The organism is Halomonas llamarensis (assembly GCF_023555005.1).
Taxonomy (GTDB): Bacteria; Pseudomonadota; Gammaproteobacteria; order Pseudomonadales; family Halomonadaceae; genus Vreelandella; species Vreelandella llamarensis.
Genome location: NZ_JAMJPJ010000007.1, coordinates 1 through 55808 on the forward strand (window position 1 = coordinate 1; position 55808 = coordinate 55808).

The window sequence follows — 55808 nt, forward strand, 5'->3', positions numbered from 1 at the left end:
GAACTCAGTAGTGAAACCGCTCAGCGCCGATGGTAGTGTGGGGCCTCCCCATGCGAGAGTAGGTCATCGTCAGGCACTTATCCGAAAAATCCCCCCGGGCTCAGGCCCGGGGGGATTTTTTTTGTTTTGGATAAAATATCCCTTATATCTCGTTACCTTTTTTAGAAGTGCTCTTGTAGAAATGGGTAGTGGTGAAATGGATGGGTAGCCGCTATGCTGAAATGTTGATGGCTATATAGCTAACTTGGAGAGGGTAGATGAGCGTACAACTGCTAAAACGATTAATGATGGCAGCTTTGGTTATCTTGCTAGTGGGTGGCTTAGCCGCCTGTGGAGACGATCAAGGGCCCGCTGAGAAGGTGGGAGAGAGCGTTGATGAAAGTATGGAAAGCGCAGGGGAAAGTATGGAAGAGTTGGGAGAAGATATCGAAGAGTCAGCGCAAGAGTAAGCGTTGCACTGATGATAAAGTCAAAACAGCCGCTTAAGCGGCTGTTTTGATACTGGGCTTCTACTTATAAAGACAATAATGAGGTGTAAACGTGCGTTTACAGCGTGAGAAGTGTTTACTGCTGATGGTCGATTTTCAAGCCGGATTATTGCCAGTGATTGATGGCGGTGCGCAGGCCATAACAGAAGCGAGCTGGCTCGCTGGCATCGCGCAATTACTTGAAGTGCCGATTTGGCTTACCGAGCAGAATCCGGCAAAGCTGGGTGGCACGGCGCCGCAGCTACTGGATCAGCTCGGAGAGCATCGTGTGTGGCAGAAGGTGCACTTCAGCGTGATGGAAGAGCCCGAATTTCGCAGTGCATTAGCGGTCACCGGCAAAACGCAGATTGTGCTGTGCGGCACTGAAGCGCATATTTGTGTCATGCAAACAGGGCTTGGTCTGCTCGAAGCCGGTTATGAGCTCTACTGGCTCACCGAAGCGGCGGCGAGTCGGCGACAGCGCGAAGCACAACTGGCGCGTGAACGTGCCTGTGCCAACGGTGCAGTTGCGGTTTCGGCGGATATGGTTGCGTATGAATGGCTGCACCGCTGCGATACCGAGACGTTCAAACAGGCGCACCGGCAGTTTCTGAAACCCCGCTCGGCGCGCCCGGTCACGTTTAATTAGAACTTACACGGGGCGGTCTGCTTCTCGGCGGATGAATACGAGGGTGTTGCCCTCGGATGCGGCAGGGGCGAAACGGTACCCCGCTACATCGAATGCTTTCAGCCCATCCGGGTTGTTGAGCTTTTGACGAATGATCCAGGCGCTCATCAGCCCGCGGGCTTTTTTGGCATAGAAACTGATGATCTTCACCTTGCCATTCTTCTCGTCTTTGAACACCGGGGTGATGACACGAGCATCGAGTTTTTTCGTGTCTACCGCCTTGAAGTACTCGTTCGAGGCGAGGTTGACGAGCACTTTGGAGCCACTTGCCGTTATGGTTTCGTTCAGGGCATCGGTCAGTGTGGGTTTCCAATAAGCGTAAAGATCGTTGCCCGCTGGGTTGGGCAGTTTGGTGCCCATTTCCAAGCGATAGGCTTGAATCAGATCCAGCGGGCGGAGCAGACCGTATAGCCCCGAGAGAATACGTAAGTGTTGCTGAGCAAAGCGATTTTCCTCTTCGCTGAAGGTATCCGCTTCCAGCCCGGTATACACATCACCTTGAAAAGCCTGCGCCGCCGGTTTGGCCGTTTCAAGCGTGAAGGGCGGCTGCCACTCGGCAAAGCGCGCCGCGTTTAGCCCCGCGAGCTTATCGCTAATGCCCATCAGTTCACTCAGTTGCTGCAGCGAGTAATCGCGCAAAATATCGATGAGCACTTGGCTTTGAGCCAGAAAATCCGGCTGGGTCGCTTGGTTGGTGGTTGCCGGTGTTTCAAAATCCAGCGTTTTTGCGGGAGAAATCACGCTTAGCATGGCGCACTCCTGAGTCTATGTTAGACGCCTGTTGAATCGTACTAATATACCAAACCCCGGCGGTTGCCGGGGCTATGGGGTTGATAGTCGGGGGCTGGGCAAGTGTTATGGATAAGTGTTATGGGCAAGGGCTAGGCATGCGCCGGTGGATGACGTCGATTGCCTCAAGCACGTCGTCGTTGAGTTTTATGCTTTCGCTTGCGAGGTTGGTTTCCAGCTGCTCCATGGTGGTAGCACCAATGATATTGCTGGTTAAAAAACTGCGAGAGTTCACAAACGCCAATGACATCTGGGCCGGGTCAAGATCGTGCTCGCGGGCTAAGTTAACATAAGCTTGGGTGGCGGCTTCCGCTTCGGGAGAGGTGTAGCGCTTAAAGCGCTCAAAAAGGGTTAAGCGCCCCTTGGGTGGTTTGGCACCGTTGAGGTATTTGCCCGAAAGCACGCCAAACCCAAGCGGCGAATACGCGAGCAAGCCGACATCCTCACGCTGGGCGACCTCCGCAAGCCCCACCTCAAAGCTGCGGTTGAGCAGGTTATACGGATTTTGCACCGACGCGACACGCGGTAGTCCTAGACGATCAGCGAGCCCAAGCGATTTCATCACGCCCCATGGCGTGTCGTTGGAAAGACCAATGGCGCGCACTTTGCCCGCATCGACTAACTCTTTTAGGGCGGAGAGCGTCTCTTCTAGCGGCGTCGCATCTTCATCCTCGTGATGGACATAGCCGAGCTTGCCGAAGAAATTGGTGTTGCGATCCGGCCAGTGGAGTTGATAGAGATCGACGTAATCGGTCTGAAGCCGCTTTAGGCTTTCATCCATCGCTTGGTGAAGGTGATCACGGGTCAGACGGGGCCCGCCACGAATGTGGTCTAGACCTGGCCCTGATGCTTTGCTGGCAATGATGACATCATCGCGAGCGCCGCGCTGCTTCAGCCACGTGCCGATATAGCGCTCAGTCAGCCCTTGAGTTTCCGCTTTAGGCGGTACCGGGTACATTTCGGCGGTGTCGATAAAATTGATACCGAACGCGATGGCGCGATCAAGTTGCTCATGGGCATCGGCCTCGCTGTTTTGCTCGCCAAACGTCATGGTGCCTAGACAGAGTCGGCTGACTTCCATGCCTGTTCTGCCAAGAGGTCGCGTTTGCATCGTGCTCTCCTTATTGAGATCAAATCATCATTGATGACGGGCATGTTAGCGAGGCCCCAGCAAAGCAGCAAATCCTTGGGGTTGAGTCAACGCTAAGGCAGGCGTATGCTTGCCAGCCCATCCAGCCTGCATACGCTGGATTCTTTAGGGTTAGGCTGCTAATCATCATTGGTATGGCGGCCTTTCCGAGGTTAACTCATCAGCCAAGGTGGTCTGCCATGCCAGAGGCATCATCTTTGTTTACTCGGTTTGAATACCGTGTCGCTGACCGGTTATTTCATACCCGTTGGCTACTCCCGCGTTCGCCACGCACTCAGCGCCTTACCCTGCGCTTGTTTAAGCGCTGTGCAGAGGCAGGGCACCCCGATGCGCTCTCTGTTTACGGGCACATGCTGTTTCATCGCAGCTCATCGCCCCAGGACAAAGCACGCGGTGCACGCTATGTTGTGGAAGCGGCGCATGCGGGTGATTTAAAGGCGCAGTATCAAGTTGCAAAGATCTATGAGTACGGTTGTGCACAGTATCCTCGCCGGGACGAGTACGCCGTCACGTGGTACGCGCGAGCCGCAGAGGCTGGCCACTACCTTGCTGCAGAAAGACTGGCGCGCGCCTATCGCCAGGGTGAGCTAGGATTAGCCTTGGATACTGAGCAAGCTGCATTTTGGCAAAACCTAGCCGATCAGCGCGCTACACTGCCAACGCCCGCAACGGCTTAGCGTGCACGCACGTTTTCAACTGACGATGACCAAACGGCGTGTTTTGACCAGACGACGTGTTACGTGGGGAAGCCTGTGCCCGAAACGCTACCGACAGTGCTAGATATTGAAGCGTCCGGGTTCGGGCGTGGCAGCTATCCGATCGAGGTGGGTATCGCCCGTGCGGACGGTAGTTGTTGTGCGTTTTTGATCCAGCCGCTGGAAGAGTGGACGCATTGGGACCCCAAGGCGGAGCTTTTGCACGGTATCTCCCGCGACCGATTGCAGCGCGAAGGGCATCCAGTACGCCAGGTGGCGGTCTGGATCAACGACGAACTTAGTTCGATAGGCAAGGCGTACAGCGACAGTTGGGGCTATGACAATACCTGGCTGTCGCTGCTATTCCACCATGCAGGCATTATTCCTGGATTTCGACTGGAAGCGCTGCGCATTTTGCTTAATGAGACGCAGCTAGGGCTTTGGAGCGATACAAAAGAAGCGATTATTGGCGAACAAGGTATTCACCGTCATCGTGCAAGCGAAGATGCGCGCTTATTACAGCTGACCTTCGCCCGCACCCGAGCGCTGAGCAACCCATACGCCTCTTAATACCTGAACTTTCCTAGCGCTTGTACCGGTATCAATCAGCATCTGCGGTAACGGCGAGCAAAATCTTGCCGGTATTGGCGTCTTTCCGCATATAGGCGTGGGCTTCATCCACGGCTTGAATCGGCCAACTGCGGTCGATTTGCGACGTAATCTCGCTATTGGCAATACGCGGCCAAACGTACTGGTAGAGAGCGTCCATTATCTCGCCTTTAGCGGCAGCCGACTTTGCGCGCAGCGTTGAGCCAATAAAGCGCTGGCGTTTCATGAGCATTCGGCTCATGTCTAAGGTGGCGCTACGCCCGCCCATGATGCCGATCAGCACTAACCGTCCGTCGGCGTTGAGTACCTTTTGGTTGTCGGCAAGATAGCTTGCCCCCACCGGGTCAAGAATGGCATCCGCGCCGCCCCAAGCTTTTACCGCCTCGACAAAGCTGCCGTCGTGGCGATTCCAGCCATCGCTGGCACCGAGCTTGCGGCAGGCTTGAAGTTTTTCCTGGCTGCCGACCGTGACAAAGCAGGGGTGGCCGAAGGCGCGGCAAAGCTGAATGGCCGCCGTTCCAACGCCGCTGGCACCGGCATGAAGGAGTACGCGTTCTCCCTGCTGCAACGCACCTTCCATAAACAGGTTCAACCAAGCAGTTGCGAACACTTCCGGCAGCGCCGCTCCCTCGCGGAGACTAATGCCTTCCGGCAGCGGTAGCACTTGGCGCGCATCGACCACAACCTCTTCGGCATAGCCGCCACCGGCTAGCAGCGCACATACGTCGTCACCGGGTTTAAGATGCGTCACGTTATCGCCGACATGCGTAATCGTGCCGCTGACTTCGAGCCCCAGGGTACCCGTCACGCCGGGCGGTGGCGGGTAGTGCCCCGCGCGCTGCATGAGATCCGCGCGATTTACCCCTGCCCAGGCAACTCGTAGGCGGACTTCATCGGTGTCTGGTCCGCTCGGTGTGGCGGTTTTCTGCCAGTAGGCGTTCTGATCGGCAAACTCTACCGCGTACATAGCACTCTCCCGGTTAACGCGTTTTTGACAGGGTTACAGCTGAGCTTCGATAGCGTCAAGCAAGTCGCTGATCACTTCGGCGTCAAGTAGCATCTCGCGGGTGGTAGCGCCCAGAAAACCATGACTCACTGTGTTATCTAAAAACGTCAGTAACGGTGAGTAGAAGTCGTTGATGTTTAGAAGGCCCATCGGCTTGTCGTGCAGGCCCAGATAACCCCAGGTCCAGATTTCAAACAACTCTTCAAAAGTGCCGATGCCGCCGGGCAGGGCGATAAACCCATCGGCTTGGGAAGCCATGGTGGCTTTGCGTTCGTGCATGTCGTGCACGCGAATCAGCTCGGTGAGGTCGAAGTGGGCCTGCTCACGCTCGACGAGGTGGTCGGGCATCACGCCGATGGCCTTACCGCCTGCCTCTAATACCGCATTGGCCAGCTCGCCCATCAGGCCAATTCGTGCGCCGCCGTAGACTAACGTGTGGCCGCGCTTGGCAAGCGCTGTGCCGAGTTCAATCGCAGCGTGGCGAAATTCCGGGCTGTTGCCGGGGCGCGAGCCGAGGTAAACGCAAAGTCGTGCCATGCAACGTATCCTTTAACGGTGGTCCTGTCGCTGCCCCATTACGGTAGGCAGCGGTCAATCTGGTGGGTATCGTCCATCCACTGGCCGATGGCGTTATGACGGCCTAAGTGGTGGGCGTATTGGGTATGCAGGCAGCGCACCTGATTCCAATTGGTGATGCCGCCGATCCCCCGCTCAGTGAGTACGTTTTCATAGCCGCGTTGAACGACGTTGGCCTTTTGTGCATCGTTCATGTGTTGCCAGCGCTCATCGACGTAGTCGCGATGGCTCTGGTGATACGCAGCGAGAAAGTCGGCGTCTTCCTGTAGACGCTTTTCTAACGCTTTGATTACGCCGGCGGCCTCAAGGTGGGAGATGGCCACCTTGAGGCGCTCGGAGCTGAGCCAGTAGAGCGTCGGAAAGGGCTTGCCGTCGACAATCGGTGCCATGCGCAGTACTAGCGGTGTGCCTTCGCCGTCAGTGGCGGCGACCGCCTCGATACCTCGCGGGGCGCGGCCAAGCTGTTGGGCAATCATCTCCAACTCACTTGGGGTAGGCGGGTGGTTGGTGCGAATAATCATCGGGTGGCGCTAATCCTGAACAAATTTGGTGGAACGGCCCACGGCGCGAAAGAAGCAGCGGTTGAGCTGTTCGGGAGTGGCGACATAGCCCCACGTGTGTTCGCTATACTCAGCAGCGCGAGCCATCAGCACTTCATAGAGCCGATTGAACGGCGCATCATAATCGTAGGGGTCGGCGCCGGATAACCGAATGTGTGGATAGTCGGCGAAGCGCTCGATAAAGTAGCGCTCCAAGTCCGCTTCCACGGCTTTATGCTGCTCGGTGTCATCCGGGTCTATCCAGAGATTGTAGCGGATTGCCATAAGGCTCTCTCCGTTGGCCCGGCGTGCGGGCGTGTGTCACTCAGGCGCGTCGTGAAGGTGCGCTTCAAGTGCCTTACGCAGACCACCTTCAATAGGCATAGCGCACTTGGCCTGATGATCATATTGTACCAAGACCGTGTGACCGAGGTTAGCGAGCGTTCCGTGCTGGCGAGCCTCTTGCGTCACGGTAAAGGAGCTATTACCCAAGCGCGTCAGGTAGGTCCGTAATTCGATATCGTGGCCGTAAAACAGTTCGGCGCGGTAATCGATCTCCATGCGCGCCATGATCAGCCGCCACTCGCTAGGGTTCAAGTTCGGCGTGAAAAGTTTGAAAAGGTCATTGCGTGCGAGTTCAAACCACGCCGGCAAGCGGGTGTTGTTGATATGCCCTAAGGCGTCAGTATCGTAGAACGCAGGCTCAATGGTACGAGTAAACATCGCGGCTCCTGTTTATATAGGCTGTTTATATAGACTGTTTTTATAAGCTAGTCTTGAAGTTTTTTATCATTGAGTGTTGCTTACTTAGCATTCACCCAAGCAAACGCTTGGTCAAGTGTTTGCTCAGGCCGCCAGGCGGCGATTGGCCCACCACTGCTGCACACGCATCCATCCCACAAGCCACAGCGTGGCGACGGCAAAACCCGCCAGTGTGCCGACGGCCAAGCCCCACGGCTCATAGGTGAGCGAAACGCACAGGGTGTAACTTAACAGCGCGCCAAGCCCCATCGGGTAGTGCTTGATCACCGTCGCTGCAGGGGCAGCGCCGTACGACGCATGCAGAATCAACAAAAAGGGCAGCATGGTCACCGGGAAAGCCGCCAGCGTGCCCGCCCAGGCAGCGGGCACCATGTGCGCGAGTGCTGTGATGATAAAAATCATCAGCGTGGCAAGCCCGGCGCGAAAGGCAAGCGCCAACCATGAAAATGCGCCGCTGGCGTTAACACGCGCTTCCGGTACGCGGCGATAAAGCCAGGTGAACAGGACAATGGCCGCGAGTGTAACCAGCGTGCCGCTGACGCGAGTAAACTCGAACTGCGAAAGCACTCCGCCGACCACAAGCCAAGCGGCTAAACCGCCCGCACACCCGGTTAAAACGCCCATGGGGCCGTCCTGCCGGCCGCACAGCAAATAGCCACCGCCTAGCGCCAGTGTGGCGGTAAAGCCCGCTAGCGTATGCACGGCGCTTTGGGTGGCAAACATCGGGGAAATTTCCAGCCCGATGAAAAAGAGCGCTAATGCCGTGCCGAGCGGATAACCGGCCAATAGCCCCGCCACCCGCGGGCTTACCCTCACCGCGACGGCACCAAGCCCGAGCACCAACCCAATGGAAACCAATAGCTTAGCCAGCTGCCAAATCAGCGGAACTTCTGTCATTATTTATCCTTACCTTGCGATTAAACGAGGCGTAGCCCTTGCTGGTCTTGCCAGGCGGCATCAATGGCTGTACCTAATGGCGCATGTAGATGCTCAGGCAGGGCCTCTTGAGCCTCTGTGAGGCTTTCAAACGTGCGATTGCGTAGCCAGCAGTATGCCCAGGCGCAGGCCTCCGCCTCACTTTGTGGCGAGGGACGCGCAGGCATTTGGTTGAGCAGAAAGACAGCCGTGCGCGGCGCCCAGAGCGGAATTTCCTCCGCTGTTGGAGCCTCGCTCCACGCCTTTAACGTGGCGCCGCTGGGGGTGGCGTCCGGCGTGCCGAGCTTAGCCACCCGCGCGGTTTCGGCCAGCAGCAGTGCCAGGCGGTCCTCATCGGCTTGGCCGATGGTTAACCACTGGCGTAGCAGCGCTGGCAAGCCATGGCGGACTTGGGTATAGAAATCGAGTTGCGGCATGCTGAAAAGAACTCCCTGAAAAGAACCCCCGTGAACAGAAGGAAACCGCTATGGCGTTTGATTTTGCCACGCCGATTGATCGGCGACACCCCGAAGGCGGCTGGCCGTCACAAAAATGGCACCGTTATGACGACGATGTGCTGCCTCTGTGGGTAGCTGACATGGATTTTCACTCGCCGCCGTCGGTGGTCGAAGCACTACATCGCCGCGTGGACCACGGCGTTTATGGCTACGGGGAAGTGCCAACCACCTTGAAGCAAACGCTGTGCGACTGGAGTGCCGCGCACTACGGCTGGCGCATTCAACCCGAATGGCAGCAGTGGTTGCCGGGCGTCGTGCCCGCGCTGCACTTTGCGAGCCTGGCACTCACCCAGCCGGGCGATGGCGTACTGACGGTCACGCCGATCTACCCGCCGTTTCTCGACGTTGCCGAGCGCACCGGCAGGCTACCACAGCAGGCATCAATGGTGCTGACAGAGGCCGACGGCTGGCAGCTGGATTTAGACGCGCTGGAGGCGGCGATTACGCCGAAAACGCGCCTTTTGCTTTGGTGTCAGCCGCACAACCCTACCGGGCGGGTATGGCGCGAATCGGAACTGGCCGGGCTTGCCGCGCTGGTCGAGCGTCATGACCTTTACGTGGTCTCTGATGAGCTTCACTGCGATTTGCTGCTGGACGAAGGCGCTTCGCACCGCCCGCTGGCGGCGGCGTTTCCCGAGTTGGCGGCGCGTACGATCACACTCTGGGCACCTTCGAAAACGTTTAATCTCGCCGGGCTAACCACCGCCTGCGCGGTGATACCCGACTCGGCGCTGCGCGAGCGCTTTGCCCGTGCGAGCAAAGGGTTACAGCCGGATGGCAACGTGCTTGGTTTAGTCGCGGCCGAGGCGGCTTACCGCGAAGGCGAGCCCTGGCGCCAAGCGCTACTTTCCGTGTTGCGCGGCCATCGCGAGCGGCTGGTCGAGAAGATAGCCGAATGGCCCGGCGTAACCATGCACGCGCCCGAATCGACTTACCTGGCGTGGCTGGATATGCGCGAGGCAGGGTTAGGCGAGGCACCGCACAAAGCGCTGTTAAAACAGGCGCGGGTGGCGCTCTCCGACGGCGCGGTCTTCGGCCACCCGGGTTTTGTGCGGCTTAATTTCGGCACCACCGCCGCCCAGCTCGATACGGCGCTGGCGCGCATGGGTCAAGTGCTAAAGCGCTAATCGTGCCCGGCAATGGATTGATGCCCTTTATGCCAGAATCATCCAGACACAGGCGGCGGTTAACGCGCCCATGGTGACATTGAAGCGTCGCCAAGCGCGATCGGTGCGAATTTTTTGCCCGATAACGCTACCAAACGCTGCCCATAATGCGCAGCAAGGCAGAGCGACGAGTTCGGCAAATCCCACCAGCAGTAGCGCATTGAGCCAAGCGTCGCCGCTGGCAGGAAGAAAACCAGCGATCAGCGCCAGCCCCATTACCCACGCTTTAGGGTTGGCAAACTGGAACAGCGCGGCCTGCCAGAAAGTCAGCGGGCGTCGTGTGACGTCATCGCGTAGATCGGGAGGAGGCGCCGTGGCAATTTTCCACGCCAGATAAAGCAGATAGGCACTGCCTAGCCAGCGCAGTGCCTGTTGAAGGCTCGGATACTGCTCAAACAGCACGCCCAGCCCCATTGCCACACCGGCAAACAGTAAAAAGCAGCCGCCAATAATGCCGAACAGGTGCGGCAGCGTACGACGAAAACCAAAATTCGCTCCGGATGCGGTTAGCATCAGGTTGTTAGGGCCAGGCGTTAGCGTCATCGACATCATGTAAAGCGCGGCGGGGCCCAGAATCACCCATTGACTGTTCATTTTTTGTATCCATACAATTTAGTGTTTTAGTCTGCAATTGCAGCTCTTTTAAAGCATAATCGCGCTAATATTGGCGTCAAAGGTTTTATTGTCACCATGACAATCTGGGTTCCTAAACTGGAAGCGTATTCAGGCCCGCGTTATCGCGCCATTGCGGCGGCGATTGGCGATGCAGTTAACGCCGCGACTCTGCAACCTGGCGAAAAACTGCCGCCCCAGCGGCGTCTGGCGGATGCGTTAGGCGTAACCATTGGCACAGTAACGCGGGGTTATGCCGAAGCCGAACGTCATGGCTGGGTGGCGGCGCGGGTGGGCAGCGGTACCTATGTTACGGATCGCCACGACACGACAACGTTTCAGATGTCACATGTGGAAACGGAAAACGACGATGCTCATATTGATTTAAGCCTGAGCCTGCCACCGCCGCATCCCTTGCGCCAGCAAGGGTTGGCGTCTGCCCTGGCAGCGGTCGGTCAATCCCAAGAAGCCCTCAATAGAGGCGTGAGCTACCAATCAGCACAGGGCAGCACGGCGCAGCGCCAGGTATTCAGCGAGTGGTTGGCAACCCAGGGTTTTGATCTTTTGGCCGATGAATTATTGCTGACTCAGGGTGGGCAGCACGGCGTACAGCTCAGCTTGCAAGGGTTGTTGCGCCCAGGGGAGCTAGTGGCCGCGGATGCCTTAACTTACCCGGGGCTGATGAGCGCCGCGCGGCAGTCGCACCTCAAATTGGTGGGGATTCCCTTCGATGATGACGGTATGTGTGTTGAGTCGCTCAAGGCCCAGTGCGAACGTCAGCCGCCGCGTTTGCTGTATCTAACGCCAGATCAAAATAACCCCACAGGCGTGACGCTGAGCCTTGAGCGTCGTGAGGCCATTGTGGCGCTTGCCCGCGAATATGACGTCTGGCTACTGGAAGATGCGGTTCAGTATCTGCCTGCCGACGAGCGTTTGACGCCGCTGTACCATCTGGCGCCGGAACGCACGCTGTTTGTGTTCAGCACGGCCAAGGTGTTAGCCGGTGGCCTGCGAATCGGCGTGTTGCGAGTTCCACAGGCGCTTTTAGAGCGTTTGACGCAGGCACTACGTGCCCAAAACTGGATGGTGCCTCCGCTCTTAGTGGACGTCGCGTGTCATTGGGTGGCTCAGGCATCGGCACGTGAGGTACTGGCGTGGCAAAATGAGGAGCTTAAAGCGCGTCAGGCACTGGCCGCTGACATATTGGCAGGCGTTACCCTTCAGGCGCGAAAGGGCGGCAGCAACCTATGGCTGATGCTGCCGGAGGGGTTTCGTGCGGTGGCCTTTAGCGAACAGCTGAAATCTCACGGCGTGTTGGTTACCAGTGCGGAACCTTTTTGCGTGGGTAACGCCGTCGCCCCGCAAGCCGTCCGCTTATGCCTGGGGGCTGCTCAGGATCGGGACACCTTGCGTCGCGCGCTGCTAATCCTGCGCGGCTGTCTTCAGGCGGGGCCGGTTGTCAGCCCCACGCTATAAAGCATTCTTAGATGAACCGAGGAGATCAATACAGCAGCGCAAATAGCTTGCGGCGGTAGGCGACGGTCAGCGGATGATCGGCGCCCAGCGCATCAAAGACTTGCAGCAGCGTCTTGCGTGCAGCGTCGTCGCCGTAAGCGCGGTCGCTTTTCATTAGCGCCAGCAAGGCTTCCAGGCCCGTTTCATAGTCGCCGTCGGCGACGTGGCGCAGTGCGCGCTGGAACTGCGCTTCGCTATCGTCGCGCTCACCCAAGGCGGCAATTTCCTCGTGCGAAAGGGCTTGCTCGCCAAACGCGATGCTAGCGCGCACGCCGCGGGCGGGCGCTGCGTCGCGCTCTTCCGGTGGCAGATTATCCAGCACGCTGCGGGCTTCGTCGCCGCGCCTTTCAGCTACCAAGGCGCTGGCCAGGCTGACTTGGTAGGCGTAGTGCTCTGGGTATTGGCTGGTCAGTGTCTGATAAATGTCCCGCGCCGTAGCGGCGTCGCCAGCCTTTAATGCCTCTTCGGCTTGTTCTTCAGGGCTAGGTGGCACATCGTCGGGGGCTTGGAAGTAACGGCCGAGCCACTCGCGAATCTCTTTTTCTGGCAGCGCGCCTTGGAAGCTATCCACCAAGCCGCTTTGGCTAACGAGCTTCACATCGGGTACCGAGCGCACGCCGAGTTGCCCGGAGATTTCCGGATTGGCTTCCACGTCGAGCTTGGCGAGGAGAAAGGCGCCACGGTACTCGACGGCGAGCTTTTCCAGCACTGGCATCAGGTTTTTGCACGGCTCGCACCACGGTGCCCAGCAGTCCAGCAGCACCGGGACTTGCATTGAGGCCTCCAGCACCTGCTGAATATTGCTGGCATCGAGATCAATAATGACGTCTTCGCGGCGTACGTCGCCGCCGCCCGTCGGCGTGCTCTCTGGGGAGGCTTGCGTATTGGCAGCGTCGCCTGACTCAATCGGGGCGGTTAACGCTTCACCGGTACGCGGATCAATAATGGACATGGGATCACTCTGGAAACAGGAAATTTAGCTAAGATATGCAGGCGCTGGCGCCGGGATTCAAGGCAATGGAGCAAAAAACACTGCTAGGAGAAGGGAAATGCAAACACCTCAAGTCGCGGTGCGCCCGTGCCCGCCTCACCGCCGCCATGAAGCGCTACAGCAGCTAGCGGCGGCGCATGAATCAACAAGGTGGCAGGCGCTGGCAGAAGCGGTGGATATCCAGCTAGCGCAGCAGGCGCCGGAGTGGGCCGGACTTTTTATCGCCGAATGCGTTAGCGATGGCCAAAACGACACACTCTGCAACGCGACCTGGGTGCAGCTACTGCCGGGCAATATGGCGCAGCTGTGGCTCCCCGCTGAAGAGGATGCTACCGCACAAGCGCTTTTGCACGTGGCGCAGCAGTGGGTAGCTGAGCGCGCCTTGACGCTTTGCCATACGGTGATTGGCCCCGAGCAGCGCGAGCGCGTAGTGCTGCTTGGGAATGCTGGCATGCAGCTGATTGCACCGCTGCGCTATCTGGTCGCACCGGCCAAAACGCGGCTATCCGAAAAGCCAGCACCGGCTATCACCTTGGTGCCGTGGGCCACGTTGACGCATGAGGAGCAACACGCGCTAATCAGCGCCGTGCAAGTTGATTCCATGGATTGTGTCGCCTTGCGCGAGGCACTCGGTACCGACGCGTTAATTGCCGGGTTTTATCAGCAGGATGCGTACGCGGCGGCGAATTGGTATGTCGTGCATGCGGCGTGGCGTGACAACGCGCCGGAAATCACCGGTGTTCTATTGCTGGCGCCGCGGCCAGCGGTCAACGCCTGGGAGCTGATGCTGATGGCGTTGTTGCCGTCCTGGCGTGGCTACCGGCTGGGCGAGCAACTGTTGAATGCGGCGTTTCGCCAAGCGCAAGCGGCTGGTGTCGAACGCGTGCTGCTGTCGGTTGACGCGACAAACCTCCCCGCTTGCCGCCTTTACCAGCGGGCGGGGTTTATCGACTACCATCGCGAAGATGTTTACGCCTGGATCAATGGCACCAAGGCCGCGCTGTGATGGCGTTATTCCTCAGCGCTAGCCAGCGCGCCTCTTACGGTGTGCCTCAATGACGTAGCGGTAAACACGCAGGACGGCTACGGCAAACTTCTCAATGCGATGCTCCGCAGCGCAGCCTGAGGCTTGCCCGCTCATGCGCGCTTTAAGCGCGTCATCGCTAAGAATGTCGTTAATACGTTGGCTCCACGCTTGTGGGTCGGGTCCGGTTTTGTAGCCGTTAACGCCGTGCTCAACGATATCCTCAATGCCGCTGGAACGAATCACCACCACCGGTAGCCCTGCCGCCATGGCTTCGAGCACCACCATACCCTGGGTTTCTGAGCGCGAGGCGAACACGAATAGCTCGGCTAGGTGGCAGTAGTGCGCCACCTCGTTGGGCGGAACGGCGCCCACCAGCGTGACGTGCTCGCGAAGCCCTAGCGCCTCAATGCGCGTTTGTAACCGGTCCCGATCATGGCCTTCGCCTAGCAGGAGTAAATGAAAATTATGCACACTGTTATCACGCAGAAGCACCAGCCCATCGAGCATAAAATCGATGTTCTTCTCTTTGCTCAAGCGTGAAATCGATATCAGTACGCGCTTTCCCTCGAGCCGGTAGCGCTTTCGCAGGGTATCGAGGGTGGTGCTGTCGGCGGCGGCAAATCGCGCGTACTCAATGCCGGTTGGTTGGACAAAAATCGGTTTTTTCACCCCAATAATGCGCAGGTACTCCTCGGCAGAGCTGGTGGGCACAATCACTGCATCACAGCCGTTGGCAAAGCGCTTGACCAGCGCGTGGGAAATCAAATTGCGAAACAGCGGCCCCGGCAGCGGGACATAGTGGGCGTAATGTTCCAGGCGGGTGTGGTAGGTATAAACCACCGGCACCCGCAACAGTCGGCCCAACAGCTGACCGGCGCGGCCGATCCAGAACGGGTGGTGAACGTGAATCACCTGCGGTGCAAAGGCGCGCACGCGTTTGAGCATGCGCCAAGAGAAAATATTCGCCAGACGAAACTCTTTGTGGCTGCCCAGCGGCAAAAGCGGGGCCAGGCGCAGCACATCGGTCTTCTCCCCGGCTGTTTGTTGAGGGTAGCGCGGGGCGACGACCAGCACGCTGTTTTTAAGCTCCGTAAGCCCCTGCTTTAAGCGCTCAATGGAGATCGGCACGCCGCCAATAAAGGGCAGGTAGTTATTGGTAAACATGGCCACGTTTAGCGGTGTGTCGCTACCGGCATCCGGGTCGATATCGAAATCCGGGTAGTAATCCTGCTCGGTGAAAATACGCCTGTATAGCCACAGCGCGATGGCAATGAACGTCGAAACAATCAAAATGAAGTTTAGGTAACCGACGTAAAACAGCGAATAGATGAAAAACCATAGGCTCTCCAACGTCCGCCAGACCGCGTGCTGGCCGATATCCAGGCGCTGTTCGCTGATCTGAATGTCATCCCCCTCAACGCTGACCGAAACAAAATGGTGGTAGCTTTCGTCGTCATTGAGCACGAGCCCACCGGCGCCGCCGGTGACGATGTAGTCGGTGTCGCTATGGCGCTGGCGATCAAAAAGCGGCACCTGAGAAGAAAATACGGCATCCACGCCGGCCTGTTCAATCTGTCGAGTGAATGCGTGGCGCGCGGCTTCGTCGAGCAAATAGTCGTCGTCATCTTCCAGGCCGAAAAGCCCTGAGTGAGTCACCGGGTAAAGGGGGTGGGCACTGAAGAGAAACTGATTCGGCTCCCGTCCCGCAGCGAGCACTTCTTTTAGCCAGCGCTTTTGCCAGCTGAAACCGGTGGTGCCGGTGCTATCAAGAAAGGTGAAACGGTTGTCGCCAGCGGCAAAGCTAAAGTGGTAGGGGCCAAAGTGGTCATAAAAGCGAAACCCCCCAAGGCGGCTCTCTTCGTGTAGACCAAAGGTTAATAGGTAAGGCATTTCCAGGTAATTAAGGGTGCCGAATAGCGCGCGGTATTTATCCTCGCCGCCGCTGGCGACGGCATTACCTGCCGAGATGACGAAGTCATATCCTTCTTGGTTGAGTCGCGGAATAATCTTTCGCTCAAAAATGCCGACCGAATTATTGATGTTGCCTAACACCGCGAAGCGGTAGTGCTCACGCTCGGCCAGCAGCGACTCAATGGCGCTGACTTGAGTAGCATGATCACCGGGAAAGTCTTGCTCGAAAAAATTTAGGTAGGCCTTGTAGCCCAGCAAAGCGGCAATGAGGGCAAGGTTGAGAGTAAAAAACCACGAGATCAATCGCTGGCGGGGCACCCGGTGTGTCTCCTAGAAGAAAGGCATTAGCATGCAAGGCATGTCCAGGGCGATAACCTGCCACAAAACGCATGTGCCCGTCGATAACACTGTTCGCCGGGCCTAGCGACTTGCCTGTACACAGCCAGCGATGACGAGCATGGCGGCCAGCGGCAGCCGCCAATCAAGCGGGCTAATGCCAGCGATTACCAGTAGCGCTGCCGCAAGCAACGGCACGCCGTAGGCAAGGCTACCGACGACACTGGCGCGCCCGTGGCGCAGGGCTTTATCCCACGCCACCATGGCAATACCGAAAGGCCCCAGCCCCAGCGCGGTGCCTGCTGCTAGCGCGGTCTGATTCGGCAGTGTGATGCCTCCTTCAAACCACAGCGTGGCGGTTCCGCTCATTAAGGTGGCCGTCAACAGGAGGCGAGGCAGCTGCGGAGTGAGGGAAGTGGGCGCTGCCTGGCCAAGCCAAGAATAGAGCGCCCAGCACAGTGCGGCGAGCAGCGCAAAGCCGTAACCGGGAAGCGAGGCCAACGGCGCGCTGGCGTCTGCCTGTGGGGCGAGCAAAAGCGCGGCCCCGCTAAAAGCGATAAGCGCGCCGGTCAGGCTTTTTAGCCGAATACGGCCAAGACGCGTCCACTGGCTGAGCAGCACAAACAGTACCGGCCACGTGTAGGTGATCAGCGCCGCCTCGGCGGCAGGCGCAATGCGCATGCCAATGAAGTAGCTACCCACCGCACCCAAAATGATCAGCGGCATTCCTAGCCAAATAATTAAGCACCAGCCGAGGTTTAAGTGGGCAGTCGACGTGCGACGGCTTAGCGGTAGGGTGGAAAGCGCCCCGGCAAACAACGTCAGCGTTGTGAGCATTAGCGGTGAAACGCTGCGCGCTTGTTCGGCCAGCAACGGTGCTGAACTCCACAGTGCAACCGCGATCAGCGCGGCGGGAATGCCGAGATGGCGCGCTGAGGTTAAGTGGGTAAGTTGCATCCGTGTTCTCCTTGATTGCGTCAACCTGCCAGCAGCATACTCAGTCCCTACACATCACAAAAACGATCATTTATGATCATATTCATCAAGGAGTGTGATGTATGCGGGCGCCGACATTTGACCTTACGCTGCTGCGTACGCTGGTGGCCATCGCGGATACCGGCAGTGTGACCGCGGCGGCTAAACGGCTTGCTTATACCCAATCCACGGTGAGCATGCAGCTTAAGCGCTTGGAAGCGCAGTTGGGGCTCGTGCTACACGAGCGGGAAGGGCGGCGCGTGCGTTTCACCGCCGAGGGAGAGCGCCTTATCACCCACGCCCGCAAGCTTTTAACCCTGAACGAAGAGGCTTGGCGCGATATGCAGGCGCGTCAGGTCAGCGGTGAGCTGATACTGGGAATACCCGAAGATTACGCGCTGCTGCTGCCGTCGGTGTTTTCTTACTTCCACCAGCTTTACCCCAGTGTGGGCTTGGAAGTGATTTGCGGCACTAGCGCGGATTTGGCCGAGCGGGTCAAAAACGCCGAGATGGACCTAGCGCTGGTAACCCGCCAGCGCCGTTCGCCGGGCGGCGAGGTGATTCGTCGCGAGCCGCTTTATTGGGCCGTGGGATTGCGTCATCAGCCGCTTCTCAGCGACCCGCTACCGTTGGCGCTCTATACGCCGGGGGCGGATGTGTTTCGCGAAGTGGCAGAGCAGGCGTTGCAAAATGCCGGGCGTCAGTGGCGGGTCGCCTATACAAGCCAGTCCATGAGTGGCTTGGCGCCGGTGGTCATGGCGGGGTTGGCCATTGCGGTGGTCACGCGCAGCATGCTGAAACCCACCCTCAAGCCGCTGGATGAAAGCAGCGGCTTGCCCGCGCTACCCTCAATTGAACTGGCGCTGCACTGGGCGCCGCACCGGCCTTCGGAACCGGCGCGGCGCTTAGGTGAACTGATTCGTGAGCAACTGGCCAATGAGTGGGTGCCGGTTTAGTGGATCAACGATTCCAGCGCTTCAATCAGGCTATCCATCTCATCGTCGGTGCCGATGCTGATGCGCAAGAAATTCTCAAGGCCCGCTTTATTGAAGTGGCGTACCAGAATGCCGCGCTCGCGCAGGCCGGCGAAAAGCGGCGCGCCGTCAAACGCGGGATGTTGCGCGAGGATAAAGTTGGCCTTGGAGGGCAGCACGTCAAAGCCCAGCGATTCGAGTCGGCTTCGGGTGCGTTCGCGGGTGGTGATCACGTGCTCGCGGCAGGCTTCGAAATGCGCGTGGTCTTCAAGCGCGGCGATGCCGACGCGGCTGGCGAGGCTATCCACCGGGTAAGAGTTAAACGAGTCCTTCACCCGCTCAAGGCCTTCGATCAGCTCACGCGAGCCCACCGCGTAGCCTAAACGGATACCCGCGAGGCTGCGCGATTTGGAAAACGTGCCGGTCACCAGCAGGTTGGGGTAGCGCTGAGTTAATGCCACCGCGCTATCCGCACCGAAATCGACGTAGGCCTCATCGATCAGCACCACGCGGTCGGTGACGCGTTCAAGCAGCGCTTCTAGCGCGGCAAGCGAGTGCGCGTGGCCGGTTGGCGCGTTGGGGTTGGCGAAAATTACCCCGCTGCGCGAAGGCGCTTCGGCTAGCGCATCAAGGTCGACTTCCCACTGTTCGTTTAGCGGGTGCTGGCGCAACTCAATGCCGTAAAGCTTGGCATATACTGGGTAGAAGCTATAGGTAATCGTCGGCACATCGAGCGGCGCGCCGTGGCAAAAAAACGCCTGAAAGGCGAAGGCCAGCACTTCATCCGAGCCGTTACCGGAGAATACCTGAGGGGTTTCCACGCCGAAACTGTTGGCCAACGCTGAGCGTAGCGCGTGCGAGGTGGGGTCGGGGTAAAGGCGCAGATGATCAGTGGCGAATTCGCGCAGCACCTCGCCCACGCCCGGTGCAGGCGGGTAGGGGTTTTCATTGGTGTTTAGCTTGATGACCCGTTCGGTGGGCTGCTCGCCCGGCACATAAGGCGTTAGCGCTTGAACGGCGGGGCTCCAAAGTTGGCTCATGAGCGTATCCTGACGCGTGTGAATCGATGGCTCTCATGGTCGCTTGGCGGTGGAGAAAGCGCAAGCACTGCCCGGTGATTGGGGTGGGCGTTGCACGTTGTAGGGGGTATGCTGTCTTAAACGCGATGAAAGCGATGATTGCAATTCTTTTTAAGGTCATACACTCAAGATCATATGCTCAACATCCATAAAAGGAGAGACGCCATGTATTTGAAGACTTCGTATTTGAAAACCTCGTATTTGAAGACAATGTCGCTAAAAAGCGTGTTTGCCGGTTCTGCCATGCTGGCTTTATTAGCGGGCTGTGCCACAGGGCCGATGGAGCAAAGCGGCGAGGATGTCGCTGAGACCCCCGAGGTTAACTACCAAGGCACGCTGCCATGCCGCAACTGTGATGGCATCGACCTTGATGTTGTGATGAGCGGCGAAGAGATGGACGCCGCCGAGGCGCGTACGTTCGCCTTAAATGCGGCCTACCGTAACCATCCGCAAAATCCGCCGGATGAAAACTATGTAGGTAATTGGGAAGTGCTGACCGGCACGCCGTCCGACCCGGACGCCACTGTCTATGAGCTGACGCCCGATGGTGAAGGCCAGATTTATTACTTCCTGCGCATTGATCCGCAGACGCTTGAGCTGATTGACCCCGAGCGTCGCCGCTTTGAAAACGGTGAGATGCTGCGTTTGGATCGCCAACTCTAAACGCGTTCGACCCCAATGCGGATGACAAGGCGGCTGCGGCCGCCTTTTGCGTTTACGGATCCCATCTCACTTTTCGACAGGCTCAAAGTGAACGGCTCTCATACCGATCATCCTGAGCTTGTCGAAGGGCAATAGCTTGAATAGGAGAAAGCGGTGGTTAAAGCCAAAAGCGCCTTTGTATGTACCGAATGCGGCGCCGAGTACCGCAAGTGGCAAGGGCAGTGTGGCAGCTGCAAGGAATGGAATACACTGACGGAAGTGCGCTTAGCGCCGGCGCGCCCCGGTGCCGGTAGTGCCTCAGGCTCACCGTCAGGGCGCGCGGGCTATTCCGGCGCCCTCTCACGCGAGGTGGTGGACCTTGCCAGCGTCGATTTGAGCGAAGTGCCGCGCATGAGCTCCACCTTTGGCGAGTTCGACCGCGTGCTCGGCGGCGGATTAGTGCCGGGCTCGGCGGTGCTGCTTGGCGGCCACCCTGGCGCGGGTAAGTCCACGCTGTTACTCCAAACCGCCTGCAAGCTCGCCCAGCAGCGGCGCATTCTCTACGTAACCGGTGAAGAGTCGCTGTCGCAAGTCGCGATGCGCGCGCACCGCCTGCAGCTCCCGACCCAGGGGCTGAAAATGCTGGCCGAAACCAGCATCGAAACCATTCTTGCCGTGGCCGAGCGCGAAAAGCCCGAGATTCTGGTGATCGACTCGATCCAGACCATGCACCTGGAAGACATTAGCTCTGCCCCTGGCGGCGTGGCGCAGGTGCGCGAGTCCGCCGCCGCGCTGACCCGTTTCGCCAAGCAGAGCAACACGGTGTTGTTATTAGTGGGCCACGTCACCAAAGACGGTAGCCTCGCTGGGCCCAAGGTGCTGGAGCACATGATCGACGCCTCGCTGTTGCTCGAAGGCGGCGCCGATTCGCGCTTTCGTACCCTGCGCGGGCAGAAAAACCGCTTTGGCGCGGTCAATGAGCTGGGCGTGTTCGCCATGCTGGAGCAGGGGCTGAAAGAGGTGAAAAACCCCAGCGCGATTTTTCTCTCACGCAACGAAGAGCAGGCGCCGGGCAGCCTGGTGATGGTGGTGTGGGAAGGCACGCGGCCGATTCTGGTGGAGGTGCAGGCGCTGGTGGATGAATCCGCGCTGGGCAATCCGCGCCGGGTGGCGGTAGGGCTCGACCCCAACCGCCTGGCGATGTTGTTGGCGGTACTCAATCGCCACGGCGGGCTTTTTACCGGTGATCAGGATGTGTTTTTGAACGTCGTGGGCGGCGTCAAGGTGCTCGAAACCAGCGCCGACCTTGCCGTGTTGCTCGCGGTGGTTTCGAGCCTGCAAAACCGCGCGCTGCCCAAGGAGCTTGTGGTGTTTGGCGAGGTGGGGCTTTCCGGCGAAATTCGCCCGGTACCCAGCGGCCAGGAGCGTATCACCGAAGCGGCCAAGCACGGTTTTCAACGTGCTATCGTGCCGCGCGCTAATGCCCCCAAAAACGCGCTGCCGGGGATGGAGGTCATCCCCGTGGACAAACTCTCGGATGCGTTGGAGGCGCTGTAGGTCGCCGCGGACTACGTTAGACTGAAGACAAACCGACCCGCTCAAGGAGAAACACCATGAAAAGCATTCGCTTGACGCAATACAGCCACGGCGCTGGCTGCGGCTGCAAGATCGCCCCCGATGTGCTGGACGGTATTCTAGCCAAAGCGGGTCGGCCAGCGGGCAGTCATCGGCTGGTTGTGGGTAACGAAGGCCGCGAAGACGCCGCCGTGTACGATTTGGGCGACGGGCGCGGGATGATCGCGACCACCGATTTCTTCATGCCTATCGTCGACGATCCGTTTGATTTTGGCCGTATTGCCGCGATCAATGCCATTAGTGACGTGTACGCCATGGGCGGCACCCCGGTTATGGCCTTGAGTATCCTGGGTTGGCCGCTGGATAAACTCAGTGCCGATGTCGCTGGCGATGTGGTCGCTGGCGCCCAGGCGGTGTGCCGCGAACTGGGTGTTGCGCTGGCGGGTGGCCATTCGATTGATGCCCCGGAGCCGATCTTCGGTCTCGCCGTCAATGGGTTAGTGGATTTGGACAATCTGAAATTAAATAGCGGCGCCAAGCCGGGGGGTTTGCTCTTTCTGACCAAGCCGCTGGGCGTGGGCATGCTGACCACCGCAGAAAAGCACGGGTTGGTTCAACCCGGCCATGAAGCGTTGGCGCGGGAAACCATGCTCAAACCCAACGATATTGGCGTGCCACTGAGTAAGGTGAAAGGCGTTAACGCCATGACCGATGTCACCGGCTTCGGCCTTGCTGGCCACTTAACCGAAATATGCGCTGCTAGCGGTCTGCGGGCGCGGATTGATTTTCGTCGCCTGCCAAGGCTTTCCGAGGCGGAAACGTACCGTCGCCAGGGTGCCGTGCCGGGTGGCAGTGAGCGTAACCGCCAAGCGCTAGGCGAAAGCCTACCCGCGATGGACGAGGCGCACTGGCAGTGGCTTTGCGACCCGCAGACGTCCGGCGGGCTGCTTATCGCCGTTGACCCCGCATGGGAAGATGACGTCGAGCGTATCGGCCGAGCCCACGGGCTTGATCTGGTGCCCTTTGGCACGCTGCACAAACAGGAAGGCCCGGCGCTGATTGAGGTGATTGGGTGAGTCGAATCGCTCGTCCGAACCTACCCAGCATTGACGCCGATCTGGCGCTGATTCGCGCAGGCAAACCGCTGATCGATGTGCGCGCACCGGTAGAGTTTGCCCAAGGGGCGCTGCCCGGCGCGGTAAATTTGCCGCTGATGAACGATAACGAGCGCCACCGGGTGGGCATTGCTTATAAAAAGCACGGCCAAGCCGCGGCGATTGCGCTGGGCGAACAGCTGGTGAGCGGCGACGTCAAACATGCCCGTGTGAAAGCCTGGCAAGAATACGTGGCGCAGCACCCCGATGCCGTTATTTACTGCTTTCGCGGCGGGCTGCGCTCGCAGATTGCGCAAACCTGGCTCTTTGATGCGGGCACTCACCGCCCGCGCATCAACGGCGGCTGGAAAGCCCTGCGTCAAGCGCTGATGGCGCGCATCGACACCGCTGCCGAGCAGCCGATGCTGGTCATCGGCGGCTTGACCGGTTGCGCCAAAACGGTGCTGATTAACCAACTTGAAGGCGGCGTCGATCTGGAAGGCTTTGCCCGCCATAAAGGCTCGGCGTTTGGGCGTATGCCCGAGCCGCCGCCGTCGCAGATCGATTTCGAGCATACTCTTGGGAAGCGGCTTTTAACGCTGCCTGGGTCGCTCGCGGTGGAGGACGAATCGCGCCAGATCGGCAACGTCAACGTGCCGCTAACATTCTGGCGGGCGATGGAACAGGCGCCGCGACTACGTATCGAGATGCCACTCGATTGGCGCTTAGCGCAACTGATTCAGGACTACATTATCGATCTTGAGCGCGGCTACGCCGAGCAGTTTGGCCCGGAGGAAGGCTGGCAACGCATGCAAGCGCAGCTTTCAAACTCGCTGGCGCGGCTGAAAAAACGCTTGGGCGACGCGCGATTGCAGCGCTTACAACGTCTGCAGGCGTTGGCGTTTGCCGCCCATGAGTGGGGTGATCGTCAGGCCCACGAAGCCTGGCTGGCGCCGCTGTTAACTGAATACTACGATCCGCTTTACCGCTATCACTTAAAGCGCCAGCAGGATGCTGGCGCGGTTGAGTTACACGTGGGTGATTGGGAGAGCTGCCGGGAAGCCGCGCAGCAATGGCTGGCTGAGCACGCCGCTAACCGACATGGCCATGCGCGCTCAGGCGTGCCCCAGCCATTGGCTTAGCACCCGGTCGAGCAGCGGTGCCAAGCGGTCGAAGCGCTTAGGCTCGGCAAAAATCTCGGCATCGGCCTGGGTGTAGTCGTCGCGCCCTTCGGGCACTGGCTGACCGGCCATCAGCTGCTTAACGCTGGCCTGGGAGGCCTCTAGGTGGCACAACAGCCCCATCACGCGTCCTTCGTCCCAAGAAAACCCTTGCAGCGGCGCGGCGGCACTGCCGCCTAGGGCCAGGGCGCCATCGGGTAAGCTAAACACGTAGCGGTGCCACATAAAGGCATCGAACGTTTCGGGCAGCTCGAAGGGGCTTTCGTCCGCCAGGCTAACCTTGTGCCAGCCGGTCTCCGGATAGATGCCGAGCGCGCTTATCGCGCCAAGTGCGTCGGCAATATAATGCGCGCCTAAACCAATGCCTAACAGCGGTTTTCGGCTATCCAGCAAGCGGTTGATCAGCTTGTCTTCGGCCTTGTACCAAGCGGGTGGTGCGTTAAGCAGCGCCTCCGGGCCGTCGAGCACGATCAACGCATCGCAATCACCTGGGCGGGGCGGTAATTCGCCGTCGTAGAGGTGAAACACGGTGTAGCTGTGGCCCATGCTGGCCAACCAATCGGTTAACCGGGCAGGGCCGTAATCCGGGCCGTGCTGTAGCAGATGAATATGCATGGTAATCTCCTTGCCGGCCGCACATAACACGCTCCCCTACCGCAAGCGGCGGTAGGGGAGTGAGACAATACCGTATCGGTAAGGCTTTCCCCAACCGATATTTACCCGCAACAGGATATCCTCATGGCGTCAAAACCCCTTGGCTTTTATCAGCGACTTCAGCAGCTGCCGTTACACGCCCAGCAAGCTTTTATGGCCGCGCTGTGCGAGCGACTTTTGCCCAACTACGCCCTCTACGCGCAGACGACCGGCCACGGTGATGTGCATACGCTGCGCGCCGTTTTAGATTTGGTGTGGGAGCATTTGAGCGTGCGCGGCGCGAACATCGATTTCGCCCGCCAAGCGGAGAAGCTGGCCGAGAGTGTGCCGCCGGAAGACGACGATAGTTTCGGCGCCCGTCGCGCACTGGACGCGGTGGTGTCGATCTCGTCGATTCTCGATACCCTGCAGGGGGAAGCGCCGGAAGCGGTACTGGATGTCAGCCGCACTTCGCGCGCGGGCGTGCGCGCGTTTATCGAACTCACTGAGGGCGAGGAGGACGCGCAAACACTGGCCCTCTTGATTCGCGATCACCCGCTTACAGAGGATGAAAATAACTTCCAAGACGCGGTGCTGGCCGCGGCCGCTGAGCCGCTGGATAAAAACGCCATCAAAGCCATCCGCCAGCTCGGCCGCAACGACGGCATCAGCAATCTCGGCTTGTCGCTGGAGGATTAAAAGCCAATGCGGCCTTACAGCCGCATTTCGATACCACGTTCGGCCATGTAGCGCTTGGCTTCGGGGATGGTATATTCGCCGAAGTGAAAGATGCTGGCGGCGAGCACCGCGTCGGCGCCCCCTTTGATCACGCCTTCGGCCAAGTGGTCGAGATTGCCGACCCCACCCGAGGCGATGACCGGTACGCTAACGGCTTCGGCAATGGCGTGGGTGACGCCAAGGTCAAAGCCGATTTTGGTGCCGTCGCGGTCCATGCTGGTCAGCAATAGCTCGCCAGCACCGTACTCGGCCATCTTTTTCGCCCACTCAATGGCATCAAGCCCGGTGGGGCGACGTCCGCCGTGGGTAAAAATCTCCCAACGTTCCGCTTCGCCCTCTTGGGTTACCTTTTTGGCGTCGATGGCCACGACGATACATTGGCTGCCGAAACGCTCGGCCGCTTCACGGACGAACTCGGGATTATTGACGGCGGCGGTGTTGATCGAGACTTTATCCGCGCCAACGTTGAGCATGGTGCGGATATCATCGCAGGTGCGGATGCCGCCGCCCACGGTCAGCGGGATGAACACTTCGCCGGCGATGCGCTCGACCATTTCCACCGTGGTATCGCGGTCCTCGTGGCTCGCGGTGATATCCAGGAAAGTGATTTCGTCGGCGCCTTGTTGGTTGTAGCGCTGAGCAATTTCCACCGGGTCGCCGGCATCGCGGATGCCGATAAAGTTAACCCCTTTGACCACGCGCCCGGCGTCGACGTCGAGACACGGTATGATGCGTTTGGCAAGGCTCATGATGTCTTCCCTCTGCCCGTTAGTTGATCACTTAAGCGCTGCGCCTCGGCGACATCAATCGTGCCTTCGTAGATGGCGCGGCCGGTAATGGCGCCGAGAATGCCGCTATCGGCGACGTTACAAAGCGCTTTGATGTCGTCGAGATTGGTGACGCCGCCCGAGGCAATGACCGGCAAGCCGCCGTGGCGGGCAAGCTGTGCGGTCGCCTCGACATTGACGCCCTGCATCATGCCGTCGCGGGCGATATCGGTGTAGACGATGGACGAGACGCCGTCGTCAGCAAAGCGCTTGGCAAGTTCGGTGGCTTTGATGGTGGAGACTTCGGCCCAGCCGTCGGTGGCGACATAGCCGTCTTTGGCATCAAGGCCGACAATCACATGCCCTGGGAAGGCGCGACACATCTCACCCACGAAATCGGGCTCTTTCACTGCTTTGGTGCCGATTATCACGTAGGAAACGCCTGCCTCAAGGTAGTGTTCGATGGTCGCCGCGCTGCGGATACCGCCGCCGATCTGAATTGGGAGGTCGGGGTAGGCGCGGGCAATGGCGGTCACGGCGTCTCCGTTAATTGGCTTGCCTTCAAAGGCACCGTTTAGGTCGACCAAATGCAGGCGACGGGCACCGGCTTCCACCCAGCGAGCGGCCATGGCCACTGGGTCATCGCCGTAGGAGGTGGCGTCTTCCATGCGGCCTTGCTTCAAGCGCACGCACTGGCCGTCTTTTAAGTCGATCGCGGGAATGACTAGCATGATGTGTTCCTTTAAGGCGTCCGTATGATTTAAGGCGTCCAGGTGACGAAGTTCTGCAACAGGCGCAGGCCCGCGCGGGAGCTTTTTTCCGGGTGGAACTGCACGGCGAAGGTCGATTCACGCCCAATCGCGACGTGCGCGTTCACCTTGCCATACTGCGTGGAGCCGAACACCTCGGCATCATCGGTCGCGTCGACATAAAAGCTGTGCACGAAGTAGAAGTGCTCTTGGTTGTCGATGCCTTCCCATATGGGGTGCTCGTGGTGCTGCTCGACCAGGTTCCAACCCATGTGAGGCACTTTTAGGCGTTGCTCAAAATTATCGCGCATATCGGCAGGAAAGCGGCGAACCTCGCCCTTGAACACGCCCAGACACTGAACGCCGCCGTTTTCTTCACTGTGTTCCAGCAGCATCTGCTGGCCCACGCAGATGCCTAACAGCGGCTTGCCTTGGCGCGCGAGGATATCTTCCACCAGGCCGCGCAACTCGGTGCGTTCAAGCTCCCCCACGCAGTCGCGAATCGCCCCTTGGCCGGGTAGCACTAGGCGGGTGGCGCCGAGAATGCGGCGAGGGTCGCGGGTGATCACGACGTTTTCGTGAGTCACGTGCTCCAGCGCCTTGGCCACAGAGTGTAGGTTGCCCATCCCGTAGTCGATGACGGCAATAGTCATAAAGCGCTCCTTATAAACAGCCTTTGGTCGAAGGCATTTGGCCCGCCATACGCGGGTCTTCCGCTACCGCCATGCGCAGCGCGCGGCCAAAGGCTTTAAAGATGGTTTCGGCCTGGTGATGGGCGTTGAATCCCTTGAGATTATCGATATGCAGCGTGACGCCAGCGTGATTGACAAAGCCTTGGAAAAACTCCTGAAAAAGTTGTGTGTCTAAGCGGCCAATCGTATCGCGGGTGAAGTCGGCGTTCATATACAAACCGGGGCGGCCGGAAAAATCCACCACCACGCGTGACAACGCTTCATCCAGCGGTACATAGGCATGGCCGTAGCGGTAGATGCCGCGCTTATCGCCAATGGCCTTCGAGAACGCCTGGCCAAGGGTAATGCCTAAGTCTTCCACCGTGTGGTGATCGTCAATGTGCCGGTCGCCCTTGGCATGGATATCAAGATCAATCATCCCGTGACGCGCGACTTGATCGAGCATGTGATCCAGAAACGGAACGCCGGTTTCGCAGGTGAGGCGGCCTTCGCCGTCGAGGTTCACGCTGACCTTGATCTGCGTTTCTTGCGTGTCACGGCTGACCGTGGCGATAAGCGCTGACATGTTGCGTCTCCTGCGCTAAGGCGCATGTGGAAGGGGAGCCTGAGGCGGGTTAAATATTCACCGCTGATGTATCAGGCAGAGCCTGTAATAGAAAGCGTATTTACAACCCAGCCTGCGGCAAAGCTGGCATTATAGTGAATTGGCCCGCCTATCCGCTACAATGCGGGCAAAGTCGCACCTGTGGCAGGGCTTAAATGCACAGGGCGTAAACGGCAGCTTAACTGCATTGGCCAAGAGGAGTTTTATCATGCCGGTGACACTGCACCATGTCGACCGGGCCCGCTGGGAGGCGGATGCCCAAACGCGACTGGATTTGGTACGCATCTACCACGACGCGCCTGACGACCGGATGCCTCCTCACACCGTCGAACCTTTCATTGAACAGCATTTAAATGCCCAACATTCGTTTGCCTGCGCACTATTTAATGCGCGTTTGCTGAGCGCGGTCGCGCTTAAAGAGGCCGACGATGGCGCTTGGTGGCTGTCGGATCTCTGTGTGCGCAAAACCACGCGCCGCCGCGGGGTGGGGTCGCGCTTGATGGCGCTACTCGCCGAGCAAGCGCATGCAGATGGCCGGGTGCTACGTATAGAAACCGCATCGCTGCCGCTGGCGGACCGGGTGCTGCTATCAAAACTGGGCTATCGGCCGGTGGCAACGCCCGCCGTGGAGCCAGGTAAACCCTCTACCAGTGATTTTGTTGAGCTTGATCCTCAAGGATGGCACGCACCATGAAGCAACTGCTACGTATTTTACTCGCCGCCGTCGGCATATTGGCCGTTGTTGCCGTGGCAGCGGTGGTGTATGTCACGACGTTTCTCGACCCAGAAGACTTCAAACCCCGCTTAACTGACGTTGTCGAAGAGCAAACCGGCCTGAGCTTATCTCTGGATGGTGCCTTAAGCTGGTCATTTTATCCGCGAATCGGGATGAGTGTGGAAAAAGCGCGCGCCTGGCTACCCGAACAAAACACCGATAATGCCGCGTTTGCGGCTATTGAGCGTGCCGAAGTGAGCGTGGCGTTTGCGCCCCTATTGCGCGGGGAAATCGCCGTGGATGGATTGACGCTCGATGGCATGCGGCTGAATTTAGAGCGTAACCAGGATGGTGAGGGTAACTGGGAGCCGCTGCTCAATCGCCTAATGGAAGAGGGTGAGCAAGCGGAGCGTGCTTTAGCCCCAGCAAGTGCCGGCCCCCATGCGGAAGCGGGCAATTTGGATGTGGTACTTAACATCGCCAGCGTGCAGATGAGAAACGCCAATATTTACTACAGAGATGCCCAAGTAGGTGAGATGTGGCAGCTAGAAAAACTCAATATCACCGGTAGTAACGTTAATCCGCTGCGCTCTTTCCCGCTTAAAGCGACGTTTACCCTTAAGCGCTATAAGAAACTTAGCGCGGCTACGCTCGAGCGTGAGCCCGATGCCACCAGTGATGTCAGCCTCGATACCCGCATGAGGCTCGCCCTCGCCGATCAACGCTTCGTTTTAGAAAGTGCTCAGCTCGCCACGCGTAACCGCTTTGTGCCGCAAGGCGAGCCACAGCAAATCGATCTTAGTGCCGCTGAGATTGACGCCCGCTTGGAGAGCAAGCAGCTGTTGGTCACTGAAGGCGTTATCGAGGCAAATCTACGCCATGCCGACAACTGGGACGGCGGGTTGGCTTTACGCTTGGCTCTTGGTTTAGACAGCGATTGGGGCGCACAGACAGCGGTGTTAAAGGCTCTGGAGCTGAGCGGACCCGATGACTTGCGTGTGCAAGGCAACCTTACGTTCTCCCAGCTGCTGGAGGCGCCTCAATACCAAGGCCAGCTGACCGCATCGCCGTTTAACTTAAGGCCGTGGCTTAACCGCGCGGGAATGGCGCTTTCCACCCGTCACGAAGACGCGTTGAGTGATGTGGCGCTCACTAGCCCAGTGAAGGGGACTTTGCAACGGGTCGCGCTACCTAACCTCTCGCTGGTGGTGGATGACACCACGTTTACTGGCGAGCTTTCTGCGGCGCTTGATGGCTCCGTACTCGCGTTTGACCTTGAAGGCGATACGTTCAATCTTGACCGCTACTTGCCGGCGGACGGTGCGCCAGCGCAAGCCAGTCGAGGCTTCTTTCGTAAGGCGCTCGCTGATGATGCAGGCGGGCTCTTGCCGCAGGCTTGGCTTTCAACACTCACTTTGGATGCAGCGATTCGTTTAGAGACGTTTATTCTTTCCGGTCTCACCTTTGATGAGCCGACGCTCACGCTTGAAGGTAACGACGGCGAGCATAGGTTGAGTGCGTTTGAATCGGGTTTTTATGGCGGGGAGCTAAGCGCCACGGGACGGCTCGATAGTCGTGAAACGCCGATGGCATGGGCATTTCAACCACGCGTTGCTAACGTAGACATCGCGTCGTTACTCGAGACCTTCAGCGAAGACGCCTCGCCGATTCGCGGCCAGCTCAATGTCGATGGCGAGCTGACAACGCGTGGCAATGCCCGCGAAGAGTTGATTCGCCATCTTAATGGTGAGCTTGAGACCTCGCTAAGCAATGGCGCCATTTTGGACATCAATATCTCAAAGGAAATGTGCGAAATTGCTGCCACGTTTGAAGATGAATCCACACGCCGCGACTGGCACAGCGATACTCGCTTTGACCGTTTTGACGCCCCTTTTGTGGTTCGCGATGGCATACTGGAAAGCGACGACTTGCACATTACGCTGCCCGGCATTGATGTGCGCGGAGGCGGGGCATTTGATCTTGGCAGCCAGCGCTTTGATGTTCTGACGAAAGCCCGTGTGGTGAATACCGCTGATGCCGCCTGCGAGGTCAATCCACGCCTTGAACAGTTAGCGTTGCCAGTGCGCTGTAAAGGACATGTTAGCGACGCGCGAAACGAGTGGTGCCGATTTGACCGTGAGGCGTTTCAAGCCAATATGGCCGAACTTTTGAGCGATGAAGTGGGACGTCGCGCAGAAGGCGCGCTAGAAGACTCGTTTAAGCGCCTTGATGAGCGCCTAGGCGAAGAAACAACTCAGGAACTTCGCGACGGCTTACGTCGTCTATTTGATTGAGACTTCTTGCAAGCCCATTGGCGTCGGCGTTCTGCTGGCGCTTTTTTGTAGGTCAAGCATTTATGCCCAAAGACGCAAAAGGTCATCCCGCAAAGGACCCGATGCCGACACCGCGGCTCTCGTCGGGTGAGTTTCAAAAGCGGCTTTTAGCCTGGTTTGATCAGGATGGCCGTCATGATTTGCCCTGGCAGTCCCCGCGTACGCCATACCGCGTGTGGGTATCAGAAATCATGTTGCAGCAAACCCAAGTCACCACGGTAATGGATTACTTTAACCGCTTTATGGCGCGTTTCCCGACGCTTGAAGCGCTCGCCCGTGCCCCGCAGGATGAAGTATTGCATCTGTGGACGGGGCTTGGGTATTACGCCCGGGCGCGTAACTTGCACAAGGCAGCACAAGTCGCCCTCGCTGAGCACGGCGGCGAGCTGCCGGTGGAGAGCGAGGCGGCGCTAATGGCACTGCCCGGCATTGGTCGTTCCACCGCTGGGGCGATCATCGCCCAAAGTATCGGCAAGCGGGCGGTGATTCTGGATGGCAACGTCAAGCGTTCGTTGACGCGCCTGCACGCCGTTCCTGGCTGGCCGGGGAGGCCTGCGGTAGAGCGCAAGCTTTGGGCACTGGCTGACTACTACACGCCCGCTACGCGCCTTGCCGACTACACCCAGGCGATGATGGATTTCGGCGCGACACTGTGCAAACGCGGCCAGCCTGCTTGTGCTGCATGCCCATTCAGCGATGTCTGCCTGGCACTTGCCTGCGGCGAGGTGCAGCACTACCCGGAATCCAAGCCCAAAAAAGTGCTACCCACGCGGCAAACGCTCATGCTTTTGTTGCAAGATGCCAAGGGTCGCGTTTGGCTGGAACAGCGCCCACCCAGCGGTTTATGGGGTGGATTATGGAGTTTGCCGCAATTCGATACCCAGCAGGCGTTAGATGATTGGGTAGACACGCATACCGTTTTCCCCCAGCACGAACCGACGCGGCCTGTTTTCACCCACACGTTTAGTCACTTTCGCCTGCAAATCACCCCGAAGCCGGTGGTTTGCACAACGCTTTCAGGCGTGCATGAAAGAGGCGTGTGGTACGACCTCAATGACCCGCCTGAGCTGGGGTTGGCGGCACCGGTAAAGCGCTTACTGACGCAAGCGCAAGCCGGGGCGCGCGCGTTTGATCTGGAGAATGCGCCTGGGCACGCGTAGGCTGGGCCTTTACGACTTGCATCCGCATAAAGGAGAGTACGATGAGCAACACGCTATTCTGCCGTAAGTATCAAAAAGAGCTCGAGGCTTTACCGTTCCCGCCGCTGCCGGGGGCCAAAGGCCAAGAGATCCAAGCCACGGTTTCCAAACCGGCCTGGGAGGAATGGCAAGCGCTACAAACGCGCTTGATAAACGAAAAACACCTCAACATGCTCGACCCGGATGCGCGCGCCTACCTGATGGAGCAGATGGAGCGGTTCTTGGACAACCAAGACACCGACCAGGCAGAAGGGTATGTGCCGCCTACCCAGGCATAATCGCCATGGCGAAAAGGGAGCGCTGGGCTGAGCGCTACCGCGTAGTCCATAAATGGCGTGAAAGAAAGAATGTTTCACAAAGGTGTTGACGAAACCTGGCGTTTTTAGTTTAATACGCACCGTTGGCAGCGGCCAGATAGCTCAGTTGGTAGAGCAAGGGATTGAAAATCCCTGTGTCGGCGGTTCGATTCCGTCTCTGGCCACCAAACGTTGGGGTATCGCCAAGTGGTAAGGCACCGCTTTTTGGTAGCGGCATTCCCAGGTTCGAATCCTGGTACCCCAGCCATTGCCAACACATTTAAAGCGTAGACGCCGACATAGCTCAGTTGGTAGAGCAACTGACTTGTAATCAGTAGGTCCCGGGTTCGACTCCTGGTGTCGGCACCACATAAAAGGTAGTAAGTTAGCCTTTTAAGAATTTAGAAAAAACCGCCTTTCGAGGCGGTTTTTTTGTGGGTGTCTACAAAGTGTCCACGTCGTGGACACTTATGCTCGTTCCATAGCAGTGGATGCCTTGAGTTGCCCAACATTCTTTATTTGGACGACTGGGTTAGAAGTCATCACCTAAGCCAGCCGCCAGCACAAAAAAGGCCACTGCAGTTAAGCGAGTGGCCTTTTCTAGAATTTGGTCGGAATAGCAGGATTCGAACCTACGACCTCTGCCTCCCGAAGGCAGCGCTCTACCAAGCTGAGCTATATTCCGTGATCTGTTTCAGAGCATGTTGCCCTTCAACGCGGACAAATTATACGTGAAAGAGGGCGGCATGCAACCCTGCAAAAGCGATTTACGTTTTACGCTCCACCGCGAGGCGGGCAAGTTTTGCCATGTTGTCGCGGTAGGGGCTTGCCGGCAAGGCGTCAAGTTGGGCGAGGGCTTTATCGGCCATCTCTTCGGCGCGGGCACGGGTATAGGTTAAGGCGCCGGTGGCGTTAACGATCTCCATTACCGCATCAAGTTGCTCTAACCCGCCTTTGCGAATGGCTTGGCGAATCAGCTTGGCCTGCTCGGGGGTGCCTTTCTCCATGGCGTGGATTAGCGGCAGTGTCGGCTTACCTTCGGTGAGGTCGTCACCCACGTTTTTGCCCATGGCGTTGGCGTCACCTTGGTAGTCGAGTAGGTCATCAATCAGCTGGAACGCTAGGCCTAAATAGCGCCCATAATACTGTAGGGCGCGTTCCTGCTCGGGTGAAGCCCCGGCCAGCACGGCGCCGCTGTGTGAGGACGCCTCAAACAGCATCGCGGTTTTACCTTGGATAGTCTCAAAGTAGTCTGCTTCAGAGATATCCGGGTTGCCGATATTGGTCAGTTGTTGCACTTCACCTTCGGCAATGACGCAGGTGGCGGCCGAAAGAATCGCCATGATGCGCATGGAGCCGACATCGACCATCATTTGAAAGGAGCGCGAGTAAAGAAAATCGCCCACCAATACTGACGGCGCATTACCCCAGCTGTCGTTGGCGGTTTGTTTGCCGCGGCGTAGGTGCGACTCATCCACCACGTCGTCGTGCAAAAGTGTCGAGGTATGCATGAACTCGATCAGGGTCGCCAGGGTGATGTGCTTGTCACTGTCATAGCCGAGTGCGCGCGCGGCAAGTAGTACAAGAAGCGGGCGTAGGCGTTTACCGCCGCTTTCGATGATGTACTGGCTGATGGTGGCCACCAACGGCACTCTAGAGTTAAGTTGCTCGACAATGGTGCGGTTAACGGCGTTAAAGTCATCCGCCACCACAGCATGCAGCGGTAAAGGTGAGGTGCTAGCAGGTGGAGTTGAAGAGGCGTTTGCAGTCATTAATCCGTTCATCGCGGCAGGTGGAGACGGCAAGGCCGCCTGATAAAGTTGATGTCATGCTATGGGGCCGCCTGTTGGGCGTCAAGGCACGGCAGAGCAAGTGTGGCAATAGTTGTGGTAATGCCACAACTTCGCTATAATTCGCGACCCGCTCATCATGCTCCCTGTCAGATGGCTGCCGAAAGGGGCGCTACTCGCCGCAGGTCGACCAAGAGCCAAGTCGATGAGCGCCGTCATTGCCGTTAACGCGGTGGTATGGCAAGTGATCCGTCCTGGAGAAAGACATGTTCGCAGTAATCAAAAGCGGTGGTAAACAGTACCGCGTTGAAGAAGGTCAAACGCTCAAACTTGAAAAAATCGAAGTCGCTACCGGCGAAACGATTGAGTTTGATGAAGTGCTGTTAGTCGGTAACGACGATGACGTTATTGTTGGCGCCCCGCTTGTCGATGGCGCTAAAGTATCGGCGGAAATCGTCGATCACGGTCGTGGTGATAAAGTGACGATCATCAAGTTCCGTCGTCGTAAGCACAGCATGAAGCGTCAGGGCCACCGTCAGTGGTTTACCGAAGTCAAAATTACCGGAATTTCCGCATAAGCGGTTTATTCCCCAGTAGGAGGATTTTGCAATGGCACATAAAAAGGCAGCTGGCTCCACGCGTAACGGTCGCGACAGCGAATCCAAACGCCTTGGTGTGAAACTGTTCGGCGGCCAAGCGGCCGCTCCGGGCAACATCATCGTGCGTCAGCGCGGCACCAAGTTCCACGCGGGCACTGGCGTTGGCATTGGTAAAGATCACACCCTCTTCGCGCTCGACGAAGGTTCGGTGAAGTTCGAAACCAAAGGCCCGAAAAACCGTAAGTTCGTCAGTATCGTTTCTGCCTAAACAGACCCGCGGCGAACAAAGAAAAGCCCCGCTATGGCGGGGCTTTTTTGTCTGTAGGGCGTGTTTTAGCGTACAACGTTGTCATGCGCCACATAGACGTTTTGTAGTTATCGGCGGCGGAAGCGGCCAGGAGAAGATTCCATGCAATTTGTCGATGAAGCTTCCATCATCGTTGAAGCCGGTAAAGGCGGCAACGGTTGTCTGAGCTTTCGCCGCGAAAAGTATGTGCCCAAAGGCGGCCCGGATGGTGGCGACGGCGGGCACGGCGGCAGCGTTTACCTGATGGGTGATGATGCGCTCAATACGCTGATCGATTTTAAGTACCAGCGCTTCTATAAGGCCGAAAATGGCCAGGGGGGCATGGGGCGCCAGATGAGCGGCAAAGCGGGTGAAGACCTGCATGTGAAAGTCCCAGTGGGCACCACGGTGATCGACGAGGATACGCTCGAAGTGATCGCCGATGTGACCGAGATTGGTCAGGTCGTGCTCGTGGCGGATGGCGGCCGTCGTGGTTTAGGCAATATTCACTTTAAGTCATCGACCAACCGGGCGCCGCGGCGTACTACGCCGGGCACCGAGGGCGATCGCCGCAACTTGCGCCTGGAAATGAAGGTGATGGCCGATGTTGGCCTGCTCGGGATGCCGAATGCGGGCAAGTCGACGCTGATTCGTTCGGTCTCGGCGGCTAAGCCCAAGGTCGCCAACTACCCGTTCACGACCCTGGTACCCAACCTCGGCGTGGTGAAACTCGGTCTGCACGAGCACTTCGTGATGGCCGATGTGCCGGGGTTGATCGAAGGCGCCTCCGATGGTGCCGGGTTGGGTCTGCGCTTTTTGAAGCATTTGACCCGCACGCGCCTATTGCTCCACGTGGTCGATGTGGCGCCCTTCGACGAATCCGACCCGGTAGATGCTGCCAAAGCCATCGTCCACGAGCTGGGGGAATTTTCTCCCGCACTTGCCGAGCGCCCGCGCTGGTTGGTGCTGAATAAGTTTGATTTGCTGCCTGAAGAGGAGCGCGAGACCCGCGCTCAAATGATCCTCGACGCACTGGACTGGGAAGGCCCGGTCTTTCGTATTTCGGCGATCAGCAACGAGGGTACCGATGCTCTGGTGCAGGCAGCCCACCGCTGGTTGACCGAGCAGCAGTGCCTGGAGAACGAAGACGAAGAAGCGTACGCCCACGAACAAGAGATGCGCCGACGCATGGAAGATGAGTCGGTGGCGCGCACCGAGGCGCGATTGGGGCGCAAGCGTAAGCCTCGCGATGAGGATGACGACGACTTTGACGACGATGATTACGACGTCGAGGTGGAGTACGCGCCGTGAGTGAGCTGGCGTTGGGTCGCGAAGTGCTAAGCGGCGCGCGGCGTGTGGTGGTCAAAATCGGCAGCGCGCTGTTAACCAACGACGGCCGTGGCTTAGATGACGCCGCGATTGGCCGCTGGGTTGATCAGATCGCCGCACTGCATCAGCGCGGTGTTGAAGTTGTGCTGGTCTCCTCCGGTGCAGTAGCCGCCGGCATGGTACGCTTGGGGTGGCAAGTGCGCCCCAGCGCCGTGCACGAACTGCAAGCCGCCGCTGCAGTCGGCCAGAACGGGCTGACCCAGTGTTACGAGCAGCACTTTTCCTGCCACGGCATGCTCACCGCGCAAGTGCTGCTGACCCACGATGACCTTTCCAATCGCAAACGCTACCTTAACGCGCTCTCAGCGTTGCGTACGCTGGTGGAGATGCGCGTGGTGCCGGTGATCAATGAAAACGATACCGTGGTCACCGACGAGATTCGCTTTGGCGATAACGACACGCTCGGCGCGCTGGTGGCTAATCTGCTCGAAGCCGATGCGCTGTTTCTGCTGACCGACCAAGAAGGGCTGTTTGACGCCGATCCACGCCACACCCCGGATGCAACGCTGATTGCCGAAGGGCGAGCAGACGACCCGCGCTTGGCAGCGGTAGCCGGTAGCGGCGGTGCCTTGGGCCGTGGCGGCATGAGTACCAAAGTGCGCGCGGCGCAGTTAGCCGCGCGCTCCGGTGCGGTGACGTTGATCGCCAGCGGCCGCCAACCGGAGGTGCTCACCCGGTTAATGGCGGGTGAGCGTCTGGGCACACTCTTGCGGCCTGAACAGGCGCCAATCGCGGCGCGCAAGCGCTGGCTGGCCGGGCAGCTACAGGTGCGCGGCACACTGGTTCTCGATGCCGGGGCGGTCAAGGTGCTGTGCGATAAAGGCTCAAGCCTCTTGGCCGTGGGCGTGCGAGACGTGCAGGGCGGCTTTCGCCGTGGTGATATGGTCACCTGCGTGGACGAGCAAGGCGCGCTGGTGGCGAAGGGGCTGGTGAATTACGGCGCCAAAGAGGCGCGCCAGCTCGTAGGCCAGCCGAGCCACCAAATCGAAGCCATCCTGGGCTACATGGAAGCCCCCGAGCTAATCCATCGCGATAACCTAGTTATTGTGTAATCGACCATTGTGTGATCGGTCATTGCGCAACCAATCATTCTGTAATCAGTCGTCGTGTGATCTAGCGGTTGTTTAACGCGAACGCGGCGGCAAGGGAATCTGGCGCGGCCAACCGCTGGGCATAATGAAAATACGCTGGGTTTGGTCGTGGCTTGGATGGTAAAGCATCACCTGCTGCGGCGCGTTGTAGGCGATCACGCGGTCGAGAATCGGTTTGATGACGTCATTTAACGGCTGAAAGCTGGCTAACGGCGGCGGCGCGAGCCAGTGCGGTTTTTCCAAGCATGCGGCCAGCGTATCGCACGGCAACCCCGCGGCAAGTGCCGACCAATCATGTAAGTAGCACCAAAGGCCGCGCCGATGCGCCGCCGTTGCGCCTTTAGGGGGCGAAAGCCTCGCGTGCCAAGGGTAAAAAAGGACGCCGGGCAGCGCGAGCTGCGAGCGAATAGGCGGCAGTGGTTCGCCGGTATCACGCGGTGCGAGCCAGTGCGCCAGCGTTTGCTGTGCAGGCGGTGTGCGCGCGATGGGCAGTTGGTGACGAGCAATATGCTGGCATTTGAGCGCCAAGCTATCCAACCCGCCCGGCCCGATCCAGCGGCTTAGACTCGCCTCTTCACCCGGTCCATCCGGCAGCCCCAGGTAGAACTTGATTGCCACTTCCAAGTGAATGGGCGCGGGGTCATCGCGGGTGCGGTAGAGAATATCCAGCTCACCCAGGGTATTGCGCCGCTGGAAAACACGCACGTTGGTCGCCAGCAGACACGTATCGGGGGCATGGTCGAGCACGTAGTGCCATAGCCGCTCATGGTAATGCCCCATCCGTGAATGGCGCAGCGCGCGCCAAGGAAGCGCCTCAACGGCCTGACGCTGCCGCGTTAGCCAACGGGCAAGCGTAGATGCATTTTCCCACCCAAGCGCTTTTACGCTAGGCCGGCCGGAAATCTCGGGCAGCACTAGAATATCGGGGGTGTGGAGCAGCCAGGCGATATCCCGCAAAGCAGGGTGTTCCACCTCAGCGGTTACGCTTTCCAGGCAGGCGATATGGCCATGCGACGGCCACTGAGCAATCTCGGTTTTCAACAAGACTCCTTCTGTCACATGGCATTGTTTCGTGTCTTCATTGATGGTCAAGGTAACATGTTGACCGTTTGAAAGCGTTAACGCCTCTGCTTTCAACCGCTTGATGGATTCGTGGTTCAATCGATTCAGACTGTTCTGGGCAGAAGGAAAAGCTATGCACTCAGCCGCGCCAGAGGCAGCCTGGCTGCCGGATATTCTCGTTGGCCCGCTGCTGCGGCGTATTACGCCTACCCGCTGGGTGATGCGGCTGGTGGCCTAGCGTAGACTTTCGCTCACGCTGACGTTAACCCCGCCGGAAGGCGAGGCGCAGCGCCATCGCCTGAACGCGGCGTCGTCGTGTTTGCCGCTAGGTGAACACGCTTATCTTTATCTGATCGACCTGCCACTGTCGCAACCGCTCCCCACGGATACGCCGAGCGCCACCATCAGCTGATGCATGGCTCCTGCCGTAAACCCCACCACGACAGCCCCGATGGCCTCGTGCGCGCGGATACCTGGCTTGAACAGCAGGGCGGCGCGGCGGCGATCGAGCGCCCGGCATGGCTGCTAATGACCGGCGATCAGGTATACGTGGATGACGTGGCCGGGCCGATGTTACGCGCGATTCACGCGCTGATTGCCCGGTTAGGCCTCGTGGATGAACATCTTGAAGGGGCGACGGTTGAAAATAGTCAGGCGCTTTATCGTTCAACTCACACGTATTACCACCGTGAAGCGCTGCTGCCCGATGTGACCAGCAATACCGCCCTGCGTGAGCGCTTTTTCGGTGGAGTAAAAAAGCCGGTGTTTACCTCAGCTAACGCGCATAATCATCTGATGACGCTAGCAGAAATGTTGGCGATGTACTGTTTGGTCTGGTCGCCAACGCCTTGAGCAGTCGCAGGGAGCGCTTCCCATGAGCGATTACGATGCCTTGATCAATGACGTGCAGCGCTTTCAAGGCTGGGAGTTCCATGTTCCCGGTACACCTGCGCTGATCGTGCTGGATACGCGCACTCGCCGCTGGCGCAGCGAGAGAAGCCCCAATCGCCCCTCGGGTTTAATGGATTGGGAGGCGTTGATAGAAATGCAGCAGGCGCTATTGGTCGCGCCGAGTGCGGTGATTGTCTCTCCGGCGCCGATGTTTGGGGTGAAGCTGATCGAGGGTGTGCAGAAGATATTCATCTGGCTGGGCAAGCCGCTGGTCGTGGATGCGGAAAACTGGATGGCCCACCGTGGCGCGGCGAATGTGCTCTTGCACATTTGGCGTCACTCCAAAACGCCGGGCAACTACGTCATTCTCTCGGGCGATGTCCACTACTCGTTTGCCTATGACATTATCGTCCGCCACCGTCAGCACTCGCCGAGGCTTTGGCAAATCACCTCCAGCGGCGTGAAAGACACCTTCCCTGATACGCTGTTGGATGTTTTCGACCGGTTGAATCGTTGGCTTTATGCGCCTTTCTCGCCGCTTAACTGGTTCACCAAGCGGCGCAAGCTTGCGGTCTACCCGCGCGCCCCGGATTGTGCGAAGGCGGGTGAGCGGCTGTGGAATGCCAGCGGCATCGGCTTGGTGACGCTAGACGAGCAGGGTCGCCCAACGGATATTCGTCAGCTCGATGCCCGTGGCAAAGATGTGGTGTTTCCTCCGCCGAAAACACGCTGAGCGCTACCAGATGCTGGTCGATAGCGCCTAGCTGATGCTTGAAATAGCGGTTTTACCGACATTGTCACGTGGCTGTCACCATCATGACGCATGCTAAGCGTTGGAGTTTGACGCGAGGTGACGACAGGTATGACCGCTCAGGAAGCACAGTGGCTAACGCGCATCATCGCCGATGAGGCGCTCGATGTCCTTTTTCAGCCCATCGTGGATACCAGCCAACAGGCGATTTACGGCTACGAGGCGCTGGTGCGCGGGCCGGCGGCATCGCCGCTGCACTCACCGCTACGGCTATTTGAGGTGGCCACTCAAGCGGGCAAACTGGTGGAGCTGGACATTCTTTGTCGCCGCTTGGCGATTTACCGCTTCGCCGCGTTGGATTTGCCCGGCTTTCTTTTTCTCAACGTGATGCCGCTGACGATTGTCGAGCGCGACTTCCGCGAGGGCTTGACGCTTGGTTTTATTAACGATGCAGGCATTCCTGCGGAAAGAGTGGTGATCGAGCTCACCGAGCACGTTCCCATCCATGACTACGCGCTGATGCGCCAAGCGGTGGATCATTACCGCGACATGGGGTTTCGCGTCGCCCTGGACGATTTGGGGGCGGGTCATTCCAGTTTGCGCCACTGGTCGGAGCTGCGGCCTGATTTCGTCAAGCTGGATCGCCATTTTATCTCCGGCGTCGACCAAGAACCCGCCAAGCGCGAGTTTTTGCGCTCGATTATTGGGGTCGCGCGTAGCCTTGATTGCAAGCTGATTGCCGAAGGTGTTGAAACGGCCGCCGAGCATTTGTGCCTGTGGGAGCTCGACCGAGGGCTCTCGCTGTTGCAAGGATTCTACTTTTCCCGGCCCAAAAGCGAGCCGCCGCTTAAGCTCGCCATGCCGCTGCCGGGTACTGCACCGCTTCAGGCCATCGCCGGGCGCAACGCGCGCACGATCTGTCGGCAGGTGGCCGACGTGGCGCCTGAGTGTCCGGTACCTAGTCTTGCCGAGCGCTTTCGCCGTCACCCAGAGCTTCGCTGTGTGGCCGTGGTCAAAGAGGGTAAACCGCTTGCCGTCGTGCGGCGCAGTAGCTTTTTAGCCCTATTTACCAACCCTTTCAGCCACGCCCTGTACGCCAAAACCCGCGTGATGGATGTGGCTGATAAACGCATGCTGGTGGCCGAAGCAGAGATGCCGCTGGAGGTACTGAGCCAGCGGCTAACCGATAGCCACGAGATTGAGCAGGAAGATTTTGTGGTAGTGGCACAAAGCGGTGGTTATTTAGGGATGGGGAATATTGTTGATCTGCTGCGCGAAATAACCGCCATTCAGGTCCGCCAAGCGCGACACGCCAATCCTTTGACCGGGCTTCCCGGCAATATTTTGATCAACGATACCCTAAACGACTATCTCAGTGCCGGTGAGGGCTTTGCCGCGGCTTACGTGGATCTGGATAACTTTAAAGCCTTTAACGATGTTTATGGTTATGCACGCGGCGATCACGTGATTATCTCGGTTTGCCCGGCTGTTGCAGGTTCAAGTGGAGAGTGCCGGTGGTTTTACTGGCCATATCGGCGGCGATGATTTTATGTTGCTACTGCCGCTTGCTCACTGGGAGAGCGTGACGCGCCAGATTTTAGCGCATGTCGAAGCCATCGCACCGGGCTTTTACGAGGCGGCGGATCGTGAGCAGGGCGGCATCAAGATCGAAAATCGCCAAGGCGTGGTGAGCTTTTTCCCCTTTTTCAGCGTCTCGGTGGCGGTCAAGCCGGTAGCCGTCGGTGCCGACTTAAAAGCGTTGGATATCGCCAGCGATCTGTCGGAGTTAAAGCATCAGGCAAAGAAAATCGCTGGCAACAGTCTTTTCGTTGAGCGGCGTGACAGTTGTGCTGTGCCACGGCAAAGCGAGGGTCGTCACGCGGCGTATTGAGAAATAGTATCGCACTATTGATGCAAAGCATATGCAACTATAGCTTGATTCGAGTCAACACAACAAAATGAAAAACCCCCATACTGCTGAAAAAGTGTGACCTGCGACATGCTGACTCACTCGCAGCATCAAAAGGGGTAAGGGATGGAACGTTATTTAAATCGAACGCCTATGTGGGCAAAATTTGCGATTGTCATGGTGCTTCCAATGCTGGCGCTGATATGGCTTGCCATGGAAGGTGTGCTCGAACGTCAGTCGGCGTTACGCGAGCTTAACCGCCTTTATGCGATGACGGAACTTGCCCAGCGCGCCAGTGACTGGGTGCATCAAATCCAGCTGGAACGCGGCATGACGGCGGGTTTTCTCGGTAGTGAAGGCAACTCGTTTGGTTCAAAGCTCGACCAGCAACGCCCAAATGTAGATGCCGCGGCGCAGGCATTTCATGAGCAGCGCACCGACTTAAGCGATAACGTGCTTAGCGATACCGCACGTGAAGAGCTAGCTCAGTTAAACCGACTGTGGGAGCGTACGGCGCGGATTCGTAATGAAGTCGACAATCTCGATATCGCCACGAGCGACGTGCTTAGCCACTACACTGGTATCAATAGTCAATTGATGTCGTTCGTGGGCGCGTTGGTAACGTTCACACGTGAAGGTGAGATTAGTCGTCAACTTGCCGCTTATTACAATCTGTTAGCAGCCAAAGATCTTGCGGGTATCGAACGTGCGATGTTGTCGAGTGCCTTCGGTGCCGACGGTATGTCAAATGATATGCTGCGACGCTTTTTAGAACTTATTGGTGAAGAGCGCGCTTTCCTGACCAGTTTTCGCACGTTTTCTACCCCAGAGGTGAAGCAGCAGCTTAAACGCGCGCTTTCTGGCCCAGATATCGAGCGCCTATTCGAACGTCGAGAGCTGGCTATCAGTCAGTTCGATACCGGCGGCTACAACGTTGATCCCGAAGAGTGGTTCGAATGGCAGACGGTCAAAATTGGTCGCTTAAAAGCGCTGGAGGATGACGCTTCCACCGCAATCATCACCGCCACTGCTGAGCTACGCAGCAGCGTTCGGTTGGCGCTGTGGCGTTATATCACGCTATCGATATTGACCAGTGTGGTGGCAATTATCGCCGCAGTGTTGATGGTGCGGGCGACCACGCGGCCATTGAACCGAGCACTGCAGAGCATTGCCACACGAGGCAATAACTTAACTCAGCGCTTAGAGGTGAAAGGGTCTGACGAGTTCGCAAAACTCTACCGCGCCTTTAACGACGCCTCTGCTGATACCGAAAGGTTAGTGGCTGAGGTGAAGCGTAATGCACAATCTGTTGAGGTGGCTAGCGGTGAAATTGCCCAAGGTAACCAAAATTTAGCCCAGCGCACCGAAGAACAGTCGGCATCATTAGTGCAAACGGCCTCAAGCCTGGAAGAAATGATGGTCACCGTGCGTCAGAGTGCCGATAACGCCCACGAAGCGCAGCGCATGACCCACGATGTGGCTCACGAAGCACAATCGGCAGTGAATTTGGCCGCTAGTGCGCAAGATGCTGTGCAGCAGATTCGCCAGGCGAACGACCAAGTCACCACGATTATCACCGCGATTGATAACATCGCCTTTCAAACCAATCTGTTGGCACTCAATGCCTCGGTGGAAGCCGCCCGCGCTGGGGAGCATGGCCGGGGCTTTGCGGTTGTGGCGGCTGAAGTGCGCAAATTGGCAAGCCGCAGTGCCGAAGAAGCCAATCAAATTCGCCAGTTGATCGACAATAACGTGGAAAAAATCAGTGAGGGGGAGTCGCTGGTTAACTCAACAAGCGATACGTTGGGGACCATTGCTCAGCGCGTGCAGAAAGTCGCGAACTTGGTAGGTGAGATGACGTCCGCGACGACCGAGCAGTCCTCCGGTATTGAGGAAATCAATCGCGCTATGGTAGAGCTTGAAGAAGTGACACAGCAAAATGCGGCGCTGGTAGAAGAAGTCGCGGCGGCGAGCCGTTCGCTCGACGAGCAAGCCGAGGATATGGCCGAGATGATCGGGAAATACCAAGTAGGTGAGGCCAGCGATCCGTCTCGGCTACTTTCTGCCTAACGCTTTTTGTAAGCACATGAGGCATGATGTTGAGGGCGCCGTTTGGCGCTCTTCTTGTTTTGGGGTGTGACGCAAGTGGGGCAACGAGCGATTGACGTGCATCAATAATTTGAAAGGCAGCGTGATGAAAACGTCTTAGTTGCCTCTTTTCTTATGCAGGGTCCGCTATGATTCTCTTTTATACGCTGCAAAACGGGGCTAAGGCTGACGAGTTTCAGGAGTAACGCAATGAGTACCCCTTCTCAGCACGATAATAATGCCAATGACATGACCAATAAAAAAGCCACAGATGACTTGCTGAGCCTGCGGTTTGAGCAGTTCTATATCGCTGTTGAGCAGAGCCCGGTGGCAACGGCCATTACCAATGCCGATGGCTGTATCGAGTTTGTTAATCAGTGATTTTTGGACATTACTGGCTATTCCCGCGACGAGCTGCTGGGCAAAACGCCGGCACTGATTCAATCCGGTATGACGCCTTATCACGTTTACAATGATATGTGGGCAACACTGCTCGCCGGTAACGTCTGGAAAGGAGAGATTTTAAATCGGCGCAAAAATGGCGAGCTTTACTGGGAGGCGCAAACCATTACGCCGGTAAAAGGCGTCGAAGGCGAGATTCTTAATTTTGTCGCGGTGAAAGAAGACATTACCCACCGTCATCAGCAAGAAAACGAATTGCGCTTGATGGCAGCTGCCTTTGAAACCGGGCAAGCGACTGTGATCACCGATGCCAATATGGTCATTGAGCGGGTTAATCAGGCGTTTACCGATATTACCGGCTACCCTAGTCAGGAAGTCATTGGGAAAACGCCACGGCTTTTTAAGTCCGGGCGCCACGATAAAGCATTTTACCAACGGATGTGGGAAACCTTGCGCGACACAGGCCACTGGCAAGGCGAAATATGGAACCTTAATAAATGGGGTGATATTTACCCGTTATGGCAGTCCATTACCGCCGTGAACGATGCCGATGGTGAAGTGCGCCACTTTGTTTCGGTCTTTCACGATATTGCCGAGCGTAAACGTATTGAGCACGAACTTGAGAACCAGGCAACACGCGACCACTTAACCGGCGCGTATAACCGCCGCGCCTTTGATACATCGCTAAGCCAGTGCGTCAGCGATGCCCTCCATGCTCACCAGCCGTTTGTGCTGTTAATGTTTGATATTGATCATTTCAAAAAGGTTAACGACAATTACGGTCACGATGTCGGCGATGAGATCCTGCAGCAATTGGCGGTGTGTATAAAAGGTTGCTTGCGCGATAGCGATATTTTGGCGCGCTGGGGCGGTGAGGAATTTGCCATTTTGCTGCGCAGTACCCAGCAATCAGGCGGTGAAACCTTTGCCGAGCGCATTTGTCAGCGCGTGCGCAGACGTGTGTTTTCAGGTCAGCGCATCACGATCAGTATTGGTGTAGGAGAATACCGTCTCGGCGAAACCCAAGACATGTTGACCAGCCGCGTGGACCAAGCCCTTTACGCCGCTAAACATCAAGGCCGCGATACCGTGATGGCGTGCGCGCAGGCCGAAGCCGATAACGTAGAAGAAGATGTACGATGATTGGCGCATTTCCCGTGCCGCGTGAGCCAACACAACACAGGAACCGATACGGATGTGCCAACTGATACCGCAGAGCCATTATACGGCGACGCTGAAATCGACGGCGGGAGACCTGACGGAAGCGGTTTTCCGCCAAGCGAACGAGGCGATCATCCTTACCGACGCCGGTAACCGGGTCACTCATATCAACCCTGCTTTTAGCGAGCTAACCGGCTTTAACCTGAAAGACGTGGCGGGCAAAACGCCAGAAGCCTTTAGTATCTTCCCGCTTGACGATACCCAGACCACTCGGTTTATGCGTGAAGAGTTGAGGCTACGCGATCGCAGCAAAAGCCAAGTGAGCTACCAAAGCCACGATGGTCAGTTCTATCCGGGCATGATGTCGATCAATCGTGTGCGCGACGTATACGGTGAGGTCTGCCACCACGTGATTGTGTTGGCAGACCTTTCCGCGATCCCCACCCATGCACGCCACTTAAGCCGTGAGGTTTATTTTGACGCGCTGACGGGCTTGCCTAATCTGCACCTTTTGACTCAGTTGATTCAAGAGTCGATGCAGCATGCTGAGAAGTGTGAGAGCACACTGGCGGTATGCTCGTTGGATATCGACTTTTTCAAAAAAGTTAACGACCAACTCAGCCCGCAAGTGGGCGATGTGCTGCTGTCGACATTTTCCCAGCGTATTAGCCATCTGCTGTTTGGCGATGACGTGCTCGCGCGTGTCGGTGGGGATGAGTTTGTCTTGCTGCTGCATCACGGTGTGGATGAGACGTTTTTCGACAAGCTTTTAGCTTCCATTCGTAAGCCACTGATGATTGAGGGGCAGGGCATACATTTAACGGCAAGTCTGAGGGTAACGTTTTACCCACAGGATGCCGTTCAGGGTGACGTGTTACTGCGCCATGCCAACCAAGCGATGTACCGGGCGAAGCAGCTTGGCCGCGATACCTTCCACATGTTTGATCCTGACCACGACCGTTTGCTACAAGTACGCCACGAGCAACGCCAGCGCTTTATTGCTGCACTGGATAATAACGAGCTGTGCCTGCATTATCAGCCGCAGGTGGATATGCGTAGTGGAGAAGTCGTGGGGGTTGAGGCGCTGGTTCGCTGGCAGCACCCCGAGCAGGGCTTGCTTCCTCCGGCGCAGTTTTTGCCGGTGATTGACGCGACCTTGCTGGAAATAGACTTGGGCGAATGGGTGTTAGACGCTGCCATGCGCCAGCTAACGCGGTGGGCTAAAAACGGTATCGCCTTGCCGGTTAACGTTAATATTAGCCCGACTCATTTGCTGGTGAGTGATTTTAGTCAGCGCTTAGCCGCGCTGCTCTCTCGCTACCCCCATGTGCCGCCTTCCATGCTCAAACTTGAAGTATTGGAGAGCGCGGCGATGCACGATACCCAGGCGGCGCTTGAAACCATGGCCGAATGTCAGCGTCTTGGGGTGAATTTTGCCATCGATGATTTTGGCACCGGGTTTTCGTCGTTGACCCATCTGCGTCAGCTGCCGGTGAATTTGATTAAGATTGATCAGAGCTTTGTACGCGATATGTTAAGCGACCAAGATGACATGGCCATTGTCGAGAGCGTCATTTATATGGCGAATCGTTTTAATCGCCCGATGCTGGCGGAGGGCGTCGAGACGCTCGCCCATGCCAAAGCGCTGATAGCACTGGGCTGCGAGCTAGCGCAAGGTTATGGCATCGCGAGACCCATGCCGGCTGAGGCGCTGCCGATGTGGCTGACGCATTGGCCAACGCGTAAAGATTGGAATGCGCTAACGTATTAGCGGTGAGCAAAACAGAGGCGAACAAATCAGAAGTGGTAAGCAAAACAGAGGCCTAAAAAAACGGGACGTAGCACCTTATGTGCCACGCCCCATTTTTGTGTTAACGCTCGTTAAGCAGCGCGAGTGGTGGGGTCAGGGTTCGCGGTGGGGTCAACGGCGTCAGGTGGTTGAGCCACCGAGGCGGCCGCCAAGCTGCCTCGCGCCGCCACGGCACTCGCCGGGTCGGGTGCCATAACCGCTATAGCGTCGGCGCTTTCATTGGCAGAAGGAGCGCTGTCAGTCTGGGCGGTCGCTCCGGTAGCGTCAACGCTTTCATCGCGGTTTGATTCGGCGCCAGCGGTGCGTGCGTTATTCATTTCGCTTTGCTGCATGGCCGCTTCGAGCTTAGCTTCTAACATGTATTGGCGTGCTTGAGAGGCAACTTGGCGATCCTTCGACGAGGGCTCTGCTAGCGCCAGCGCGGCGGAAATAACCGTCTGCATTTTATCGATGGTGGCTTGCGGGTCGCCGGGCACCGGGCCGTAATCAATCGGCACTTCGCCAGCCACCGCATAGCGTTCGCCGTCAGGGCCAGATTCATACTCATAGCTGGCGCTTCCGGTGTAAGCGCCACCGGCCACTTCATGGGCGCGCTCGTGCTGGCGCACTTCCTGGTCGATACGCTTGAGCTGTTCTAGGTGGCGAATTTCCTGATCGTCCAGCGGGGTGCCGTCGGGACGCGTTGGACCAGGGCTAACCGCGGGGTCGCGCTTTTCATCCTCGCTGCCCTGCTCACCTGCCACGTTCTGGCTTCCGTCGGCGGCACGTCCTGTGGCGCGGCGGCTTCCAGAGCTCTCTTCAGCGGCAGTGGCGCTTTGAGTAGCGGCGCGATGCTCGGAATTACCCGGCGGCATACTGCGTTGGTCGGCCTGAGAGAGTGTGGCTTCTCCCGCACGTGGCGTGGCATTGGTACGCGCGTTTTCAGTTGCGGTAACCGACCAGTAAGTCGATGGAGAGCTAACAGGTGAGATTTGCATAAGCCGTACCGAGAATTGAAGCGATAGGATAAAATTAAGTATCGGTGACCCAGGCGAAGACTGCAAGATTTAAGCGCAAATGGGTAAATATATCGCTATTTAGTATGCCGCTATTAATACTAAGTCAGTAAGTATTCATACTAGGTGAGTCAACACAGGGCCAACCAGCGCAATGCATAGTATTGATATTGTTCTTCATCTCTCTTTTGATGAGTGCTTGGCCCATTACGAGGGGCGCATTGCCAATGTACGCACGCGCAGTGTCGATGGGCGCTGGGTGATTTTTCCCGCCGAGGCGATCCGCCGGGTGGTCACGCGAGATGGCGTGCATGGCACGTACCGACTTGCCTTCTCTGATGAAGGCAAGTTTATCAGTATCAGGCCGCTGCGCTAATGCGATCCGGTGGCGTGCGCTTTCGGTCAGTGGATAGGTTCAGCGTGCTTAGGGCCTGTTGACGTTTCACATTGGGAGCCATAAAAAACCGCACGCCAAAGCCACCATGCTTTCGTAGTTTCGCTTCAGTTTATCGTAGCGCGTCGCTATGGCGCGATACGATTTTAAACGGGCAAAGGCATTCTCGACGAGATGCCGATAGCGATATAAACCTCTGTCCAGACTGGCATTTCCCTTTTTCGAGTTGCGCCTACGTGGAATTACGGCCTCCATGCCTTTCGCCTCAACCTGCTCACGGATACGCTCGCTGTCATAGCCCTTGTCAGCCACTAGCGCCTCCCCCGTCGGCAAGTCGTCAATCAATGCCTGGGCTTCTGTGCTGTCGTGTACCTCACCGCCCGTTATCCTGAAGGAATTGGGAAGGCCATAAGCGTCAACGGCCAGATGAATTTTGCTGGTGTTGCCTGCACGACTTTTGCCAATGGCTTCTGACTCTTCTGTGGCAGCCCCTGTACTGTCCTGGTGCGCCTTGACGTAAGAGCCATCAATGAATAGCCACTCGACATCCGGATCCTCGACCAGCATGTTGAAAACCGCCATCAGCTTTCCAGCCGATGACCAGGCGTTGAAGCGCTTGTAGACCGTATTCCAGGACCCAAACGCCTCTGGCAGGTCCCGCCACTGGCAGCCAGTGCGCATCCGGTAAAGGATGCCTTCCACAGTGATGCGCAGGTTGGCCTTGTCATAGATACCTTGTTGAAGCAGGATAGGTTTCAGCTTCGACCAGTGTTCATCCGTGAGCATTTGTCGGGGCATCGCAAGCTCGCAGTTTGTTGGCGTGAGAACCTCTATTCTGCGAGCTTGCCCCTATCCTGCCAAATCATCTTCGATCAAACGTCAACACGCCCTAGGGTGCTATGCTTTTTTCTTTTCTTGGCGCTGCCTTAATCGGATTGCCTATCTTTGGAGCTTTTATGATTCGCGTTCACCACCTGGAAAAGTCCCGTTCCCACCGCATTCTTTGGCTGCTCGAAACGCTGGCGCTTGAGTATGAGGTCATCACCTACCCGCGTGATCGTAAGACGCAGCTTGCCCCTGACTCACTCAAGCGCGTACATCCGCTTGGCAAGTCGCCGGTGATCACGGATGGCGACATCACTGTGGCGGAATCCGGTGCTATTATCGATTACCTGCTGAGCCGTTACGGCGAGGGGCGCTGCCAGCCAGATACTGACGATACCGCTGAATGGGTCAATTACCGCTACTGGATGCACTCCGCGGAAGGGTCGCTGATGCCGCTTCTCGTCATGCGGCTGGTGTTTGCCCAGCTGCCGAAACAATCGCCGTGGTTGATTAAGCCGATTGCCAAGGGCATTAACGACACGGTGAATAAACGCTTCATCGCGCCGCAGTTAACCGATCATTTGGCCATGATAGAGAGTCACTTGGCTACGCGTCAGCAATTTTCTAGCGTTTGGCCAAGCGGCGCCGACGTGCAAATGAGCTTTCCCCTACAGGCACTGGCGATGTCGCAATCACTCAGTGACTATCCCGCGATTGCGGCCTTTGTTGCGCGCATTGATGACGATTTAGGTTGGCAGCGGGTAGTCGAGCGTGCTGGCCCGCTGACGCTACCCGGGTAATTTGATGGCGTGAACGTGGTTATCTAGCGTTAGCGTGGCCAAGTGTGACGCGCGTCGTTATCTGCGCCCGCCTGACTCTGACTTCAGAGGGCCGATCTCCTGTTTCGGGACACTCGGTAGTCGATAGGCGCTCAGCCGAAAAACACCGCGCAGCAGCGTATCGCTACCTACCGAAAGATTATTCGTGGCGACAATCAAACGCAGGCGTCGCCGCGAGATTTTGACCTGCTCGCTGGCCGTGTAGCCCGGATTGTCGGCAATATTGCGCAGTGTTGAGAGCGCCATGCCAATCGACCAGCTGCAGAATCGTCGAATGCCGACCTCGGCGGTCGGAATGCGCAGCGTGTAGTCTTGCGCTAAGCGTAGATGATGATGGGCGACGGCGACCAGAAAGCGGATGCCGTCGCGATAGCCGGGGTGGTCCTGCCAGTTATGTGTCCGCTTCAGATCAACACCGCGCGCCTCGAAGACGTCACGCGGGAGCCAGCAGATGCCACGCTGGCGATCCTCCCAGACGTCTTTCAAAATGTTGGTCATCTGCAGCCCTTGACCGAAAGCCAGCGACAGACGTTGAAACTCTTCTCGCTGAGTGCGGATATGCGGGTTGATGCTGGCGAACAGCCGGGTCAGCATTTCGCCCACACAGCCGGCCGCCACGTAACAGTAGTCGCGCAGGCAGGCGCTGTCTTCCAGGCCATATGGGTTCTTCAAACGTTCGAAATTGGCCATACCGTGACACATGGTGGTGATGCAGTCGCTCAGTGCTGCCTGCTGCTCGGACGGCAGTTCGCCGAAGGCGCGCAGCACCCCGGGTGTCTGCACGATGAGTTCGCGTTCCAGCGGGTCTTGTACCAGCCCGGTATCAAGCAATGCCTCGGAGAACCTCCGGGCGGCGCTGGTATCACTCAGCCCTTCCAGCAGGCACCGGTAGTGGGCGTCCTTGTCTTCAGGCGCCATGGCAGTGCTGTCTTCCACCGTGTCGGCAATACGGCACAAAAGATAGGCATTGGTGATGGCTGGGCGCAGGAGTGCCGGCAACTGTGGAATGGTCAGGGCAAATGTCCGGGAGACGCCAGGCAGTAACCGGTCTTGTAGGGCGAGCGAGGCAGGCTTCATAGCAGCATCATCTCCGATATCGGGAGCAGGTATATTTCCCGCTCGAGCCAGGTCATGTTAAATGCCTCCGATCTTTCGGGATTGACGCAAAAAGGGTTATGAGCGTTAAACAAGCCCACGCAATTAAAAGCGTACCGGCATGGCCACTGACCTGCAACGGCTCCGTTCACGATAAATGAGACGGTGATGACACCGCCAGCGATGCCGATTCACCACGCGGTTAAGTGTTGGTCAGGCGAGGGGTCGCGTGATAGACTACGCTATCCTCTCAGACAAGACCCGTGAACGGGCAGCCTAATTTGTTGTCGGTTGCACATTTTGGCTAGGCGAAAAAGTCTGCCAAATCAAAGCGGTGTTAATCCAACACTGGCTTTGAAAACGTTACGGAAACGTCGCACTGAGGTCACGACCCAGGCGGCGATAATCAGTTAATCCGTTGCCCAAGTAGGCAACCTTTTTTCTCCAAGGAGATACCCTGTGGCGAACAGCAAGCAAGCTCGCAAGCGCGCCCGCCAGGCCGAGAACCGTCGCGTCCTGAAATCCGGCCAACGCAGCATGGTCCGCACCTACATCAAGCGTGTAGTCAAAGCCATCAGCACCGGCGATCATGCGAAAGCGATGGAAGAGTTCAAGGCGGCGCAGCCGGTCATCGACCGCATTGCAGACAAAGACGTGCTTTCTAAAAAGAAAGCCGCGCGTCTGAAAAGCCGCTTGAACAAGCGCATTAAGGCACTGGCGGCGTAAGCCGGCAGGCGCCCTAAAAAACCGGCTGCGGCCGGTTTTTTTGTGCCTATCGCTGGCTTGTTCCAGTTGATGAGTGGTGTTAAATCCGTTCACTCTGAGCCTGTCGAAGGATGGTCTTCGACAGGCTCAGGGCGAGCGACGATCATGGGCATCGGGAAACGTGCATGAGCGAGCAAACACCAGCAGATCCAAAAATCACCCCCGCGCGCCGTGGCCTCATGGGCTCAGGGTTGATTGTGAGCGCTATGACCATGATCTCGCGGGTGATGGGCTTGGCGCGCGACGTAGTGATCGCCGCGTTGTTGGGGGCGGGTAACGGCGCGGATGCCTTTTTTGTCGCCTTTAAAATCCCCAATTTTCTGCGCCGTCTGTTCGCTGAAGGTGCGTTTAACCAGGCGTTTGTGCCGGTGCTCTCGGAGTACTCGACGCAACGCACCCGGCAAGAGATTCGCGAGCTCTTAAACGCCACGGCGGGTAGTTTGACCGCAGTGCTGGCGCTGATCACGGCGTTGGCCATGCTCGGTGCGCCGTGGTTGGTGTGGGTGTTCGCCCCGGGGTTTGGCCGCGACCCGGAAAAGCTCGCCCTCACCGCTGATATGCTGCAACTGACGTTTCCGTACCTGCTGCTCATTTCGCTGACCGCGTTTTCTGGCAGCGTGCTCAACACTTGGGACCGTTTCGCCGTGCCCGCGTTTACGCCGGTGCTGTTGAACCTGTCGCTGATTGGCGCAGCGCTTTTGCTCACGCCGCTGTTTGATGAGCCCGCCATGGCGCTGGCGTGGGGTGTGTTGATTGCTGGCGTCGTGCAGCTGGCGTTCCAAGTGCCGTTTTTGCTGCGCTTAGGGCTTTTGCCGACGCCGTGGCCACACGTTGCCCACGAAGGCGTAAAACGGATTCTCAAGCTCATGGCACCGGCGCTGTTTGGCGTGTCGGTGTCGCAGATTAATCTGCTGCTCGATACCGTGCTGGCGTCGCTACTTGCGGCGGGCAGTGTGTCTTGGCTCTACTATTCTGATCGCCTGGTGGAGCTGCCGCTGGGGGTGTTCGGTGTGGCCATCGGCACCGTGATTTTGCCCGCGCTCTCCAAGCGTCACGCCGAGCAGTCAAATGCGCACTTTGCCGCCATGCTCGACTGGGCCATCCGAGTGGTGCTGCTATTGGGGCTGCCCGCCGCGCTCGCGCTCGCGGTATTGGCTGAGCCGCTTCTTATCACGCTGTTTCACTACGGCGCGATGACCGATCACGATATTCAAATGGCTGCCATGAGCTTGCGCGCTTATGCCCTTGGGCTTTTGGCCTTTATGCTGATCAAAGTGCTGGCCCCGGGATTTTTTGCTCGCCAAGATACCGCCACCCCGGTGAAGGTGGGCATTGTCGCCATGGTTGCCAATATGGGCTTCAATCTGCTGCTGATTTGGCCGCTGGCCCACGCGGGGTTAGCCTTGGCTACGGCGCTCTCGGCGTTTATGAACGCAGGGCTGTTGGGCTATTTGCTGCGTAAGCAGGGCGTGCTGGTATTCCAACCTGGCTGGGGACGCTTTGCCTGGCAGCTGATTGGCGGCAGTGTGGTGATGAGTGTGGGGCTCTACGTGCTCGCGCCCAACTGGCAGACGTGGCTTGGGTTTGGCCTGTGGCAGCGCGTTAGCTGGGTGGCCGCGCTAGTGGTGCTGGGCGCGGGGGTGTACTTTGCTTGGCTCGCCGCCTTTGGCCTGCGGTTGCGCCATCTTAAAATGCACAGCTAAAACGGGGCAGGCATACATTGCTGCCGGTGGGTTGGGTATAATAGCCAATTTATATTCTGCTCATTCTGCGAACGCTTTTTTAACGGCTGAGGTGCCATGCGCGTCATTCGAGGACTGCACAACTTAACGCCAGCGGATCGCGGCTGCGTGGCCACTATCGGTAATTTCGATGGAGTTCACCGTGGCCATCAAGCGATTCTGCAGCAGTGCCGCGAGCACGCCGCGCGCCTGCACGCGCCGTTGACAGTGGTGGTATTCGAGCCGCAGCCGCGTGAATTCTTCGCCGGTGAACAAGCGCCGCCGCGCTTAACGCGCCTGCGCGAAAAAGTGCGCCTATTGATGGACCACGGCGCGGAGCGGGTGTTGTGTCTGCCGTTTAACGATGCCTTGCGGAGCCTTACCGGGCGCGAATTTATCGATCAAGTCTTGATTGAAGGCTTGGGCGTGAAGCATCTGGTGGTGGGCGACGATTTTCGCTTTGGCTGTGATCGCCGCGGTGGCTTCACCCTGCTGGAAGCTGTTGGCCGCGAGCAGGGCTTTGGCGTTGAGCACACCCGCACCTTCACTATCGACGGAGAGCGCGTTTCCAGTAGTCGTGTGCGCACCTTGCTCGCCAGTGGCAATTTTCATGCCGCAGCAACGCTATTGGGGCGTGTCTACTCGCTCAGCGGGCGAGTGGTGCGAGACCAGCAGCTCGGGCGCACCATCGGCGTGCCCACCGCTAACCTGCCGCTGTTGCCTCAGCCGCTAACGCTGCGCGGCGTATTTGCCGTAGTCGCGGAGCTGGAAGACGGTACGCGACACCCAGGCGTTGCTAACGTGGGCTTTCGCCCTACGGTCGGCTCAGAACGCCCTACCCTCGAAGTTCACTTGTTTGACTTTGAAGGTGACCTTTACGGTAAGCGCTGCACCGTTTACCCCTGCGCGCGGCTGCGCGGGGAGATCAAGTTTGATGACTTTGACGCGCTGAAGGCGCAGATTGAGCGCGACCAAGCCAGTGCGCGCCGCTACTTCGCTGACTATCATGGCGTTGACGACCCGCTGCCGCTGGCCTCAGCGCCGCGCCCGCTTTCCGATAACGCACACGCGAAACCTTTTTCTGACTCCACCTCGGCGAGCAACGCCGCCGACGCTAACGATGGCTGACCGGACTATGGATTATAAGCACACGCTAAATTTGCCTGAAACCGACTTTCCCATGCGCGGTATGTTGCCCAAGCGAGAGCCCGGCCGAGTATCGCAATGGCAAGACATGAACCTGTACGAGCGCTTACGCGAAACGCGTGCAGGAAAGCCGTTGTTTGTGCTCCATGACGGCCCTCCCTATGCCAACGGCAGCATTCATATCGGTCACGCCGTCAATAAAATTTTGAAAGACATCATCGTTAAATCGAAAAACTTGGCGGGATACGATGCCCCCTACGTGCCGGGCTGGGACTGCCATG

The 55808-nt window shown here is 57.9% G+C and carries 54 protein-coding genes, 4 tRNA genes, 1 rRNA gene and 3 pseudogenes (1 of these 62 running past the window's edge); 37 read left to right on the forward strand and 25 right to left on the reverse strand.

Annotated elements, in window-relative coordinates; genetic code table 11:
• The 3 genes from rrf to M8006_RS06310 all read left to right on the forward strand — a co-directional run.
• Nucleotides 1-75, forward strand: a 5S ribosomal RNA gene (gene rrf / locus M8006_RS18350); the annotation flags it as partial.
• A gap of 182 nt (nucleotides 76-257) precedes the next feature.
• Nucleotides 258-449 (forward strand): hypothetical protein, encoded by a 192-nt coding sequence (locus M8006_RS06305; protein ID WP_250080622.1) that lies wholly within the window; start codon nucleotides 258-260, stop codon nucleotides 447-449.
• Between the two features lie 91 nt (nucleotides 450-540).
• Complete coding sequence (locus tag M8006_RS06310; protein ID WP_250080623.1) at nucleotides 541-1116, forward strand: isochorismatase family protein; 576 nt, start codon at nucleotides 541-543, stop codon at nucleotides 1114-1116.
• A gap of 3 nt (nucleotides 1117-1119) precedes the next feature.
• Here M8006_RS06310 and yaaA read toward each other — a convergent pair whose 3' ends face one another.
• Both yaaA and M8006_RS06320 read right to left on the reverse strand, forming a co-directional pair.
• Nucleotides 1120-1905 carry a peroxide stress protein YaaA gene (gene yaaA, locus M8006_RS06315; RefSeq protein ID WP_250080624.1) on the reverse strand — a complete coding sequence of 262 codons (786 nt, stop codon included), beginning with the start codon at nucleotides 1903-1905 and terminating at the stop codon, nucleotides 1120-1122.
• 118 nt (nucleotides 1906-2023) lie between these two features.
• Nucleotides 2024-3055 (reverse strand): NADP(H)-dependent aldo-keto reductase, encoded by a 1032-nt coding sequence (locus M8006_RS06320; protein ID WP_250080625.1) that lies wholly within the window; start codon nucleotides 3053-3055, stop codon nucleotides 2024-2026.
• A gap of 218 nt (nucleotides 3056-3273) precedes the next feature.
• On the opposite strand from M8006_RS06320, the gene M8006_RS06325 reads away from it, so the two are divergent.
• Both M8006_RS06325 and M8006_RS06330 read left to right on the forward strand, forming a co-directional pair.
• Nucleotides 3274-3771, forward strand: coding sequence for a tetratricopeptide repeat protein (locus M8006_RS06325; RefSeq protein WP_250080626.1), 498 nt, complete (start codon nucleotides 3274-3276; stop codon nucleotides 3769-3771).
• A 75-nt stretch (nucleotides 3772-3846) separates the two neighbouring features.
• A complete protein-coding gene (locus M8006_RS06330; RefSeq protein ID WP_250080627.1) occupies nucleotides 3847-4359 on the forward strand; it encodes a hypothetical protein in 513 nt (170 codons plus the stop codon).
• A 31-nt stretch (nucleotides 4360-4390) separates the two neighbouring features.
• On the opposite strand, the gene M8006_RS06335 is transcribed toward M8006_RS06330, so the two are convergent.
• From M8006_RS06335 to M8006_RS06365, 7 genes are all read right to left on the reverse strand, one after another.
• Nucleotides 4391-5365 (reverse strand): NAD(P)H-quinone oxidoreductase, encoded by a 975-nt coding sequence (locus M8006_RS06335; RefSeq protein ID WP_250080628.1) that lies wholly within the window; start codon nucleotides 5363-5365, stop codon nucleotides 4391-4393.
• A gap of 33 nt (nucleotides 5366-5398) precedes the next feature.
• The gene (locus M8006_RS06340) at nucleotides 5399-5941 is read right to left on the reverse strand and encodes an LOG family protein (protein ID WP_250080629.1); all 543 of its coding nucleotides are present in this window, start codon (nucleotides 5939-5941) and stop codon (nucleotides 5399-5401) included.
• Nucleotides 5942-5979: 38 nt separating this feature from the next.
• On the reverse strand, nucleotides 5980-6501 hold the full coding sequence (locus tag M8006_RS06345) for a DUF501 domain-containing protein (protein ID WP_250080630.1): 522 nt from the start codon (nucleotides 6499-6501) through the stop codon (nucleotides 5980-5982).
• A 9-nt stretch (nucleotides 6502-6510) separates the two neighbouring features.
• Nucleotides 6511-6804, reverse strand: a complete 294-nt coding sequence (locus M8006_RS06350) for a hypothetical protein (protein ID WP_250080631.1) — start codon at nucleotides 6802-6804, stop codon at nucleotides 6511-6513.
• Nucleotides 6805-6840: 36 nt separating this feature from the next.
• Nucleotides 6841-7242 carry an acyl-CoA thioesterase gene (locus M8006_RS06355; RefSeq protein ID WP_250080632.1) on the reverse strand — a complete coding sequence of 134 codons (402 nt, stop codon included), beginning with the start codon at nucleotides 7240-7242 and terminating at the stop codon, nucleotides 6841-6843.
• Between the two features lie 123 nt (nucleotides 7243-7365).
• Nucleotides 7366-8178, reverse strand: coding sequence for a hypothetical protein (locus M8006_RS06360; protein WP_250080633.1), 813 nt, complete (start codon nucleotides 8176-8178; stop codon nucleotides 7366-7368).
• Nucleotides 8179-8198: 20 nt separating this feature from the next.
• The gene (locus M8006_RS06365) at nucleotides 8199-8633 is read right to left on the reverse strand and encodes a hypothetical protein (protein ID WP_250080634.1); all 435 of its coding nucleotides are present in this window, start codon (nucleotides 8631-8633) and stop codon (nucleotides 8199-8201) included.
• 50 nt (nucleotides 8634-8683) lie between these two features.
• Here M8006_RS06365 and M8006_RS06370 point away from each other — a divergent pair, with 50 nt between their 5' ends.
• A complete protein-coding gene (locus M8006_RS06370; protein WP_250080635.1) occupies nucleotides 8684-9841 on the forward strand; it encodes a MalY/PatB family protein in 1158 nt (385 codons plus the stop codon).
• 27 nt (nucleotides 9842-9868) lie between these two features.
• Here the strand turns inward: M8006_RS06370 and M8006_RS06375 are convergent, their stop codons facing one another.
• Nucleotides 9869-10474: a LysE family translocator gene (locus M8006_RS06375; RefSeq protein ID WP_250080636.1), complete on the reverse strand. Its 606-nt coding sequence runs from the start codon at nucleotides 10472-10474 to the stop codon at nucleotides 9869-9871.
• A gap of 96 nt (nucleotides 10475-10570) precedes the next feature.
• On the opposite strand from M8006_RS06375, the gene M8006_RS06380 reads away from it, so the two are divergent.
• A complete protein-coding gene (locus M8006_RS06380; protein WP_250080637.1) occupies nucleotides 10571-11968 on the forward strand; it encodes an aminotransferase-like domain-containing protein in 1398 nt (465 codons plus the stop codon).
• 25 nt (nucleotides 11969-11993) lie between these two features.
• On the opposite strand, the gene M8006_RS06385 is transcribed toward M8006_RS06380, so the two are convergent.
• Nucleotides 11994-12959, reverse strand: a complete 966-nt coding sequence (locus M8006_RS06385) for a tetratricopeptide repeat protein (RefSeq protein ID WP_250080638.1) — start codon at nucleotides 12957-12959, stop codon at nucleotides 11994-11996.
• Nucleotides 12960-13056: 97 nt separating this feature from the next.
• Between M8006_RS06385 and M8006_RS06390 the strand changes: the two genes are divergently transcribed.
• On the forward strand, nucleotides 13057-14004 hold the full coding sequence (locus M8006_RS06390) for a GNAT family N-acetyltransferase (RefSeq protein WP_250080639.1): 948 nt from the start codon (nucleotides 13057-13059) through the stop codon (nucleotides 14002-14004).
• 18 nt (nucleotides 14005-14022) lie between these two features.
• On the opposite strand, the gene M8006_RS06395 is transcribed toward M8006_RS06390, so the two are convergent.
• Both M8006_RS06395 and M8006_RS06400 read right to left on the reverse strand, forming a co-directional pair.
• Nucleotides 14023-16254 (reverse strand): glycosyltransferase, encoded by a 2232-nt coding sequence (locus tag M8006_RS06395; protein WP_250080640.1) that lies wholly within the window; start codon nucleotides 16252-16254, stop codon nucleotides 14023-14025.
• Nucleotides 16255-16356: 102 nt separating this feature from the next.
• The gene (locus M8006_RS06400; RefSeq protein WP_250080641.1) at nucleotides 16357-17229 is read right to left on the reverse strand and encodes a DMT family transporter; all 873 of its coding nucleotides are present in this window, start codon (nucleotides 17227-17229) and stop codon (nucleotides 16357-16359) included.
• Nucleotides 17230-17330: 101 nt separating this feature from the next.
• Here M8006_RS06400 and M8006_RS06405 point away from each other — a divergent pair, with 101 nt between their 5' ends.
• Entirely contained in the window at nucleotides 17331-18203 is an 873-nt protein-coding gene (locus M8006_RS06405) for a LysR substrate-binding domain-containing protein (RefSeq protein ID WP_250080642.1), read from the forward strand.
• Here M8006_RS06405 and hisC read toward each other — a convergent pair.
• On the reverse strand, nucleotides 18200-19261 hold the full coding sequence (gene hisC / locus M8006_RS06410) for a histidinol-phosphate transaminase (RefSeq protein ID WP_250080643.1): 1062 nt from the start codon (nucleotides 19259-19261) through the stop codon (nucleotides 18200-18202). The genes M8006_RS06405 and hisC overlap by 4 nt on opposite strands.
• A 249-nt stretch (nucleotides 19262-19510) precedes the next feature.
• Here hisC and M8006_RS06415 point away from each other — a divergent pair, with 249 nt between their 5' ends.
• The 4 genes from M8006_RS06415 (at nucleotide 19511) to mnmH (ending at nucleotide 23753) form a co-directional block, all read left to right on the forward strand.
• A complete protein-coding gene (locus tag M8006_RS06415; protein WP_250080738.1) occupies nucleotides 19511-19963 on the forward strand; it encodes a copper resistance protein NlpE N-terminal domain-containing protein in 453 nt (150 codons plus the stop codon).
• Between the two features lie 153 nt (nucleotides 19964-20116).
• Entirely contained in the window at nucleotides 20117-21499 is a 1383-nt protein-coding gene (radA, locus tag M8006_RS06420; protein WP_250080644.1) for a DNA repair protein RadA, read from the forward strand.
• A 56-nt stretch (nucleotides 21500-21555) separates the two neighbouring features.
• Nucleotides 21556-22593: a selenide, water dikinase SelD gene (selD, locus tag M8006_RS06425; RefSeq protein ID WP_250080645.1), complete on the forward strand. Its 1038-nt coding sequence runs from the start codon at nucleotides 21556-21558 to the stop codon at nucleotides 22591-22593.
• The gene (mnmH, locus tag M8006_RS06430; RefSeq protein ID WP_430886810.1) at nucleotides 22590-23753 is read left to right on the forward strand and encodes a tRNA 2-selenouridine(34) synthase MnmH; all 1164 of its coding nucleotides are present in this window, start codon (nucleotides 22590-22592) and stop codon (nucleotides 23751-23753) included. The genes selD and mnmH overlap by 4 nt, the downstream gene beginning before the upstream one ends.
• Here mnmH and M8006_RS06435 read toward each other — a convergent pair.
• Nucleotides 23727-24407: a type 1 glutamine amidotransferase gene (locus M8006_RS06435; protein ID WP_250080646.1), complete on the reverse strand. Its 681-nt coding sequence runs from the start codon at nucleotides 24405-24407 to the stop codon at nucleotides 23727-23729. The two genes, mnmH and M8006_RS06435, sit on opposite strands and share 27 nt — an antisense overlap.
• Nucleotides 24408-24530: 123 nt before the next feature.
• Here M8006_RS06435 and M8006_RS06440 point away from each other — a divergent pair, with 123 nt between their 5' ends.
• A complete protein-coding gene (locus M8006_RS06440; RefSeq protein WP_250080647.1) occupies nucleotides 24531-25124 on the forward strand; it encodes a YjaG family protein in 594 nt (197 codons plus the stop codon).
• A 14-nt stretch (nucleotides 25125-25138) separates the two neighbouring features.
• Here the strand turns inward: M8006_RS06440 and hisF are convergent, their stop codons facing one another.
• The 4 genes from hisF to hisB are packed head-to-tail and all read right to left on the reverse strand — an operon-like array spanning nucleotide 25139 to nucleotide 27936.
• Nucleotides 25139-25912 carry an imidazole glycerol phosphate synthase subunit HisF gene (gene hisF / locus M8006_RS06445; protein ID WP_250080648.1) on the reverse strand — a complete coding sequence of 258 codons (774 nt, stop codon included), beginning with the start codon at nucleotides 25910-25912 and terminating at the stop codon, nucleotides 25139-25141.
• Nucleotides 25909-26661 carry a 1-(5-phosphoribosyl)-5-[(5-phosphoribosylamino)methylideneamino]imidazole-4-carboxamide isomerase gene (hisA, locus tag M8006_RS06450; RefSeq protein ID WP_250080649.1) on the reverse strand — a complete coding sequence of 251 codons (753 nt, stop codon included), beginning with the start codon at nucleotides 26659-26661 and terminating at the stop codon, nucleotides 25909-25911. Before hisA ends, hisF begins: the two co-directional genes overlap by 4 nt.
• 29 nt (nucleotides 26662-26690) lie before the next feature.
• A complete protein-coding gene (gene hisH / locus M8006_RS06455) occupies nucleotides 26691-27332 on the reverse strand; it encodes an imidazole glycerol phosphate synthase subunit HisH (protein ID WP_250080650.1) in 642 nt (213 codons plus the stop codon).
• Nucleotides 27333-27342: 10 nt separating this feature from the next.
• Nucleotides 27343-27936, reverse strand: coding sequence for an imidazoleglycerol-phosphate dehydratase HisB (gene hisB / locus M8006_RS06460; protein WP_250080651.1), 594 nt, complete (start codon nucleotides 27934-27936; stop codon nucleotides 27343-27345).
• 247 nt (nucleotides 27937-28183) lie between these two features.
• Between hisB and M8006_RS06465 the strand changes: the two genes are divergently transcribed.
• From M8006_RS06465 to M8006_RS06495, 7 genes and pseudogenes are all read left to right on the forward strand, one after another.
• On the forward strand, nucleotides 28184-28669 hold the full coding sequence (locus M8006_RS06465; protein WP_250080652.1) for a GNAT family N-acetyltransferase: 486 nt from the start codon (nucleotides 28184-28186) through the stop codon (nucleotides 28667-28669).
• Nucleotides 28666-30558 (forward strand): annotated as a pseudogene (locus M8006_RS06470) (AsmA family protein); the annotation flags it as partial. The gene M8006_RS06465 and the pseudogene M8006_RS06470, both read left to right, overlap by 4 nt.
• Before the next feature lie 527 nt (nucleotides 30559-31085).
• The gene (gene mutY / locus M8006_RS06475) at nucleotides 31086-32183 is read left to right on the forward strand and encodes an A/G-specific adenine glycosylase (protein ID WP_250080654.1); all 1098 of its coding nucleotides are present in this window, start codon (nucleotides 31086-31088) and stop codon (nucleotides 32181-32183) included.
• Between the two features lie 41 nt (nucleotides 32184-32224).
• On the forward strand, nucleotides 32225-32500 hold the full coding sequence (locus M8006_RS06480; RefSeq protein WP_250080655.1) for an oxidative damage protection protein: 276 nt from the start codon (nucleotides 32225-32227) through the stop codon (nucleotides 32498-32500).
• Nucleotides 32501-32630: 130 nt separating this feature from the next.
• Nucleotides 32631-32706, forward strand: a tRNA-Phe gene (locus M8006_RS06485).
• Nucleotides 32707-32711: 5 nt separating this feature from the next.
• Nucleotides 32712-32786 (forward strand) — tRNA-Gln (locus M8006_RS06490).
• Between the two features lie 25 nt (nucleotides 32787-32811).
• Nucleotides 32812-32887, forward strand: a tRNA-Thr gene (locus M8006_RS06495).
• A 239-nt stretch (nucleotides 32888-33126) separates the two neighbouring features.
• On the opposite strand, the gene M8006_RS06500 is transcribed toward M8006_RS06495, so the two are convergent.
• Both M8006_RS06500 and ispB read right to left on the reverse strand, forming a co-directional pair.
• Nucleotides 33127-33203 (reverse strand) — tRNA-Pro (locus M8006_RS06500).
• A gap of 82 nt (nucleotides 33204-33285) precedes the next feature.
• Nucleotides 33286-34290: an octaprenyl diphosphate synthase gene (ispB, locus tag M8006_RS06505; protein WP_250080656.1), complete on the reverse strand. Its 1005-nt coding sequence runs from the start codon at nucleotides 34288-34290 to the stop codon at nucleotides 33286-33288.
• A 284-nt stretch (nucleotides 34291-34574) separates the two neighbouring features.
• Between ispB and rplU the strand changes: the two genes are divergently transcribed.
• The 4 genes from rplU to proB all read left to right on the forward strand — a co-directional run bounded on the left by rplU (nucleotide 34575) and on the right by proB (nucleotide 37634).
• Nucleotides 34575-34886 (forward strand): 50S ribosomal protein L21, encoded by a 312-nt coding sequence (rplU, locus tag M8006_RS06510; protein ID WP_250080657.1) that lies wholly within the window; start codon nucleotides 34575-34577, stop codon nucleotides 34884-34886.
• Nucleotides 34887-34917: 31 nt separating this feature from the next.
• Nucleotides 34918-35175, forward strand: a complete 258-nt coding sequence (gene rpmA / locus M8006_RS06515; protein WP_250080658.1) for a 50S ribosomal protein L27 — start codon at nucleotides 34918-34920, stop codon at nucleotides 35173-35175.
• Nucleotides 35176-35316: 141 nt separating this feature from the next.
• A complete protein-coding gene (gene cgtA, locus M8006_RS06520) occupies nucleotides 35317-36504 on the forward strand; it encodes an Obg family GTPase CgtA (protein ID WP_250080659.1) in 1188 nt (395 codons plus the stop codon).
• The gene (gene proB, locus M8006_RS06525; protein ID WP_250080660.1) at nucleotides 36501-37634 is read left to right on the forward strand and encodes a glutamate 5-kinase; all 1134 of its coding nucleotides are present in this window, start codon (nucleotides 36501-36503) and stop codon (nucleotides 37632-37634) included. The genes cgtA and proB overlap by 4 nt, the downstream gene beginning before the upstream one ends.
• Before the next feature lie 72 nt (nucleotides 37635-37706).
• Here proB and M8006_RS06530 read toward each other — a convergent pair whose 3' ends face one another.
• A complete protein-coding gene (locus M8006_RS06530) occupies nucleotides 37707-38714 on the reverse strand; it encodes a DUF1853 family protein (protein WP_250080661.1) in 1008 nt (335 codons plus the stop codon).
• Between the two features lie 432 nt (nucleotides 38715-39146).
• Between M8006_RS06530 and M8006_RS18355 the strand changes: the two are divergent.
• The 6 genes and pseudogenes from M8006_RS18355 to M8006_RS06560 form a co-directional block, all read left to right on the forward strand.
• A pseudogene (locus M8006_RS18355) lies at nucleotides 39147-40359 on the forward strand (metallophosphoesterase family protein); the annotation flags it as partial.
• 129 nt (nucleotides 40360-40488) lie between these two features.
• Nucleotides 40489-42268 (forward strand): annotated as a pseudogene (locus M8006_RS06540) (bifunctional diguanylate cyclase/phosphodiesterase).
• 144 nt (nucleotides 42269-42412) lie between these two features.
• Nucleotides 42413-44356, forward strand: coding sequence for a methyl-accepting chemotaxis protein (locus M8006_RS06545; protein WP_250080662.1), 1944 nt, complete (start codon nucleotides 42413-42415; stop codon nucleotides 44354-44356).
• A gap of 228 nt (nucleotides 44357-44584) precedes the next feature.
• The gene (locus M8006_RS06550) at nucleotides 44585-44755 is read left to right on the forward strand and encodes a hypothetical protein (RefSeq protein ID WP_250080663.1); all 171 of its coding nucleotides are present in this window, start codon (nucleotides 44585-44587) and stop codon (nucleotides 44753-44755) included.
• Nucleotides 44756-44758: 3 nt separating this feature from the next.
• The gene (locus tag M8006_RS06555) at nucleotides 44759-45919 is read left to right on the forward strand and encodes a GGDEF domain-containing protein (protein WP_250080664.1); all 1161 of its coding nucleotides are present in this window, start codon (nucleotides 44759-44761) and stop codon (nucleotides 45917-45919) included.
• Nucleotides 45920-45971: 52 nt separating this feature from the next.
• Nucleotides 45972-47708: a putative bifunctional diguanylate cyclase/phosphodiesterase gene (locus tag M8006_RS06560; RefSeq protein ID WP_250080665.1), complete on the forward strand. Its 1737-nt coding sequence runs from the start codon at nucleotides 45972-45974 to the stop codon at nucleotides 47706-47708.
• Between the two features lie 110 nt (nucleotides 47709-47818).
• Here M8006_RS06560 and M8006_RS06565 read toward each other — a convergent pair whose 3' ends face one another.
• Nucleotides 47819-48724 carry a putative metalloprotease CJM1_0395 family protein gene (locus tag M8006_RS06565; protein ID WP_250080666.1) on the reverse strand — a complete coding sequence of 302 codons (906 nt, stop codon included), beginning with the start codon at nucleotides 48722-48724 and terminating at the stop codon, nucleotides 47819-47821.
• Between the two features lie 172 nt (nucleotides 48725-48896).
• On the opposite strand from M8006_RS06565, the gene M8006_RS06570 reads away from it, so the two are divergent.
• Complete coding sequence (locus M8006_RS06570; RefSeq protein WP_250080667.1) at nucleotides 48897-49118, forward strand: DUF2835 family protein; 222 nt, start codon at nucleotides 48897-48899, stop codon at nucleotides 49116-49118.
• Nucleotides 49119-49184: 66 nt separating this feature from the next.
• On the opposite strand, the gene M8006_RS06575 is transcribed toward M8006_RS06570, so the two are convergent.
• Nucleotides 49185-49934, reverse strand: coding sequence for an IS5 family transposase (locus M8006_RS06575; protein ID WP_250080573.1), 750 nt, complete (start codon nucleotides 49932-49934; stop codon nucleotides 49185-49187).
• Nucleotides 49935-50092: 158 nt separating this feature from the next.
• On the opposite strand from M8006_RS06575, the gene M8006_RS06580 reads away from it, so the two are divergent.
• Nucleotides 50093-50761: a glutathione S-transferase gene (locus M8006_RS06580; protein WP_250080668.1), complete on the forward strand. Its 669-nt coding sequence runs from the start codon at nucleotides 50093-50095 to the stop codon at nucleotides 50759-50761.
• 57 nt (nucleotides 50762-50818) lie between these two features.
• On the opposite strand, the gene M8006_RS06585 is transcribed toward M8006_RS06580, so the two are convergent.
• Nucleotides 50819-51877 carry a phytoene/squalene synthase family protein gene (locus M8006_RS06585; RefSeq protein WP_250080669.1) on the reverse strand — a complete coding sequence of 353 codons (1059 nt, stop codon included), beginning with the start codon at nucleotides 51875-51877 and terminating at the stop codon, nucleotides 50819-50821.
• Between the two features lie 477 nt (nucleotides 51878-52354).
• Here M8006_RS06585 and rpsT point away from each other — a divergent pair, with 477 nt between their 5' ends.
• The 4 genes from rpsT to ileS all read left to right on the forward strand — a co-directional run.
• A complete protein-coding gene (rpsT, locus tag M8006_RS06590) occupies nucleotides 52355-52621 on the forward strand; it encodes a 30S ribosomal protein S20 (RefSeq protein ID WP_179929815.1) in 267 nt (88 codons plus the stop codon).
• A 164-nt stretch (nucleotides 52622-52785) separates the two neighbouring features.
• Nucleotides 52786-54363 (forward strand): murein biosynthesis integral membrane protein MurJ, encoded by a 1578-nt coding sequence (murJ, locus tag M8006_RS06595; RefSeq protein ID WP_250080670.1) that lies wholly within the window; start codon nucleotides 52786-52788, stop codon nucleotides 54361-54363.
• Between the two features lie 96 nt (nucleotides 54364-54459).
• Nucleotides 54460-55509: a bifunctional riboflavin kinase/FAD synthetase gene (ribF, locus tag M8006_RS06600; RefSeq protein WP_250080671.1), complete on the forward strand. Its 1050-nt coding sequence runs from the start codon at nucleotides 54460-54462 to the stop codon at nucleotides 55507-55509.
• Between the two features lie 7 nt (nucleotides 55510-55516).
• Nucleotides 55517-55808, forward strand: partial view of an isoleucine--tRNA ligase gene (gene ileS, locus M8006_RS06605; protein ID WP_250080672.1) — the start only. 2540 nt of this gene lie beyond the right edge of the window; 292 of the gene's 2832 nt are visible here — the first part of the coding sequence; its start codon is at nucleotides 55517-55519; its stop codon lies off the right edge, out of view.

Coding starts and splice junctions, on each gene's coding strand:
- M8006_RS06565 (WP_250080666.1), bottom strand. CDS start 48,724: ATGCAAATCTCACCTGTTAGCTCTCCATCGACTTACTGGTCGGTTACC.
- selD (WP_250080645.1), top strand. CDS start 21,556: ATGAAAAGCATTCGCTTGACGCAATACAGCCACGGCGCTGGCTGCGGC.
- hisB (WP_250080651.1), bottom strand. CDS start 27,936: ATGTCAGCGCTTATCGCCACGGTCAGCCGTGACACGCAAGAAACGCAG.
- rplU (WP_250080657.1), top strand. CDS start 34,575: ATGTTCGCAGTAATCAAAAGCGGTGGTAAACAGTACCGCGTTGAAGAA.
- cgtA (WP_250080659.1), top strand. CDS start 35,317: ATGCAATTTGTCGATGAAGCTTCCATCATCGTTGAAGCCGGTAAAGGC.
- hisH (WP_250080650.1), bottom strand. CDS start 27,332: ATGACTATTGCCGTCATCGACTACGGGATGGGCAACCTACACTCTGTG.
- M8006_RS06575 (WP_250080573.1), bottom strand. CDS start 49,934: ATGCCCCGACAAATGCTCACGGATGAACACTGGTCGAAGCTGAAACCT.
- M8006_RS06370 (WP_250080635.1), top strand. CDS start 8,684: ATGGCGTTTGATTTTGCCACGCCGATTGATCGGCGACACCCCGAAGGC.
- M8006_RS06380 (WP_250080637.1), top strand. CDS start 10,571: ATGACAATCTGGGTTCCTAAACTGGAAGCGTATTCAGGCCCGCGTTAT.
- M8006_RS06585 (WP_250080669.1), bottom strand. CDS start 51,877: ATGAAGCCTGCCTCGCTCGCCCTACAAGACCGGTTACTGCCTGGCGTC.
- hisC (WP_250080643.1), bottom strand. CDS start 19,261: ATGAGCCAACTTTGGAGCCCCGCCGTTCAAGCGCTAACGCCTTATGTG.
- M8006_RS06365 (WP_250080634.1), bottom strand. CDS start 8,633: ATGCCGCAACTCGATTTCTATACCCAAGTCCGCCATGGCTTGCCAGCG.
- M8006_RS06375 (WP_250080636.1), bottom strand. CDS start 10,474: ATGAACAGTCAATGGGTGATTCTGGGCCCCGCCGCGCTTTACATGATG.
- M8006_RS06325 (WP_250080626.1), top strand. CDS start 3,274: ATGCCAGAGGCATCATCTTTGTTTACTCGGTTTGAATACCGTGTCGCT.
- M8006_RS06320 (WP_250080625.1), bottom strand. CDS start 3,055: ATGCAAACGCGACCTCTTGGCAGAACAGGCATGGAAGTCAGCCGACTC.
- mutY (WP_250080654.1), top strand. CDS start 31,086: ATGCCGACACCGCGGCTCTCGTCGGGTGAGTTTCAAAAGCGGCTTTTA.
- ispB (WP_250080656.1), bottom strand. CDS start 34,290: ATGACTGCAAACGCCTCTTCAACTCCACCTGCTAGCACCTCACCTTTA.
- rpmA (WP_250080658.1), top strand. CDS start 34,918: ATGGCACATAAAAAGGCAGCTGGCTCCACGCGTAACGGTCGCGACAGC.
- M8006_RS06465 (WP_250080652.1), top strand. CDS start 28,184: ATGCCGGTGACACTGCACCATGTCGACCGGGCCCGCTGGGAGGCGGAT.
- M8006_RS06580 (WP_250080668.1), top strand. CDS start 50,093: ATGATTCGCGTTCACCACCTGGAAAAGTCCCGTTCCCACCGCATTCTT.
- M8006_RS06550 (WP_250080663.1), top strand. CDS start 44,585: ATGAGTACCCCTTCTCAGCACGATAATAATGCCAATGACATGACCAAT.
- M8006_RS06440 (WP_250080647.1), top strand. CDS start 24,531: ATGGCGTCAAAACCCCTTGGCTTTTATCAGCGACTTCAGCAGCTGCCG.
- M8006_RS06560 (WP_250080665.1), top strand. CDS start 45,972: ATGTGCCAACTGATACCGCAGAGCCATTATACGGCGACGCTGAAATCG.
- hisF (WP_250080648.1), bottom strand. CDS start 25,912: ATGAGCCTTGCCAAACGCATCATACCGTGTCTCGACGTCGACGCCGGG.
- M8006_RS06345 (WP_250080630.1), bottom strand. CDS start 6,501: ATGATTATTCGCACCAACCACCCGCCTACCCCAAGTGAGTTGGAGATG.
- M8006_RS06385 (WP_250080638.1), bottom strand. CDS start 12,959: ATGTCCATTATTGATCCGCGTACCGGTGAAGCGTTAACCGCCCCGATT.
- M8006_RS06545 (WP_250080662.1), top strand. CDS start 42,413: ATGGAACGTTATTTAAATCGAACGCCTATGTGGGCAAAATTTGCGATT.
- M8006_RS06400 (WP_250080641.1), bottom strand. CDS start 17,229: ATGCAACTTACCCACTTAACCTCAGCGCGCCATCTCGGCATTCCCGCC.
- M8006_RS06415 (WP_250080738.1), top strand. CDS start 19,511: ATGTCGCTAAAAAGCGTGTTTGCCGGTTCTGCCATGCTGGCTTTATTA.
- M8006_RS06480 (WP_250080655.1), top strand. CDS start 32,225: ATGAGCAACACGCTATTCTGCCGTAAGTATCAAAAAGAGCTCGAGGCT.
- M8006_RS06570 (WP_250080667.1), top strand. CDS start 48,897: ATGCATAGTATTGATATTGTTCTTCATCTCTCTTTTGATGAGTGCTTG.
- M8006_RS06405 (WP_250080642.1), top strand. CDS start 17,331: ATGCGGGCGCCGACATTTGACCTTACGCTGCTGCGTACGCTGGTGGCC.
- M8006_RS06340 (WP_250080629.1), bottom strand. CDS start 5,941: ATGGCACGACTTTGCGTTTACCTCGGCTCGCGCCCCGGCAACAGCCCG.
- M8006_RS06305 (WP_250080622.1), top strand. CDS start 258: ATGAGCGTACAACTGCTAAAACGATTAATGATGGCAGCTTTGGTTATC.
- yaaA (WP_250080624.1), bottom strand. CDS start 1,905: ATGCTAAGCGTGATTTCTCCCGCAAAAACGCTGGATTTTGAAACACCG.
- M8006_RS06355 (WP_250080632.1), bottom strand. CDS start 7,242: ATGTTTACTCGTACCATTGAGCCTGCGTTCTACGATACTGACGCCTTA.
- M8006_RS06360 (WP_250080633.1), bottom strand. CDS start 8,178: ATGACAGAAGTTCCGCTGATTTGGCAGCTGGCTAAGCTATTGGTTTCC.
- M8006_RS06390 (WP_250080639.1), top strand. CDS start 13,057: ATGCAAACACCTCAAGTCGCGGTGCGCCCGTGCCCGCCTCACCGCCGC.
- ribF (WP_250080671.1), top strand. CDS start 54,460: ATGCGCGTCATTCGAGGACTGCACAACTTAACGCCAGCGGATCGCGGC.
- M8006_RS06335 (WP_250080628.1), bottom strand. CDS start 5,365: ATGTACGCGGTAGAGTTTGCCGATCAGAACGCCTACTGGCAGAAAACC.
- M8006_RS06435 (WP_250080646.1), bottom strand. CDS start 24,407: ATGCATATTCATCTGCTACAGCACGGCCCGGATTACGGCCCTGCCCGG.
- M8006_RS06350 (WP_250080631.1), bottom strand. CDS start 6,804: ATGGCAATCCGCTACAATCTCTGGATAGACCCGGATGACACCGAGCAG.
- murJ (WP_250080670.1), top strand. CDS start 52,786: ATGAGCGAGCAAACACCAGCAGATCCAAAAATCACCCCCGCGCGCCGT.
- hisA (WP_250080649.1), bottom strand. CDS start 26,661: ATGCTAGTCATTCCCGCGATCGACTTAAAAGACGGCCAGTGCGTGCGC.